The following is a 56,912-nucleotide window of genomic DNA, read 5'->3' as shown; positions in this document are numbered from 1 at the left end:
AGCAGCTCGCACATGGTCTCGCGGGGCAGTTCGGGGCGGTCGATCCATTCGAGGGTGGCTCCCTCGACGCTGCACACCCAGGCCAGCAGGCCCATCCGCGCCAGCGGTGTGATGTCGACGCGGCCGTACGCGCCCTCGGCGATGGTGGCGACGATCGCCTCGCGCACACCGTCCCGGATGGCGTGCACCTCGGTGTCGAAGCCGACACCACCGCTGACGATCGTGCGGTAGGCGGCCTGGTGGTGCTCGGCGTAGCGCAGATAGCTGTCGATCGTGCGCTGGACGCGGTCGACCGGGGGCAGTTCGAGTCCGCTCGCCGCCAGGGTGACCAGGTCGGTTACCGAGTCCTGGATGATGGCCAGGTAGTAGCCCCGCTTGGACTGGAAGTAGTAGTAGATGAGCCCCTTGGCGACATGAGCCTGCCGGGCGATGTCGTCCATCGAGAGGGCGTCGTAGGACGTGTCGGCGAACAACCTCCGGCCGATGGCGATGAGTTCGGCACGGCGCGCCAGCGAGCGCTCGGTGCCGCGGGCTCTGGGGCGCGCGGCAGGCTGTTGACTGATATTCAATTTCGACCCTGGTTCCAGGCGGGCGAGGCGGGACATCCGCAGTATGGCAGGTCGGAGGGCCGGGTCGTGGGTCAGGTCACATCGCTCCGGGCCGGGGTCACAGCAGCCCGAGCTGGGTCACGAGCATCGCGACGACCACGACGAGCGTCCAGCCCATGACATGCTCGGCGATCTTCGGCCCGTCGTCCTTGGGGCCGCCCGTGCGGACGCCGGCGGCGGTGGCTGAGTGTGCGGTCATGGCTTCTCACTGATCCGGTGGGGCGGGCGGACATCCCCCGAAGTTCCGCCCACCTTGCCACTCGGAGCGGCTTTTGTGACCGAGAGCTTGGTCACACACGTACGCCCACGGCGGTCAGCGCCCTGCGCTGGGCCGCGGTCGGGCGTGCCGGGAAGTACAGGTAGCAGACGCCGCCGGTGCCGGAGACGACCTTGCCGGAGGCGTTGTACCGCTTGGTCCGCAGCCAGATGTTCTCCCACTCGCGCCGCCGGTAGACGCGCCGCACGGCCTCGTTGCTCGCCGAGGCGGGGTCGTTCGCGATCACGTCGCCGCCGGCCGTGAAGCCGATGACGGTCATCAGGTGCCCGGCGGTGCCGTACCCGGCGCCGGTCAGTTCCTCCTTCAGGAAGGACTGGGACGTTATGGCCGGGATGCCCGCCGCGATCAGCGTCTCCAGGTCGGTGAGCGAGCCGAGCCGGGTGACCACGGCCTGGAGGTCCTTGAACGTGGCCGCGTAGGCGGCGTTGAACGGCCAGTTTCCGCAGCCCGCGTACTGGTAGTCGTAGGTGAACCGGGCCGCGTGGCACACCTGCGGATCGGCGAACGAGGGATCCACCCAGGCCAGCTGCTGCGGGGTGAGCCTGCCGCCCCAGTACTCGACGATCATCTGCGAGGAGGTCGGGCTGCACCAGGCCTCCCCGCCGTTGTCGTACTCGGGGTACTGACCCTTGTGGATCTCCTGCGAGTACCGCGGCACGGCCAGTTCCTTCGCGAGGCCGGGCGCGGACGCCGGAACGGTGAACCGGTCGGGGACGTCGGAACCCATGGCGCCGAGCCGCCACACGGTGGGCGTGGCCTTGCCGCCCGGCTTGCGGTACAGGGTCAGACGCAGGCGGTAGGAGGCCAGGCGCAGACCGGTCGCCGGGTCGTCGACGGCCAGCGTGTCCGTCCAGACGGTGCTCTTGCCGTCGCTCTGGTCGTCGACCGAGGTGCGCCGGATGTCCTGGTCGCCCGCCGCCCAGCGGCCCATCACGTACCAGGGGCTGCTGGTGCCGTCGGTGTAGGTGCCCTTGAGCTCGGCCTGGATCCAGGTGCCGGCCGGGGTGCGCGCGTTCCAGGAGACGATCGCCTCCGTCGCGGGGACGGCGAGCCGGTGGACGGGGGACGTCCAGGTGCCGTACTCCCAGGAGGCGGTGGTGCCGGTGTGCGGGTCCCGGTAGTCGGCGGTTCCGGCGGGCTTCGCGATCACCAGACCCGGGCGGGCGCCCGCGACCGCGCGGGTGCCCCGGGCGGTGCCGCCGCGCCAGTCGTCGTACGAGGTCCAGGCCCGGTTGTCCACGGTGCGGGCCGGGACCGCCCGGGCGGGGTCTGCGGTGTCGGTCGTCATGGGGATCCCGGTCTCGGCGGCCGCCGACCCCGCGCTCGCGGTGACGGCGGCGGCGACCGCGGCGGCCAGGACGGTTCTGCGGGACGGCTGTTCGGCTCTGCTCATGGCGGGGACCCCCGGATGTCGGAGTCGGGCAGGGGCGGGGCAGGTCCGTTGCACGGTCGGTCGCACATGCGTGTGCGCCACATATGAGCACAGCCCGCCGGGTCCTGCCAGCACTTCGACCCGCGCCACGCCCACCAATATTGGCGTCGACCAGTGGCGGGGGGCGTGGGACGCGTGGTCACTCCCCAGGTCGTTAGAGTGCTGCGCGAGATGAATCCGTCCTTCCGCCCCGCACCGGGACCCGCCGTCCGTGACCTGGCCTCCCGGATCCGCCGCCTCTCCCCCTCCTGCGGCCCGGTCCGCCTGGTCGGCGTCGACGGGCACGCCGGATCCGGAAAGACCACGTTCGCCGAGCAGTTGGCCGGGGCGCTCGGCGGCGCGCCGGTGCTGCGCCTCGACGACATCGCCAGCCACGACGAACTGTTCGACTGGACCGGACGGCTGCTGGACCAGGTGATCGAGCCGCTGGCCGGCGGCCGGACCGCGCACTACGCCCCCTACGACTGGCGGGCCCAGCTCTTCGGCCCTCGCCACCCCCTGCCGCCCGCACCGGTGGTCCTCGTCGAGGGCGTCGGCGCGGGACGCCGGGCGCTGCGCCCCCATCTGGCCCTGCTGCTGTGGATGGAGCTGCCGCGCGAGGAGGCCTGGGCTCGGGGACGGTCGCGGGACGGGGAGGAACAGCGGGAGTTCTGGGACGGATGGGTCCCGGCGGAGCGCCGGCATTTCGCCGACGATCCCTCTCGGCCCTTCGCCGATCTCCTGGTACGGCAGGGAGAGAAGGGGTACGAGGTGTTTCCGGGGCCTGCCGGGACTGCTGGACCGGACCAGTTCCTCACGCACGGTGACGGACCGCCCGCAGTGTGCTGAACTTGTGAATGCGCTTGCGGTGGAACTTGCCGGAGTGCTTCAACTCGGCTTGACCGGTGGGCCGTACAGGACTTACGTTCTGAATGTGCGGCCATTCGGAGCCGCCCACAGACGCGAAGCCCCCGGTTGTTCCCCCGTGATCGGGGGCTTCGTTCTGTCTTCTTCCGTATTTCCGGGCCCGCGAGGCGCCGAACGCTCACACTCGGTCACCGTGCGCGAGTGCGCCGCATCCGCTCCCACCTCGCCGAACGGCCCGTGCGGCACCCTTCGGGGGCGCCGCCCCCGCGGGTACGATGCCCTCGTCGCGACCTACGGACGGTTGCTCCGCGCACCTCGCAACTCCGGTCCGTGGCACAGCGGTTCGAGCAGGGCAGCCGGCCGGGGGGACGGCTCGTTGGCAACCGACGGGGGCACGGTTCGTGGGGGACGTGATGGACTTCGGCACGCAGGGCCCGCAGGCCCCGGCCGACCTCGCCTGGCTGCGAGGCGTCGATGCCTACACCATGGGCGCCTATCCGCAGGCGGAGGAGGAGTTCCGCGCCGCCGTGCGGATGGACCCCCAGATGGCCGACGGCTGGCTCGGGCTGCACGCGCTGCGCGTCGACACGACGACCGCGCTGCTCAGGATGTTCCGGCACCGGGACCGCTTCGGGGAGCAGCGCTCCCGCTACCGCCGCACCCTCAACTCCTGGTACTGGCTGGGCTGGTGGGTGCAGCCCGTGCTGGAGAGCCCTCGCGACCTGCTGCTCGCGCACGCCTCCCACTGGCTGGACGGCCGGCACGTCCCCGAGCTGGACCGGGCCCTGGCCGGGCTGCCGCCGGTGGACACCGACGCCCAGGTCCGCTTCCTGCACGCCTGCCGGGCCTATCTGGTCAAGGACTGGGAACAGCTGGTCCGCCACACCGACCCGCTCCTCGACGACCCGATGCTCGGCATCGAGGCGGGACTGTTCGGCGGCATGGCCCGGGTCCGTCTGGAGATGTACGGCCAGGCCGAACCGCTGCTGTCCGCCGCGCTGATGCGCTGCCGCAGTGAGCAGCCCCAGCGCAAGGAGCTGCGCTACTGGCTCGCCCGGGCGCACGAGGGCACCGGCCGCAGCGCCGCCGCGCTGCCCCTGTACCGGGCCGTGCACCGCGTCGACCCCGCCTTCATGGACACCTCGGCCCGGCTCGCCGCGATCGCCGAGGGCGACGGCTACGACGACTCCACCGACCTCGCGGCGATCACGCTCCCGGGCCTCGGCCAGGACGCCGTGGACGGGCCGGACGGATTCGATCCGCTCTTCGGCACCGAGGGCCGCGACCTGAGGCTGCCCGACCTCGAGCCGCCGGGCTCCGCTCCCCTGCCGCCGGTGCCGGACCCGGCCGTGCGCGAGAGGTTCTCCCCGGGACCGTCCCTGCCCGCCGGGCCCACCGATCCCGCGTTACTGGAGGAGGCACTCGCCGAGCTGGAGCGCATGGTCGGTCTGGAGCCGGTGAAGCGCCAGGTCAAAGCGCTGTCGGCGCAGTTGAACATGGCCCGGCTGCGGGCCGGGCAGGGCCTGCCGGTCCAGCCGCCCAAGCGGCACTTCGTCTTCTCCGGCCCCTCCGGCACCGGCAAGACCACCGTCGCCCGCATCCTCGGCCGCGTCTTCTACGCCCTCGGGCTGCTCGGCGGCGACCATCTCGTGGAGGCCCAGCGGGCCGACCTGGTCGGTGAATACCTCGGGCAGACGGCCGTGAAGGCCAACGAACTGATCGACTCGGCGCTCGGCGGCGTCCTCTTCGTCGACGAGGCGTACTCGCTGTCCAACTCGGGCTACGGCAAGGGAGACGCGTACGGCGACGAGGCGCTCCAGGTGCTGCTGAAGCGGGCGGAGGACAACCGCGACCATCTCGTGGTGATCCTGGCCGGCTACCCGGAGGGCATGGACCGCCTGCTCGCCGCGAACCCCGGGCTGTCCTCCCGCTTCACCACCCGCGTCGACTTCCCCTCCTACCGTCCCCTCGAACTCACCGAGATCGGCAAGGTGCTCGCGGCGGAGAACGGCGACCTGTGGGACGAGGAGGCCCTCGACGAGCTCCGGTCCATCGCCGGGCACGTGGTGGACCAGGGGTGGATCGACGAACTGGGCAACGGGCGGTTCCTGCGGACGCTGTACGAGAAGAGCTGTGCGTACCGGGACCTGCGGTTGTCCGTGTATCCCGGGGTGCTGGGCAGGGACGATCTGGCGACGTTGCGGTTGCCGGATCTGATGCAGGCGTACGGGGAGGTCTTGTCGGGGCGGGGGCCGCAGGATCCGTCGGCTATGTGAGTTCATCGGCCGCGGGCCGGTGGGGGCTGGTCGCGCAGTTCCCCGCGCCCCTGAGTGGGTGTCGTGAAGGCCGGTCGAGCTGTGCCCACCTGTCTGGGGGCGCGGGGAACTGCGCGATCAGCCCCCCACGCGCCCGCAGCCGCACACCTACGAAGCCAACGCCTCCTCGCTGCTCCGAGGTTCGGTGACCCGAACCTCCGGCACCTCCCGGTGTGCGGGATCCCGCACCTCCCCCACCAGCAGCTCCAGTACGTCCTCCAGCGCGACCAGACCGAGTACCTTCCCCGATCCGTCGGCCACCTGGGCCAGGTGCGTCGCGGCCCGCCGCATCACCGTCAGCGCGTCGTCCAGCGGCAGCTCGGACCGCAGCGTCGTCATGGGCCGCCACAGCTGCTGCGGTACGGCCCGGTCGGAGTGCTCCAGGTCCAGGACGTCCTTCACATGCAGATAGCCCATGAACGCCCCGTTCTCCGCCGCGACCGGGAACCGGGAGTACCCGGTCCGGGCGGTGAGCTCGACGATGCGCCCGGGGGTGACCGACGGGCTGACGGTCACCAGGGACTCGCGCTTCAGCAGGACGTCCGTCACCGGGCGCGAGCCCAGCTCCAGGGCGTCCTCGAGACTTTCGGCCTCCTCGGGGTCGAGCAGGCCCGCCTGGCCGGCGTCCTCCACCAGCCGGTTGAGCTGCTCGCTGGTGAAGACGGCCTCGACCTCGTCCTTTGGCTCGACGTGGAAGAGCCGCAGGATGCCCTGGGAGACCGCGCCGAGCGCGGCGGTGATCGGCTTGCAGAAGCGGGCGAACCAGACCAGGCCGGGGCTGAGCCACAGCGCGGCCTTCTCGGGGGCAGCCATCGCCAGGTTCTTCGGGACCATCTCGCCGATGACGAGGTGGAAGAAGACCACCGCGGCGAGAGCGATGACGTAGGTCAGCGGGTGGATCATGCCGTGCGGCAGGTGGACCCACTCGAAGACCGGCTCCAGCAGATGCGCGACCGTGGGTTCGGCGACCGCGCCGAGGGTGAGGGAGCAGATCGTGATGCCGAACTGGGCCGCCGCCATCATCTGCGGCAGCCGCTCGAGCCCGTAGAGGACCTGCCGGGCGCGGGCGGTGCCGAGCGGCTCGATCTGGCTGCGGCGGACGGAGACCAGCGCGAACTCGGCGCCGACGAAGAAGCCGTTGGCGAGCACGAGCAGCGCGGCGAAGAGAAGCTGGAGCACGCTCATCGGACGGCCTCCACCATGGCGGCCACCGGGGCCGTCCGCACGAGCCGGACCCGCTCCGCGCGGTAGTGGCCGACCTGGCGCACCGACAGCCGCCAGCCGGGCAGCTCCGCCCTGTCGCCGACGGCCGGGATTCGCCCCAGCAGATCGGCGACCAGGCCCGCGACGGTCTCGTACGGGCCTTCCGGCACATCGAGGCCTATGCGCCGCAGGATGTCGACACGGCAGCTGCCGTCGGCGTCCCAGGCGGGCCTGCCGTCCTCCGGCGGTGCGGAGGCCAGCTCGGGCAGGTCGTGTCCGTCGTGCTCGTCACGGACCTCGCCGACGATCTCCTCGACGATGTCCTCCAGCGTGACGACACCGGCCGTGCCGCCGTACTCGTCGACGACGACCGCGATGGGCTGCTCGCTGCGCAGGCGGGCCAGCAGCGGCCGTACGGGCAGCGTCTCGGGGACGAGCAGCGCCGGGCGGGCGATGCGGCCGACGGGGGTGCGCAGGCGCTCCCGCACGGGCACGGCCAGGGCGTCCTTGAGGTGGACCATGCCGACGACCTCGTCGATCTTCTCCCGGTAGACGGGGAAGCGGGACAGGCCGGTGGCGCGGGTCAGGTTGACCACGTCCTCGGCGGTGGCCGAGGACTGCAGGGCGCTGACCTTCACGCGCGGCGTCATCACGTGCTGCGCGGTCAGCTCACCCAGCGAGAGGGTCCTGACGAAAAGGTCGGCCGTGTCCTGTTCCAGGGCGCCGGCCCGGGCCGAGTGACGGGCCAGGGAGACGAGTTCGCCGGGGGTGCGGGCGGAGGCCAGCTCCTCGGCGGGCTCGATGCCCAGGGCGCGTACGAGCCGGTTCGCGACGGCGTTGAGGCCGGCGATGACCGGGCGGAACAGCCGGGCGAAGACATGCTGCGGGCCCGCGACGAAGCGCGCGACCTGAAGCGGCCTGGACACCGCCCAGTTCTTGGGCAGGAGCTCGCCGATCACCATCTGCACGGCGGAGGCCAGCAGCATGCCGACGACGACCGTGACACCGGAGACGGCTCCCTCGGGTATGCCGATCGAGGTGAACGGGCCGTGCAGCAGCTCCGCGAGCGCCGGTTCGGCGAGCATGCCGACGACGAGGGAGGTGATGGTGATGCCGAGCTGGGTGCCGGAGAGCTGGAAGGACAGTTCCTTGAGCGACTCGACGACGCGGTGGGCGCGCCGGTCGCCCTCTGCGGCGGCCTTCTCGGCCTCGGGCCGCTCGACCGTCACGAGCCCGAACTCGGCCGCCACGAAGAATCCGTTGGCGAGAATCAGCAGGAACGCGGCTGCCAGGAGCAGCAGGGGGGTGCTCATGATGCCGCCGCCTCCGCAAGGTCGCGTACCTCGGGAACGAGGTCCGCGCTATGTCGGCAGGGGGCGGCGCAGGTACTACAGGACGATCCGTCCATCGCCGGAGAGGGTCACTCCTCGGTTAGCAGGAGCCTTCTGTGCACCGGGCGGGGCAGCAGAGGCGGAGGCGCATCCGTACACGCCTCCGCCAACAGATTAATCAAGACACGGCCCGGTGCGGCAGTGGCGACCGCCCAGTGGATTTCCCGAGTCAGCTCTGCTGCCGCTCGTCCGCCATGGAACGGGCCTCGGCGAGCGCCCGCAGGGCCCGGGCGTCGGCGAGCGCCCGCTGCCTCGCGATACCCGGCTGAATACCGAGGACAGGCAGGCTGGTGCCGTCGCTGAGGTTGAGGAACACCCAGGGGTCACCGGGCCGGAGGGTCACCTGAAGGATCTCGGCCCACTCCAGCCGGCGCTTGTTCGTGAGGTTCACCACGGTGACGCCGGACTCGTCGGCGACGACCTTGGGCCGGGCCAGCAGGAGCAGCACCGCGTCCAGCAGGAGCGCCGTGATGACGAAGCTGAGGCGCTCGGCGGGGCTGAGCTGCTTCAGCAGCATCGCGACGGCCGTGATGACGACGAGGATCGCGACGGCGGCGGTGAGCAGCACCGCCCGGGTGCTGCCCGGCCGGAAAGTGACGGGCAGAGTGGGCAGATCGGACATCGGTGTACGCCCCTCAGAGACGGCAGGCGTGGATGGCCGTGGTCAGGATGGCCCGGGCGCCGATGTCGTAGAGGTCGTCCATGATCCGCTGTGCCTCCTTGGACGGGACCATCGCGCGGACGGCGACCCAGCCCTCGTTGTGCAGCGGGGAGACCGTCGGCGACTCCAGGCCGGGGGTGAGGGCGACGGCCTTCTCGAGCTGCTCCACGCGGCAGTCGTAGTCCATCATCACGTACGTCCGGGCGACCAGGACGCCCTGGAGGCGGCGCAGGAACTGCTGCACCTTGGGGTCGTCGGCGTCCGCGCCGGTGCGGCGGATCACGACGGCCTCGGACTTCATGATCGGCTCGGCGACGACCTCGAGGCCCGCGTTGCGCAGCGAGGTTCCGGTCTCGACGACGTCCGCGATGACCTGGGCGACGCCGAGCTGGATGGCGGTCTCGACGGCGCCGTCGAGGTGGACGACGGAGGCGTCGACGCCGTGGTCGGCGAGGTGCGCCGCGACGATGCCCTCGTAGGAGGTGGCGACCGTCTTGCCCGCGAGGTCCGCCAGGCCGCCGATGGTGCCGGGCTTGCAGGCGTAGCGGAAGGTGGAGCGGGCGAAGCCGAGCGGGAGGATCTCCTCGGCGTCGGCGCCCGAGTCGATGAGCAGGTCGCGGCCGGTGAGGCCGATGTCCAGCTGGCCGGAGGCGACGTAGATGGCGATGTCGCGGGGGCGGAGGTAGAAGAACTCGACCTCGTTCACCGGGTCGACGATCCGCAGTTCCTTGGATTCCCGGCGCTGCTGGTAGCCGGCCTCATGCAGCATCTCCGCCGCAGGGCCGGACAGGGAACCCTTGTTGGGGACGGCGATGCGCAGCATGAGGTCGGCTTCCTTTGCGTGGTGTCTTACGGGAACGGGTGCGGCGGGCCGCAGCCCTTACAGGTGGGCGTAGACGTCGTCGAGGGAGATGCCGCGGGCGACCATCATCACCTGGACGTGGTACAGCAGCTGCGAGATCTCCTCGGCGGCCGCGTCCTTGCCCTCGTACTCGGCGGCCATCCAGACTTCGGCGGCCTCTTCTACGACCTTCTTGCCGATGGCATGGACGCCCTTCTCGACCAGCTCTGCGGTGCGGGAAGTGGCGGGATCGCCCTGGGCGGCCTTGTGCTGGAGCTCGGTGAAGAGCTCCTCGAACGTCTTCTTGGACATGGTGACGCTCAGCCTATGCCACACCCGGCTTCCGTCAGCGCCAGGGTTCGGATACCGAGCGGAGGGTCGCCGCGGTCGCCACCGCCGCCGTCACCGCCTCGTGTCCCTTGTCCTCGTTCGAGCCGGGCAGGCCCGCGCGGTCCAGGGCCTGCTCGTCGGTGTCGCAGGTCAGCACGCCGAAGCCGACCGGGACGCCGGTCTCGACCGACACCTGGGTCAGGCCCTGGGTCACGCCCTGGCACACGTACTCGAAGTGGGGAGTGCCCCCGCGGATGACGACGCCCAGGGCCACGATCGCGTCGTAGCCGCGGCCCGCGAGGACCTTGGCGACCACCGGCAGCTCCCAGCTGCCGGGGACCCTGAGCAGGGTCGGCTCGTCGATGCCCAGGTCGTGCAGGGCGCGCAGGGCACCGTCGACCAGACCGTCCATCACCTTCTCGTGCCACTGTGCCGCGATGACGGCGACCCTGAGGTCACCCACATTGCGTACGGACAGTTCCGGTGCACCCTTGCCGCTCACGTCTCTCCTCAGAGCTTTCTCACTGCCGACTTGCTGGGCTGTCTCGCTGTGCTGTCTTACTGGTTGCTGCAGGCCGGCACGGTGGTCGTGTCGAGCCAGGGCAGGTCGTGGCCCATCCGGTCCCGCTTGGTGCGCAGGTAGCGGAGGTTGTGCTCGCCGGCGCTCACGGGCATCGGCACACGCGCCTTGACGGCGATGCCGTGGCGGACGAGCGCGTCGGTCTTGTCGGGGTTGTTGGTCAGCAGCCGCACGCCGCGCACGCCGAGGTCGGCGAGGATCTGGGCGCCGGCGGCGTAGTCGCGGGCGTCGGCGGGCAGGCCGAGTTCGAGGTTGGCGTCGAGAGTGTCGCGGCCGCGCTCCTGGAGTTCGTAGGCGCGCAGCTTGGACATCAGGCCGATGCCGCGGCCCTCGTGTCCGCGCAGGTAGACCACCACTCCCCTGCCCTCGGCCTGGATACGGGCCAGGGAGGCGTCCAGCTGGGGGCCGCAGTCGCAGCGGGCGGAGCCGAAGACATCGCCGGTGAGGCATTCGGAGTGGACGCGGACCAGGACGTCCTGGCCGTCGCCGATGTCGCCGTGCACGAGGGCGACGTGCTCGACGCCGTCGACGGTGGAGCGGTAGCCGTACGCCGTGAACGTGCCGTGGGCGGTGGGCAGTCGGGTCCTGGCCTCGCGGCGGACGGTCGGCTCGCTGCCGCGGCGGTAGGCGATCAGGTCCTCGATGGAGATGATCGTCAGGCCGTGCTTGCGGGCGAAGGGGATCAGCTCCGGCAGGCGCAGCATCGTGCCGTCCTCGCCGGCGATCTCGACGATCGCTCCGGCCGGGCGCAGGCCCGCGAGGCGGGCGAGGTCGACGGCGGCCTCGGTGTGGCCGTTGCGGGTCAGGACCCCGCCGGGCCTGGCGCGCAGCGGGAAGATGTGGCCGGGGCGGACGAAGTCCTCGGGCCCCGTGACGCCGTCGGCGAGCAGCCGGAGCGTGGTGGCGCGGTCGGAGGCCGAGATGCCGGTGCTCACACCGTGCGCGGCGGAGGCGTCGACGGAGACGGTGAACGCGGTCTTCATCGACTCGGTGTTGTCCTCCACCATCTGCGGCAGGCGCAGCCGGTCGAGTTCGTCGCCCTCCATGGGGGCGCAGATCAGGCCGCGGCACTCGCTCATCATGAAGGCGACGATCTCGGGGGTGGCCTTCTCGGCGGCGATGACGAGGTCGCCCTCGTTCTCCCGGTCCTCGTCGTCGACGACCACGACCGGGCGGCCGGCCGCGATGTCGGCGATGGCCTGCTCGACGGGGTCGAGCGCGAAGTCCTCGATGTCGTCGGTGTGGTCGGTGTACACGACGGTTGCGGCGCTCATGCCGGCGCTCCTTCCAGGGTGGGCTGTGCTGCCGCGCGCGAGCGCAGCCACCAGTCGCGCATGCCCCACAGGACGAGCGCGCCGTAGATGATGTAGACGAAGCCGGAGAAGGCGAAGCCGTTGGCGAAGTTCAGCGGGACGCCGACCAGGTCGACCAGCAGCCAGGCGAACCAGAACTCGACCATGCCGCGGGCCTGGGCGTACATCGCGACGATCGTGCCGACGAAGATGTACGCGTCCGGCCAGGGGTCCCAGGACAGGGTCGGGAAGGCGGTGAACAGACCGCCGACCGCGAGGGTGCCGACGGCGGCCGCACCGGCCAGTGCCCCGCGCTCGCGCCAGGTGGCGAACCGTACGGCGATGGACCCGTCCTGGGCCTGCTGCCGGCCGCGGTTCCACTGCCAGAAGCCGTAGCCGGCGACGAGCATCACGACGATCTGCTTGCCGGCGCTGCCCGCGAGGTGGGCGGTGGCGAAGGCCGCGAAGAGGATGAGGCCGGAGAGGAACTGGGCGGGCCAGGTCCAGATGGAGCGCCGCCAGCCGAAGGCGAGGCCGATCAGGCCGATCACGTTGCCGATCATGTCCGACCACTTGATGTGCTGGCCGAAGAGCGTGAACGCCTCGGAGTTGAGCCAGTTCACCGGTCCGCCCCCCGCACTCGGTCGCCCATCATCCGCTCGACGTACTTGGCGATGACGTCCACCTCGAGGTTGACCGGGTCGCCGGGTCCCTTGTGGCCGAGGGTGGTCAGGGCGAGGGTGGTGGGGATCAGGCTCACGGTGAAGTAGTCAGGGCCTGCGTCGACGACGGTGAGGCTGATGCCGTCGACGGTGATGGAGCCCTTCTCGACCACGTAGCGGGTGAGGTCCGCGGGGAGGGAGATCTTCACGATCTCCCAGTTCTCGGAGGGCTTGCGTTCCAGGATCTCGCCCGTGCCGTCGACATGGCCCTGCACGATGTGCCCGCCGAGGCGTTCACCGACGGCCATGGGGCGTTCGAGGTTGACGCGGGTGCCGACCGCGAGGACGCCCAGGCTGGAGCGGTTCAGGGTCTCGGCCATGACGTCGGCGGTGAATTCGTCGCCCTCGTGGTCGACGACCGTGAGGCAGACGCCGTTGACCGCGATGGAGTCGCCGTGCTTGGCGCCTTGGGTGACGACGGGACCGCGCAGGCGGAAGCGACAGGCGTCGTCGAGGGTCTCGACGGCGGTGATCTCGCCCAGCTCTTCGACGATTCCGGTGAACACTTCCCGGGTCCTCCTGCCTCTTGGGGCACGGACTCCGGGGCTGTCGATGACGACAGATGTACGAGCAGGGACACCGGGGGCGACGCCGGACGGAGTCCGCCCCGAGGACGGACTTCTTCGGCGGCACGCACGTATGCCTGCCCGCCGCGCACTGCCTCCCATCCGGACTTTAACCGTCGGTCCAGGAATTTCACCTGGTCAACCGATCGCTGGAGGCGACCGGGTCGCGGACTGTAACCGCCGGTTCGGACTTTCACCGACCCCGGAGTGCGCTGCTACTGGTACACGGCCAGTGTGCCACGCCTGATCGACGTTCAAAGAGGCGATCGGTGTGGGCTGCCTCACAGACCGTGTCGGCCCGCTCACCGGGATTGGTACGCACCTATTGACGGTGTGGTCTAGTCCTTTCTAGGGTCGGCGCAGGGTTGGCATGACCCCGCAGACCGGCCCGGCGACGGTGACGACGGCCCTTGCCCGTCGCCGGGCCTCGCCAGCCGTGCGGACGGCGTTCTGGCAGGGTGAGCCCCATGACCACGACGACCGCCGACGAGTTCGAGGTCCACCGGCCCCGGCTGTTCTCGCTCGCCTACCGGCTGCTGGGCTCCGCCGACGAGGCCGAGGACGCGGTCCAGGACGCGTATCTGCGCTACAGCCGCGCCGACCGCGCGGGGATCGAGCATCCGGCGGCCTGGCTCGCCAAGGTCGTCACGAACCTCTGCCTGAACCGGCTGACGTCAGCGCGCGCCCGGCGCGAGCGGTACGTCGGGACCTGGCTGCCGGAGCCGGTGGTCACCGGGGACGGCACCCTCGGTCCCCTAGAGTCGGCCGAGCAGCGGGACGCCGTGTCGATGGCGATGCTGGTGCTGCTGGAGCGGCTCACGCCGACCGAACGGGCGGTGTACGTGCTGCGGGAGGCCTTCGGATACGGGCATCGGGAGATCGCCGGAGTCCTGGACCTGGGCGAGGCGAACTGCCGTCAGCTGTACCGGCGGGCCGTGCGGCGGGTGGGCGAGCCGCAGACCCGTTTCGAGCCCGCGTCCGAGCAGCAGGAGGAGTTGGTCGCGTCGTTCATCACGGCGGCCCGCGACGGCGACCTGGCCGGTCTTGAGAAGCTGCTCGCGGCCGATGCGACCTGGTGGAGCGACGGTGGCGGCAAGGTCACGGCGGCCCGGTGGCCGATCGAGGGCGGTCCCAGGATCGCCCAGTTCCTGGCGGGCGGGGGCCCGAAGTTCTCGGTGGGCCTGGACTTCACGCCGGCCGAGGTCAACGGCGCGACGGGGCTGGCGACCTGGGCGGGCGACACGCTCGTCGGGCTGGCGGCCTTCGAGGTGCGCGACGGGCTGGTCACCGGGGTGCGGGCCGTGGTCAATCCGGAGAAGCTGGCGTTCGCACGGCGTCAGCTCGCCCGGCCCTAGGACCGTCGGACACGGTCGCGGTTTCGCCGGGTGGGTCTGTCACATTCGGCGGGGGTGTTCGGTCTCAGCTGACGAGGGGCGGCTCCGGCCGGAGCCGCCCGGGCCTTCGAAGGGACTGAACGGCATGACCACGATCCTGGTGACCGGCGGCACCGGAACACTCGGCCGGCTCGTCGCCGAGCGGCTGCGCGCGGACGGGCACGAGGTGCGGGTGCTCAGCCGTCGCACCCAGCCGTACGCGGTCGACCTGCGGGTGGGCGGGGACGCGCTGGACGCGGCGGTCGCCGGTGTGGACACGATCGTGCACTGCGCGTCGGCGCAGAAGGGCGACGAGCAGGCGGCGGCGAACCTGATCAGGGCGGCGCGCGGGGCCGGGGTGCGGCACCTCGTCTACGTCTCGATCGTAGGCGTCGACCGGGTACCGCTCGGCTACTACAAGAGCAAGCTCGCCGTGGAGCGGCTGGTCGAGGATTCAGGGCTCGGCTGGACCGTGCTGCGGGCGACGCAGTTCCACGACCTGCTGGTCATGGTGCTGCAGGGGCTGTCGAAGCTGCCCGTCCTGTTCCTGCCGGCCGGTGTCCGGGACCAGCCCGTCGAGGTGGCCGAGGTCGCGGACCGGCTGGTCGCGCTGGCGGCGGGCGAACCGGCGGGGCGGGTCGAGGACCTGGGCGGGCCGGAGGTCCGGACGTTCGAGTCCCTGGCCCGCGCGTACCTGAAGGCGTCCGGCCGGCGCCGCGCGGTGGTGAACGTACCGCTGTGGGGAGCGGCGTACCGGGGCTTTCGGAGCGGAGGTCATCTGACGCCAGGGCGGGCGGTCGGCACGGGGACGTTCGAGACGTATCTGGCGGGGCGGTTCGGGGGCCGGGCGGGTTCGGAAACGGGGAACGGGCGGTCCTTGGCATAACGGGGGTCCGGGCGTAGCCGGGGGTCCGGGCGTAGCCGGGGGCTCGGGCGTAGCCGGGGTCCGGGCCTAGCGGGAGCTCGGGCGCAGCCGGGGGCTCGGGCGCAGCCAGAGGCCCAGGCCTAGCCGGGGCTCGGGCGCAACGAGGGCTGGGGGCGTAGCCGGGGCTCGGGCGCAACGAGGGCTGGGGGCGTAGCCGGGGCGCAGGCCTAGCCGGGGGCTCGGGCGCAGCCGGGGGCTCGGGCGCAGCCGGGGGCTCGGGCGCAGCCGGGGGCTCGGGCGCAGCCGGGGGCTCGGGCGCAGCAGAGGCCCAGGCCTATCGGGGGCTCGGGCGCAACGAGGGCTGGGGGCGTAGCCGGGGCGCAGGCCTAGCCGGGAGCTCGGGCGCAGCCGGGGCGCAGGCCTAGCCGGGAGCTCGGGCGCAGCCGGGGCCCAGGCCTAGCCGGGGGCTCGGGCGCAGCCAGAGGCCCCGGCCTATCGGGGGCTCGGGCGCAACGAGGGCTGGGGGCGTAGCCGGGGCCCAGGCCTAGCCGGGGGCTCGGGCGTAGCCGGGCATACGAGGAGCAGGCGTTCCCGGGCTTGGCGGGGTGCGGACGAAGAGCGGCGGTCCTGGGCGCGGAGGTTCGGCCGGGACGCCCGGGGCGTTCTACCAGCGTTGGATCGGCCGTTCCCCGGGGGTGAAGAGTTCCTCCTGGGCCCGGTCACGGGCCGTGAGGAGGGCGCCGCGCAGGACGGCGTCGCCGCCCAAGGTGGTCGTCCGCACCTCCGTGAGCAGGGGCGTCATCCGGGTGATGCGGTCCTGGACCCGGCCGGCGAGCTCCTCGCCACCGGCCTGCCCGACCTCTCCCCCGAGCACCACACACCCGGGGTCCAGAATCGCCACCACCGAGGCGACCCCGACGGCGAGCCGATCGGCCAGGGCGTCGAGGAACCGGGCAGCGGGGGCGGCGGACGCGAGCGGGACCAGCACCTCGTCCCCACCCTCGGACCGAGACCCTCCGCCCTCCACCGCCCGCACCTGACCCACCGCGGCCCGCACCACACCCACCGCCGCCCGTACGACCCCCACCGCCGACGCTTCCTGCCCCGGCTCCGCCCGAACACCGTGCTCCGCCGCCAGGTCCACGACCGCGGCCGACGCGGCCAGGCCGTGGAAACCGCCCTCGCAGTCCGTCGCGGACGGCAGCGTGGTCGTGCCCGGGACCGGGAGGAAGCCGATCTCGCCGGTGCCGCCCGAGGCACCGCGGCGGAGCGCGCCGTCGAGTACCACGGCCGCACCCGTGCCGTGGCCCAGCCACAGCAGGACGAACGTGTCCCGGTCCCGGGCGGCGCCCTCGCGCTGCTCGGCCAGCGCCGCGAGGTTGGTCTCGTTCTCGACGCTCACCCGCGCCTCGGGCAGCCGCTCCTGGAGGGCGGCGACCAGGCGCCGGTGCCACTCCGGCAGCCCGGAGGAGTCACGGAGTTCGCCGCTGGCCGGGTCGATCAGGCCGGGCGCTCCGATGCCGACGGTGTGCAGCCGGTCGGCGCCGGCCTCCTTCACCACACGCTCGACCAGCGCGACCGCCTGTTCCACGGCGGGACCCGTTCCCATGTCACCCGTGATGGGCACCGAGGCCTCGGCCAGTACCCGGCCCACCAGATCGGCGACGGCCACGGAGACACCCTCGGTGCGCACGTCCAGCGCGGCGAGGTGCGCCCGGTCGGCGACGATGCCGTACACCTTGGCGTTGGGTCCGCGCCGCTGCTCCCCCGCCTCGCCCACGACCGCGATCAGCCCCGCGGCGGTGAGGCGTTCGACGAGGTCGGCGACGGTCGGCCGGGACAGACCGGTGAGCTGCTTCAACTGCCCTGCCGTCAGCGGGCCCTCCTGCTGGAGCAGACGCAGGGCGAGCCGGTCGTTGATGGCCCGGGCGGTGCTCGGGGATGCGGGCATGCCGGGATCCTTCCAGATCGGCGGGTCCGTCGGCCGTGGCCCGCCGGGAGACCCTCTTATTATCAGGCAGGCTTCCTGATAGTTTACGCCCGCATGACGTGAGCGCGGCAGAGACCTGGAGGGGGACCGCAGAATGGGCAACGTGGTCGACGAACTGCGCGAGGTGAAACGGTCCCGGTACGCCGTGGCCGCCGTCTTCGCCGTGCACGGCGCCGTGACCGGCTCGTTCGCCACCCGCGTGCCGTGGATCCAGGACCACGCGGGCGTGAGCGCCGGGCAGCTGGGGATCGCGCTCGCCTTCCCCGCGCTCGGCGCGTCCGTCGCGATGCCGCTCGCCGGCAGCGTCAGCCACCGGTTCGGAGCCCGCAACGCGCTGCGCGGACTGATCGCCCTGTGGACTCTCTCGCTGGTCCTGCCGTCCCTCGCCCCCAACCTGCTCACGCTCTGCCTGGCCCTGTTCACCTACGGCGCGACGGCGGGCATGGCGGACGTGGCCATGAACGCGCTGGGCGTCGAGGTCGAGAACCGCCTCGGCCGGTCGATCATGTCCGGGCTGCACGGCATGTGGAGCGCGGGTGCCCTGATCGGCTCGGCGGCCGGCACGCTCGCCGCGCACCTCGGCTCGGACGCCCGGCTGCATCACGTGCTGGCCGCCGCGGTCCTCACCGTGATCGGCGTGGTGGCCTGTCAGTGGGTGCTCGATCTCCAGCCCGCCGAGGACGAGGAGCCGCCGCCGAGGTTCGCGCTGCCGCCCCGGTCGGCCCTGCTCATCGGCGCGATCGGGTTCTGCGCGGTGTTCGCCGAGGGCGCGAGCCTGGACTGGTCGGCCGTCTATCTGCGCGAACAGCTGGAGACCTCGGCCGGTCTCGCGGCGGCCTGCACGACGGGTTTCACCCTCACCATGGCCATCGCCCGGATCGCCGGCGACAGGATCGTGGACCGCTTCGGTGCCGTGCGGACCGTACGGGTCAGCGGGGTGCTCGCCGTTCTCGGCGGTCTGCTGATCGTCGTCGCGGACCATCCGGCGGTGGCCATGAGCGGGTTCGCGCTGATGGGTCTGGGCATCGCGGTCGTCGTACCGCTGTGCTTCGCGGCAGCGGGCCGCAGCGGCTCCAACCCGAGCCTGGCCATCGCGGGCGTCGCGACCATCACGTACACCTCGGGTCTGATCGCGCCGAGCGCGATCGGCATGCTGGCCCAGGCGACCAGTCTGATGGTGTCGTTCTGCCTGGTGACGCTGCTGTCCTGCGGCCTGGTGGCGTTCGCGCGGGTGCTGCGGACGGGCGACCGGGCGAAGATCAGCCGGCCGGAGACGGCGGCGGTTCCCGACCCGCGGCCCTGAGCGGACGCCTGCCCGGCCGTCCAGGTCGGCCCCGGTCACCACCGCTCCTGACGCACCCCGACAATGGTCCGGATACTCGCACGCACGACGAAAGCGATACCGCACCATGGATCTCGGCGTCCGCTGGAAACTGCACGGCGACGGACGCACCCCGGCGCCCGGCGCGGTGGTCCGCCCCGACGAGCGGCTCTCGTGGCCCCGCACGGCCGGGCTCGGCGCCCAGCACGTGGTGGCCATGTTCGGGGCGTCTTTCGTGGCTCCGGTCCTGATGGGCCTGGACCCCAACCTCGCGATCATGATGTCGGGCGTCGCGACCGTGGTGTTCCTGCTGGCCACGCGCGGCCACGTGCCCAGTTACCTGGGCTGCTCGCTGTCCTTCGTGGGCGTGGCGGCGGTCATCCGCGCGCAGGGCGGCAGCAGCGCCACCGTCACCGGCGCGGTCTTCGTCGTCGGCGCCGCGCTGTTCCTGGTGGGGCTCGCCGTGCGGCGGTTCGGGGCGCGGATCATCCACGCCACGATGCCGCCCATCGTGACCGGCGCGGTGGTGATGCTGATCGGCTTCAACCTGGCGCCGGTGACGGCCTCGACGTACTGGCCGCAGGACCAGTGGACGGCTCTGCTGACGATGCTGTTCACCGGTCTGGCGGTCGTCTGCCTGCGCGGTTTCTGGTCCCGTATCGCGATCTTCCTGGGGCTTGTCTTCGGATACGGCGTCTCCTGGGTGTTCGACCTGGTCTTCGGCAAGATCCACTCGGTGGACGCGAGCGGCAAGGTCACCGACCACTGGCGGCTCGACCTCTCCGGGGTGGACAAGGCCGACTGGATCGGGCTGCCGACGCTGCACGGCCCGTCCTTCGAGTGGTCGGCGATCCTGGTCGCCCTGCCGGTCGTCATCGCGCTGGTCGCGGAGAACGCCGGGCACGTGAAGGCGGTCGGCGAGATGACCGGCGAATCGCTGGACAGCAGGCTCGGCACGGCGATCTCGGCCGACGGCGTCGGCTCGATGCTGTCCACCGCGGTCGGCGGCCCGCCCAACACCACGTACTCCGAGAACATCGGCGTGATGGCAGCGACCCGCGTCTACTCGACGGCCGCCTACTGGGCCGCCGCCGGCTTCGCCCTGCTGTTCGGTGTCTGCCCGAAGTTCGGCGCGGTCGTCGCGGCGATCCCGGGCGGGGTGCTCGGCGGCATCACCGTCATCCTCTACGGCATGATCGGCCTGCTCGGCGCCCAGATCTGGCTCAACGCCAGGGTGGATCTGCGCAATCCGCTGAACCTGGTCCCGGCCGCGGCGGGCATCATCATCGGCGTCGGCAACGTCACCATGAAGTTCACGGACACGTTCTCGCTGAGCGGCATCGCGCTCGGCACGATCGTCGTCATCACCGGCTACCACGCCCTGCGGGCCTTCGCCCCGGCCCATCTGAAGACACAGCAGCCGCTGCTGGACGAGGGCACCTCGTCCTACGACGAGGGCAAGCCGTAGCCGCTACGGCGGGGCGAGGTCGTAGCGTCCTGTGGCAAGGCGGGTCGTAGCGTCTACGGCGAGGCCAGCTCGTAGGCGTACGACGCCGTGAACGTCCCCGGCCTGCCCTTGCAGCCGTCCGACTCCCCGGGGAGCTTCACCCACAGGTAGGCGTCGATCCGGGGCTCGCCGGTGCCGAGGGTCGGGGTCCGGCCGAGCTTGCGGCCCGACGGGTCGCACCACTCCCCGTCGGCCGGGGCGCCGTTGCCGTTGCGGCTGGTGTCGATGACGGCGCCCAGGCTCGCCGGGCCGCCGAGGGCGTCCAGGACCCGCCGGTCGTAGGCGACCTCGTCGGCGGTGGTGTGGAAGTTGGAGACGTTGCTGAAGATCCCGTCGGAGGACTCGGGCGAGGCGGCACCGGCCTGCCGCAGCCACGCCGCCTGCTTGCCGGGCGCGTGCCAGCCGGAGTGTCCCGCGTCGAAGTACACGCGCGCCCGTGGGTTGGCGGCCTTCAGGACGCGGCCGGCCCGGGCCAGCGAGGCGAAGCGGTCCGCGCGGTCACCGGCGGAGAGGCACTCGGTCTGGGCGACCGAGTCCGGCTCCAGGACGACGATGACCTCGCCGGAGCCCAGCCCGGCCGCGAACCGGTCGATCCAGGCGTCGTACGCGTCCAGGTCGGGCGCTCCGCCCTGGGAGTGGCCGCCGCAGTCCCGGCCGGGTATCGCGTACGGCACGACGACGGGCACCCGGCCCTGGGCGGCACCGCCGGACGTCACCGCGGCGACCCGGGCGGTGAGCGTGTCCGGGGAGTAGTCGGCGAACCAGACGGCGGCCGGCCGGTCGGCTATGCGGGACGCGATGACCTCGTGGCGCGGGTCGCCGTCGTTGGCCCGGATCCAGTCGAGCACCTGGGAGTCGGGGTGGCGGTAGAGCCGGCCGGTCACGGCAGGGGCCGTCTTCTGCTTCCTGGTCTCGGCCTTCCGGGGTGAAGGCGCGGGGACGGCGCTCTTCGTCGGAGACGGTGTGGGTGAGGCGGATTCGGAGAGCGACGGCGACACCGACGGCACCGCGGGCAGGGGCGCCAGGCGGGGCGAGGCGGACACTCCGGAGGGCCGGGCCTCGTCCGAGGACCGCCCTTCCTCGACCGCGGAGAGCGCCCCGGCGACCACGCCGGCCGCGACCACGAAGGAGGCCGCCACGGCCATCGCGCCGTGCCGGGCGGCGCGCCTGCGCTCGGCCCTGCGGGCGGCCAGGCGCTGGGCACGTAAGCCTGACACGGTGCTGCTCCCCCTCCCCCTGCGGCGGGCGGCGTTCCCCCGTTTCGGGGAAGCGCCGGGCCAGCCGGTACTCCCGCCAGCCTAGAGCTGGGACTCTGCCCGCATGCCGCGATGCGAACAAGTCCCCTCAGCCGTGGACACTCCGGTCGACGGAGTCATCTCCCGTATGCGCGCCCTCGATGCGGCACTGCACCCCCGGGACGGGGTGGCGGTCTTCAACCGCGTCTACCTGACGGTGACGGAGGCGGTGGACCGGTACGTCGACACCGGGCGGTTCGCGGACCCGCATGCCGCGATCACGCTGGACGTACGGTTCGCGGAGCGGTACCTGGAGGCCGTCGAGGCGGCGGCCGCAGAGCGGCGCCCGCCCGCCTGCTGGCGGCCGCTGTTCCAGTTCCGCCGCCATCCCGGGGTACGGCCGTTGCAGTTCGCCCTCGCGGGCATCAACGCGCACATCGGGCACGATCTCGCGCTGGCCGTCGTGGACACCTGCCGTACGCTCGACTGCGCACCCGCCGACCTGGAGGACGAGTTCGACACGGTGGGCGATCTCCTCGTCTCGCTGGAGGAGCGCATCCGCGAAGATCTGATGCCGGGTCCCGACCTCCTCCAGATCGCGGACCCGCTGACCCATCTGCTCGGCTCCTGGAGCCTGGACCGCGCCCGGGACGCCTCCTGGACGGCGGCCCGGGCCCTGTGGGCGCTGCGCGGCCTCCCCGACGTGGCCCAGGAGTTCACCGAACACCTGGACGCGGCGGCGGGCCTCGCGGGGCGCATGCTGCTGACGCCGTTGTAAAGGTGATCCAACTCGGTTGCACCGGCGGCGACTTCGGCCGTGGGCTTGGTGACAGGATCGTTCACTACGCTGTGCGCGCATGGTCGGATTACGCGCGTGGGCGGCTCGTCGGCGCAGCTCGGTGCTCTTGGTCCTCGATGTTCTGGGCGGCGTTTCCTGGGTGGCGCTCGGGCTGTCGCTCGCCCTGGTCTGGGGCAGTTTCGTCGGGTTCGTCACGCGAAGCGAGGAGGAGGACCGGCCCGGTGGTGCCGCGATGGCACCGGCATCCCCGTCCGACGAGTTCTCCTATCCCGAGTATCCCGAGGAGATCGAGCGGGAGCGTCGCAGCCTCTTCGACGTCCCGGTCGTCCACACGAACCCGCGAGCCCTGGGGCTCGTGGCGGATGCGCCGCCGCGCCGGTTCCGGGTCGAGATTCCGGGCGCCCGGGTCGCGTCGGACCCCGGCGAGTCACAGGCGGTCGCCAGCGCGGGTACGCAGATAGGGGTGAAGCTGCACTGCTCCGGTGCCGGTGTGCGGTGCACGCCACTGTCGTCGGAACGACAGAGTGTCCTGAGCCGCGAGGACGTCGCGGTCTGGCTGTGGGAAGTGCGGGCCGAGCGTGCGGGGACGTTCAGCGTCGCGCTCACCATGACCTCCTACCTCCGCGACACCGACACGGTGCTGGTGGAGAGGCCGCCTCTGATCTGGAGCGTGGACGCGGTGGCGCCGCCGGCGGACGACGACTGGCTCTCCTGGGCCAGGGACCTGTGGCGACACGTGACCGAGGCGATCACCGGCCTGGGCGGACTCGCCGTGTCGGTGAGCGCCATCGCCGCCGTGATCGCCATGGTGATCCGACGCAGGCTTCCGTCCGGTGAGCCGGACGACGGCGCCGGCACCGCCGCTCCCGTACCGGAGGCCGGCCGGCGCCCGCGGCCACGACCGATGCGGCGGGTACAGCGGGTGCGGCGGGTGCGCTCACGCCTCGGTCGGACCGCTCGCGGGGCCCGAGCCCGTCAGTCCTCCGGGAGTTCCACCGGCGCGATCTCGTCATAGACGTCGCCGGGGCCCGGGTTGGTCGGGTCGGTCGTGCCGCCGAAGTGGTGCATGACGCCCCAGACCGCGTTGAGGGCGGTCTGGACGGCGCCCTCGGCCCAGCCGGCCGTCCAGGAGATGTCGTCGCCGGCGAGGAAGATGCCGCGCTTGTCCTCGGGCAGCTCCTCCTGCATGAAGTGCGTGAACAGGCGCCGCTGGTAGCGGTAGTGGCCGGGCAGGTTGGCCTTGAACGCGCCCATGAAGTAGGGCTCGTTCTCCCAGGAGACGGTCACCGGGTTGCCGATGATGTGCTTGCGGATGTCGACCTTGGGATAGATCTCGCCGAGCGACTTCAGCATGACCTCCATCCGCTCGTTCGCGGACAGCGGCAGCCACTTCAGGCTGTCGTCGCACCAGGTGTAGGAGAGGCAGATGACGGCTGGCTTGTCCGGGCCGTCGTCGAGCAGGTAGGTCCCGCGCGTCATCCGGTCGGTGAGCGTCATCGACATGACGTCCCGGCCGGTCTCCTCGTCCTTGTCCAGCCAGAAGGGCCGGTCCACGGGCACGAAGAGCTTCGAGGACTCCATGTAGTGGGTCCGCTCGATCGCGGTCCAGTGGTCGATCGGGAAGAGCGAGTCGTCACAGTCGATCTTCGACAGCAGCATCCAGGACTGGGCGGTGAAGATCGCCGTCCGGTAGGTGCGGATGTCGCCGCGTGCGTCGGTGACGGTGATGCGGTTGCCTGCCGTGCGGTGCAGCCGGGTCACCGCCGGGCGGGGCTCGCCGCCCTCGTGCAGGCTCGCGAGCGAGGTGCCCTGGGCCCAGTGGACGATCTTCTCCGGCTCACGCTCCCACAGGCGCAGCGGCAGCTGCTGGGAGCCGCCGACGATACCGCGGTGGTGGTCGTCGGCCTCGGTGTAGACGACCCGGAGGATCTCCAGGATGGAGTTGGGGAAGTCGGTGTCCCAGCCGCCCGTGCCGAAGCCGACCTGGCCGAAGATCTCGCGGTGCCGGAAGGACTTGAACGCCTCGGAGTCGCAGAGGAAACCGTAGAAGGTCTGGTTGTCGAGCTTCTCGACGAGCCGGGACCAGATCTCGCGGATGCGCGGGACGTCCCGCTCGCGCAGGGCCCGGTTCATGTCGGAGAAGTCGGCGCCCTCCTCCAGGCACCGGTTCCAGGCCTCGGCGACGTCCCGGTAGACCTGGGGCAGGTCGGCGACCGTCTCGGCGTAGTGCGACTCGCCCTTGAGATCGACGACGGTCGACGGGGTCGCCTCCGCCAGGGGGTTGGGGAAGGACCGCGTCTGAAGACCGACCAGATCGATGTAGTGCTGGAGCGCGGTGGACGACGGTGGGAAGCGCATCGCGCCCATCTCGGCGGTCAGGGACTCGTCGCACCCGTCGAAGCCCACCGTCCGCAGCCGGCCGCCGATCTGGTCCGCCTCGTACACGACCGGCTTGAGGCCCATCTTCATCAGCTCGTACGCGGCGACGATGCCGGACAGGCCGCCGCCGATGACCGCGACCTCCGTGCCGTGCTCCGTCGCGGGTATCTGCCCGAGACCCGCCGGGTGGGCGAGGAAGTCGTCATAGGCGTACGGGAAGTCCGGGCCGAACATGGTGATCGGCGGCTGCTGCGCGTCTGCGTGCTCGACGGCGTTGGGCACGGTGGACGTCATGGGGTACGGACTCCTTGCAGAAGAAACAAACAGGTGTGAGGGGATCAGGCGAGCGACCCGTAGAGGCCCGGGCGCCGGTCCAGCAGATACGGGTTGGCCTCGCGGGACGCGGCGAGGAGCGCCGGGTCGACGTCGGCGAGGGCGAGCTCCTCGCCCCGTCCGGCCCGGGTGCGGGCGATCCCGTCGGGCCCGGCGAGCGTGGACAGCCCGACGAACTCGAACTCGCCCTCCTGGCCGACCCGGTTGACGTACGCGACGTACATCTGGTTCTCGAAGGCCCGCACCGGGATCATCGACTCGGCGACGAACTGGAACGGGTGCATCTGGGCCGTGGGGACGACAAGCAGGTCGGTGCCGGCCAGGGCGTGGGCGCGGACGTTCTCCGGGAACTCCACGTCGTAGCAGATGAGGATGCCGACGCGCAGACCGTCGATCTCCGCCTGGACGACCGGCTGGTCCCCCGGGGTGAAGTGGTCGCGCTCGAAGCAGCCGAAGAGGTGGGTCTTGCGGTAGTTGGCGAGCCGGGTGCCGTCGGCGGAGATCAGCTGGGCCGAGTTGAACACGGCGTCGCCCGCCCGCTCCGGGTAGCCGTAGGCGATCGCCAGACCGTGGCAGGTCGCGATCTCGGCGATCGCGTCCGCGCAGTCTCCGTCGGCGGGCTCGGCGAGGCGGCCGATGTCGTCGCCGATCGCGTACCCCGTCAGGAACATCTCCGCCGTGACGAGCAGCCCGGCGCCCGCGGCGGCGGCCCGGCCCGCGGCCTCGTCGAGGACCTTGAGGTTCTCGACGGTGGAGCCGGGGCGGCCGGAGCTCTGAAGCAGGGCGGTGCGCATGCGTGTTCCTCACCGGGACGCGGAGGGTTTTCGGGGGCCTGATAGACGGTACGGTCGGCGGGCTCGGCCGGACAAGGAGCAGCCATTGCGCGCCGGTGAGCTGATCATTGCGTCCGTCGAGGGCTCGGCGGCGATTCGTTGCGGGACCGCGGTCGTACGTCGGTCCTCCCGTGGGCGCAGACCGGTGCGGCGCTCCCCCGCCGGGCGGTGGAGGCGGGGTCACGACCCCGGAGCGATGTGGGGCGGGCGCCGCGCCGGGACAGTGGTGAGCGTTCCGACGACCTGTTTCCCTTGCGGAAAGGACCGCCATGAACCGCCGTACGAAGACCGCCGTGTTCGGGGCCGCGCTGCTGCTCACCGCGACCGCCGCGGCGGCCTCCGCCGCCGCGTCCTCCGAATCCGGCTCCAATTCTCCGGTGCAGGCGCGTGAGGCCGCCGCGCTCACGGGCAAGGCCAAGCTGTACCGCTCGGCCGGGGACGACATCACCTTCTCCTTCGACGCGCATCTGGCCGCGAAGGACAAGGCCGACCCGATGAAGGCCACCGGCACCTTCGAGTGGAGCCACTATCTGAACGGCGAGGGCGCCCGGGCGAAGGCGAAGGTGGACTGCCTGGTCACCGGCGGCAAGGTGGCCGTCGTCTCCGGTGTCATCACCTCCTCCGACCTGCCCGGCGCGAAGGGCAAGCGGGTCGGGATCACCGTGCACGACCTCGGTCACCGCGACCGGCTCGGCTACAGCTGGGCCTCGACAGGCACCCCGGTCGAGACGAAGGACCTGCCCAAGTGCGTGGGCTCCGCGCCCTTCGAGAAGGTCAAGAAGGGCACCGGCGACTTCTCGGTCATCCCCTGGCAGCCCGACTTCTAGCGGCCAGCAGCAGCGCGGTCACCAGGTACGGCACGGCGAACCACGCGAAGGCCGTGCCGTGTCCGCCGGCCGTGCCGAGCACCCCGTAGCCGCCGTACACGGCGACGGTGGCCAGGTCGGTGCCAAGACCGGCGACCGAGGTGAGGGTGGCCCGGCCGGTGTCGTCGATGCGCTGCTGGAGCCGGACGTCGGCCAGCACGCTCGCCGCCTGGAAGCCGCCGAAGGCGAGCGCCACGAGGGCGATCCCGGCCAGGGTCCCTGCCCCGGCACCCATGGCCAGGGCGAGTGCGGCGCCTGCGAGCAGTGCCGCAAGGCCCTTCTCTCCCAGGCGTTCGCCCGCCCCGGCCAGCAGGCCTCCGGCCGTGGCGCCCGCCCAGATCAGCAGGAGCAGGTAGGGCACCAGCGCGTCGGAGACACCGGTGTCCCTCACCAGCAGCGGCGTGTACTCGTCGAGGGCGCCCCACACCGCCGTGACGGCCGGGACCAGCAGGATCGCTCCACGTACGGACCGGTCGGCGCGTGCCTCGACGAGCCCGGCCCTGAGGGTCGCGATCCAGCTGTCCTGCCCGGCCGCCGGGGTCCGGTGTTCCGGGAGCCGGGCCGCCGTCGCCGCCGCGAGCAGGCAGACCAGCACGCTCGCGGCGCCGACGGCGGTGTGGCCGCCCCAGGCGAACACCGGTCCGGCCAGTCCCGTCGCCGCCATCACGGCCACCAGACCGGCCGCACGCGCCCGGCCCATGACACGGGCGTACCGGCCGGCCGCGCCGAGCCGCTCCAGTTCGTCGTAGACCAGCGCCTCACGCGCGCCGGAGGCGAGGGCTCCGCCCGCGCCCCACAGCAGGAAGCCCAGCGCGAAGGCGCCGTACGACGGGAGGAGCGTCCACAGGGCGAAGCCGGCGGCGGTGAGCAGCGGGCCGAGCCACAGCAGCAGCCGGCGGGAGACGGCGTCGGCCCAGGCGCCGGAGGGGACCTCCAGAGCCACGCCGGTGATCGACCACAGGGCGAACAGGGAGGAGATCTGCCAGACCGACAGCCCGGTGTCGCGGAACAGCAGCGCGTACACCGGGTAGAGCAGGACGAAGTCCTCGAGGAACGCGTAGCCGTACAGCGTGCCGGTCAGCCGGCGGACGCCGGACGTACGGCGCTCACGGCGCTCGTCGGAGGACGCGGATGAGGATCAATGTCGCCAGGTCATGACATTGATGGTAGGCCGGTGGGGCGGATCGCGCCGCTGGATTACGTGGGCGATCCCGAGGAGAAACGCCGCAGCAGCGGCGACAGCACGAGGACGGACTTGGTCCGCTCGACGAACGGCTCTCCGGCGATCCGCTCCAGGACCCGTTCGAAGTGCCGCATGTCGGAGGCGAAGACCTGGGCGATCGCGTCCGCGTCCCCGGTGACGGTGGACGCGGCCACGACCTCCTGGTAGCGCTCCAGGCCCCGCTGAATGGTTTCCGGGGAGGTGTTGCCCCGGCAGTAGATCTCGACGAACCCCTCGGTCTCCCAGCCGAGGGCGCCCGGGTCCACCCGGACGGTGAAGCCGGTGATGGCTCCGGTGGCGCGCAGCCGGTCCACCCGCCGTTTCACGGCGGGTGCGGACAGGCCGACGATCTGGCCGATGTCGGCGTAGGAGCGGCGGGCGTCCTCGGCGAGGGCGTGCACGATGCGTTCGTCGAGATCGTTCAGCACAGTGGGTTGATCACTTCTCGGATGGTGCGAGTCGGGAACGGCGATAGCCGTACACGAAGTAGAACACGAGCCCGGCGGCCATCCAGACACCGAAGACCACCCAGGTCACGGCCGACAGGCTGCCCATCATCCAGATGCAGAAGCCGAAGCCCAGCGCGGGCATGACCGGTGAGAGCGGCACCCGGAAGGTGCGGGGCATGTCCGGTCGGGTCCGGCGCAGCACCACGACGGCCACGTTGACGAGCGCGAAGGCGAACAGGGTGCCGATGCTGGTGGCGTCGGCGAGCTGCCCGAGCGGGATGGCGGCGGCCAGCACACCGCAGAACAGCGACACGATCAGGGTGTTGGCGCGGGGGGTCTTGGTCTTCGGGTGGACCCTGGAGAAGACCTTGGGCACCAGTCCGTCGCGGGACATGGCGAAGAGGATGCGGGTCTGGCCGTACAGCACGGTCAAGACCACGCTGGCGATGGCGATGACCGCGCAGAACGCCAGCAGCGTGCCCCAGAAGGTCTGCCCGGTGACCTCGCGCATGATCTGGGCGAGGGCGGCCTCGGAGTCGGTGAAGTCCTTCCAGGGCTTGGCGCCGACCGCGACGGCGGCGACGAGGACGTACAGCGCCGTGACGATGACCAGCGACAGCATGATCGCGCGGGGCAGGTCGCGCTGTGCGTTCTTCGCCTCCTCGCCGGCGGTGGAGGCGGCGTCGAAGCCGATGTAGGAGAAGAACAGCGTCGCCCCGGCGGCGCTCACACCCGCCATGCCCAGCGGCATGAAGTTCTCGTAGTTGCCGGAGCGGAAGCCCTGGACGCCGATGGCGCAGAACATCACCAGCGCGGCGATCTTCACGATGACCATGACGGTGTTGGCGCGGGCGGACTCCTTGGCGCCGCCCAGCAGGAACGCCATCGCGAGCAGGACGACGATCAGCGCGGGCAGGTTGAACACGCCGCCGTCGCCGGGCGGGGCGGACAGGGCGGCCGGGATGGTGACGCCGATGGTCCCGTCGAGCAGTTCGTTGAGGTACTCGCCCCAGCCGACCGCGACGGCGGCGACCGAGACGCCGTACTCCAGGACCAGGCACCAGCCGCAGACCCAGGCGATCAGCTCGCCCATCGTTGCGTACGCATACGAGTAGGAGGATCCGGCGACCGGGATGGTGCCCGCCAGCTCGGCGTAGGACAGGGCCGAGAACAGGGCGGTGAGGCCGGCGATGACGAAGGAGAGGGTGACGGCGGGGCCCGCCTTGGGGGCGGCCTCGCCGAGGACGACGAAGATGCCGGTGCCGAGGGTGGCACCGATGCTGATCATGGTGAGCTGCCACAGGCCCAGGGAGCGCCGCAGCGACCCTCCCTCGCCCTGGCCACCCTCCGCGACCAGGCGTTCCACCGGCTTGCGACGCATGAGGCGCGCACCGACGCCCGGGGCGGGCGGGGTGGTCTGACTACTGCTGGGCGGGGGTGCGCCTTGGTCGAGCACGTGCTGGGCTCCTTATCGCTGCCGGTCAGGGCGGCAGGGAGCGGCGGCACCTCTTGAGCAGAGCCCCACCGAGCGGGGTCCCTGCCACGCCACGTACGAGGCGACAGCCTACGAGGATCGGCGTTGCTGGTGAAATGCAGCAACCTTGCGCATGCCCGCAAGATCGTTGCGTTCCTCGGGACTCGGTGGGTGTTCGTTGCGGGGCGGCTGTCGACCGTTGCGTTACGGGCCGTCAGAAGAAGGCGGCGGATCTCGAGAGGGAACACGCGCGCCGACACGAGAAACGGCCCCCGGTTGTTCACCGAGGGCCGTAACGAAGGGCGTTGGCGCGTCAGCTCCAGCTGGCGTGCAGGGGCTTGCCCTCCGCGTAACCGGCGGCGCTCTGGATGCCGACGATGGCCTTCTCGGCGAACTCCTCCAGGGAGCCGGCACCGGCGTAGGTGCACGAGGAGCGGACGCCCGCGATGACCGAGTCGATCAGGTCCTCGACGCCCGGGCGGGCCGGGTCGAGGAACATGCGGGAGGTGGAGATGCCCTCCTCGAACAGCGCCTTGCGGGCCCGGTCGTACGCCGACTCCTCCGAGGTGCGGTTGCGCACGGCACGCGCGGATGCCATGCCGAAGGACTCCTTGTACGCCCGTCCCTGCGCGTCGTGCTGGAGGTCGCCCGGGGACTCGTAGGTGCCCGCGAACCAGGAGCCGACCATCACGTTGGACGCGCCGGCCGCGAGCGCCATCGCCACGTCGCGCGGGTGGCGGACGCCGCCGTCGGCCCACACGTGCTTGCCGTACTTCTTCGCCTCGGCGGCGCACTCCAGGACGGCGGAGAACTGCGGCCGGCCGACGCCGGTCATCATGCGGGTGGTGCACATGGCGCCGGGTCCGACACCGACCTTGACGATGTCCGCGCCCGCCTCGATGAGGTCGCGCACGCCCGCGGCGGCCACGACGTTGCCCGCGACGATCGGCACCCGCGGGTCGAGGTCGCGCACCAGCTTCAGGGCGCTGATCATCGACTCCTGGTGGCCGTGCGCCGTGTCGATGACGAGCGCGTCGACGCCCGCGTCCAGCAGCTGCTGGGCCTTGCCCGCGACGTCGCCGTTGATGCCGACGGCGGCGGCGATGCGCAGCCGGCCCTGCGCGTCGGTGGCCGGCTTGTAGAGCGTGGCGCGCAGGGCGCCCTTGCGGGTGAGGATGCCGGCGAGCGTGCCGTCCTTGTTGACCGCCGGGGCGTAGCGGCGGTTGGCGTGGTCGAGGGTGTTGAACGCCTCGCCCGGGTCCATGTCCGCGTCGATGAGCAGCAGGTCCCGGGACATGACCTCGGTCAGCTGCGTGAAGCGGTCCACGCCGGACAGGTCGGAGTCGGTGACCACACCGATCGGCCTGTGGTTCTCGTCGACGACGACCCCGGCGTTGTGCGCGCGCTTGGGCAGCAGCGCCAGCGCGTCCGCCACGGTCTGGTGCGGGGCCAGCATGATCGGGGTGTCCAGGACCAGATGGCGGCTCTTCACCCAGGAGACGACGTCGGTGACCACGTCGTTCGGGATGTCCTGCGGTATCACCACGAGGCCGCCGCGGCGGGCCACGGTCTCGGCCATCCGGCGGCCGGCGATGGCGGTCATGTTGGCGACGACGAGCGGGATGGTGGTGCCCGTGCCGTCCGGGGAGCTGAGGTCGACGCCCTGCCGCGAGCCGACCGCGGAGCGGCTCGGCACCATGAAGACGTCGTCGTACGTCAGGTCGTACCCGGGCTGGATGTCATTGAGGAAACGCACGTGCTGCACATCCCAGTCGTTCAGAGGTGACCCCCGAACCGGACGGTCCGGGGGAAAGAGCACGTACTTCATTGTCCCACGACGACGGCCCCAACGTCCCTGAGCGGATCATCCAGGCTGGTCAGGGGGCCTCTCGGAGGATGCTCCAAGGCCGAGGGTCACGAAGAGGCCCGGCCCCCGGTCCGTCGCCTCGGCGAAGATCTCCTCGGCGACCTGCCACTCCTCGGGCCGCGTCTCGGCGTACGCCCGCCAGCCCCGCACGACGACCAGCAGCCCCCGCTCCTTTGACCCCTCGGGCCAGAGGGCGGGGTCGGCCAGGCAGTCGGCGAGGGCGTCCCAGTTGCGGCCGAACCAGTCGGGCAGGGCCAGGTCACGGGCACAGCGGTCCATGAGGCCCGCCTTGTCCGTGACCCCGTCGAGGTCGAGAACGACCACGATCCGGCCCGCCGGGTCGTCCGGCACCTGGTGCGGCTCCCTCACCATCCGTCAGACTCCGTCCGGGTCGGCCCTGTTGAGCGCGGACTTCGGCGCCGGCCCCGCCGTCATCAGGTAGTCGGCGGCCGACGTGTCCGTGACCAGGCTGGTGACCAGCCCGGACCGCAGCACCGCGTCGATCGCGGGCCCCTTGCGCTGCCCGCCCGCGATGGCGACGACCTCTGGGACGCGGCGGAGCTGGTGGGTCTTGACGGTGATGCACCGCTCGCCCAGGTCGCGGCCGACCCGGCGGCCCTCGGCGTCGAAGAGGTGCGCGGACATCTCGGCGGCGACACCGAGGGAGGCGTAGTGCGCGCGCTCCTCGTCACTGAGCATGTCGTGCACCGTGGAGATGCCCGGCTCCCAGGAGCCGATGGAGACACAGGCGACGGTGACCTTGTCGAAGTGCTCGAAGGCCCGGGCGATGCCCGTCTGGTTGCGCAGTGCCGTGGCCGTGGCCGCGTCGGGCAGCAGCATCGGCGCGTAGATGGGGTGGGCGTCACCGCCGGACACCTGGGCGGCGCGGCGTACGGCCTCGACCGAGCCGCGCTCGGCGGTCCCGGCGTCGTACACGCCCGTCAGCTGCACCACCGTGCACGGCGGCAGCCGGTCGAGCGCCGCCGCCATGTGGATCGTGGAACGGCCCCAGGCCAGTCCCAGCACATCACCTTCGTTGACCAGTTCGCCGAGCAGGTCGGCGGCCACCTCTCCCAGGTTCTCGGGGTCGGGTGTCTCCTCGGCCTCGGCCGGGGACTCGACCACGACAGCGTGCCTGAGGCCGTAGCGGGCGCGGAGCGCGTCCGAGCGCTCGGCGTCCAGCTCGGCCGGCACACGGATCTCGATGCGTACGAGATCCCGTTCGAGGGCGGTCTCCAGGACCCGGGCCACCTTGAAGCGGCTGACGCCGAACTCCTCCGCGATCTGGATCTTGGACTTGCCCTCGAGGTAGAAGCGGCGGGCCATGGCCGCCGCCTGCACCAGCTCAGCGGGTCCCATCCGCATGGCTGACCGGCCCGCCGACATACCCGACACGGCGATCTCCTCACTGCTGTTCACACTCTGGATTCGCCGTTCATCCTTGCAGATCCGGCGCGCTTGATCAGCCCTGATCGGAGCCGTTCACTTTGCTGTGGCTCAGTGGTCGCAGGCCCAGGATGCCTTGGCCGTCGTCGCCTCAGCCTGCGTGCGTAGTGCACGTACCGCCTCGGCCGGGTCTTTTGCCCCGTAGACCGCCGATCCGGCCACGAAGACGTCGGCTCCGGCGTCGGCGCACCGCTCGATGGTGGAAGCCGAAACTCCGCCGTCGACCTGAAGCCAGAGCTCCAGACCGTGCTTGCTGATCAACTCGCGGGTGCGGCGAATCTTCGGAAGCATGATGTCGAGGAAGGCCTGTCCCCCGAAGCCCGGTTCGACCGTCATGATCAGCAGCATGTCGAGCTCGGGGAGCAGGTCCTCGTACGGCTCGATGGGGGTCGCGGGCTTCAGCGCCATGGAGGCGCGGGCGCCCTTGGCGCGGATCTCCCGCGCGAGCCGGACCGGTGCGGCGGCCGCCTCGACATGGAAGGTGACGGAACCGGCCCCCGCCTCCACGTACTGGGGCGCCCACCGATCGGGGGCCTCGATCATCAGGTGGCAGTCCAGCGGAGTGTCCGTCGCACGGGCGAGAGACTCTACGACCGGCACCCCGAGCGTGAGGTTCGGGACGAAATGGTTGTCCATGACGTCGACGTGGAGCCAGTCGGCTCCCTCCACCGCCTTCGCCTCGTCCGCGAGGCGAGCGAAATCGGCGGACAGGATGCTGGGGTTGATCTGCGCGGCCATGGCCTAAGCCTATGCGCTGCGCTGGGCTTGGGCGGTGGGGGTCCGGGGATTGGCGGTTCCCGTCGAGTGCGGGTCGTGCGTGGCTGGTCGCGCAGTTCCCCGCGCCCCTTCAGGGCATCGCTGCGGAGGTCCCCATGACAAGCAACCGCGGTATCGGTCATTGGGTCTGCGGGAGGCGGGCCAAGTGGCTGGTCCTGGTCTTGTGGCTGGTCGTGCTGTTCGTGGCGGCGCCGTTCGCGATGAAGCTCACCGATGCGCAGGACAACGACGCGGCGTCCTGGCTGCCGGGGTCCGCGGAGTCGACGCAGGTGCTGGAGTTGTCGAAGGACTTCCGTCCCGAGCAGATCCCCGCGGTCGTCGTCTATGCCCGGGACAGCGGGCTCACCGCACAGGACCGCGCGCAGATCACCGAGGACGCGGCAGAGCTGAGGCAGCTGCGCGACCACGGCATCCGGGGCGCGGAGACCCGGGGGCCCGTCTACGACCGGCAGGCCGATCCCCGGGCCGCGGAGATCCTCGTACCGATCACGATGGACGAGCAGGGCTGGGAGCGGATCGCGCCCGCGGTCGACTCCATGCGGGACGTCACCGGCGACAGTCACGGCGGCCTCGCCGTGCACATCACCGGGCCGGGCGGCACGTCGGCGGACTTCTCCAAGGCCTTCGAGGGCATCGACTCGACGCTGCTGGTGTCGGCCATGGCCGTCGTCATCGTCATGCTGCTGATCACCTACCGCAGTCCCACCCTGCTGCTGGTCCCGCTGCTCGCCGTGATCGCCGGGCTGTTCACCGCACAGGCGCTGATCTATCTCCTCGCCGAACACGCCGACCTGACCGTCAACGGGCAGAGCGCCGGCATCCTCACGGTGCTCGTGTTCGGCGCGGGGACGGACTACGCGCTGCTGCTCGTGGCGCGCTACCGGGAGGAACTGCGCCGTCACGAGGACCGGCACGAGGCGATGGCGCTCGCCCTGCACCGGGCGGGCCCCGCGGTGCTCGCCTCCGGGGCGACGGTCGTGCTGAGCATGCTGGTGCTGCTGGTCGCGGAGATGAACTCCACCAGCGGCCTGGGCCCGGTCGCCGCGATCGGCGTGGCGGTCGCCCTCCTGGCGATGATGACCCTGTTCCCGGCCCTGCTGGTGATCTTCGGCCGCTGGATCTTCTGGCCGGTGATCCCGCACCTCGGCTCGGCCGACCCCACCGGGCGCGGCGTCTGGGCCCGCACCGGCCGCGGTATCGCCCGCCGTCCACGCATGGTCTGGGCGGTGACGGCCATCGTCCTCGCAGTCTGCTCACTCGGCCTCATCCAGCTGCGCGCTGAGGGCATCGGCAACGCGGACGCCTTCACGGGCAAGCCGGACTCGATCGTCGGCCAGGAGGTCGCCGAGCGGTACTTCCCCGCCGGCAGCGGCAACCCGCTCGTCATCGTCTCCAACCAGGCGCAGGCCCGGCAGGTGGGCCGCGCGGTCGCCGGGACCGAGGGCGTCGTGCCGACCTCGCTCGGCCTGCCCCCGGCCACCAGACCCGTGTACGAGGGCAAGGTGCTGTTCGAGGCGACCCTGGCCGATCCGGCGGACAGCGAGGCGGCCAAGCAGACCGTCGAAAGGGTGCGGGACGCGGTGCACGCGGTGCCGGACGCGGACGCCCAGGTGGGCGGCGGCACGGCGGGGCTCATCGACATGGACAAGGCGACGATCCACGACAACATCGTGATCATCCCGCTGGTCCTGGCCGTCGTCCTGCTGATCCTGTGCGCGCTGCTACGGTCCCTGATCGCCCCGGTGCTGCTGGTCGGGACGGTGATCCTGTCCTTCACGGCGGCCCTGGGCATCAGCGCGCTCGCGTTCCGCCACATCTTCGACTACGCGGGCGAGGCGACCGACTTCCCCCTGTTCGTCTTCGTCTTCCTGGTCGCCCTGGGCATCGACTACAACATCTTCCTCACCACCCGCATCCGCGAGGAGGCGGCCCGCAAGGGCACCAGAGAGGGCGTGATCACGGGGCTTGCCGCCACCGGCGCGGTCATCACCTCCGCGGGCCTGGTGCTGGCCGGCACGTTCGCCGCCCTCGGCACCCTCCCGATGGTCGCCTTCGCCGAGATCGGCTTCGCGGTGGCCCTCGGGGTCCTCATCGACACGTTCATCGTGCGCTCGGTCCTGGTGACGTCCCTGTTCCTGGACGTGGGACCGAAGGTGTGGTGGCCGCACCGGCTGGCCAGGGAGGACGGCGGTGCGGCACACCAGGAGAGCGTCGGGGCGGGGGTCAGCCGGTCCGGCGAATGAGGGCCAGGTACATGGCGTCGGTGCCGTGCAGATGCGGCCACAGCTGGATGTCGGGTCCGTCGCCCAGATCCGGTACGCCGGGCAGCAGCGGCCGCGCGTCGACGAGGTCGGTGTCCGGCATCTGCTTGAGCACGTCGGCGACCACGGCGCGGGTCTCGGCGAGGTGCGGCGAGCACGTCGCGTAGCCCACGACGCCGCCGACGCGCACCGACTCCAGGGCGGTGCGCAGCAGCCCGCGCTGCAACGGCGCGAATCCCTCCAGGTCGTCGGGCCGGCGCCGCCAGCGTGCCTCGGGGCGGCGCCGCAGGGCCCCCAGGCCGGTGCACGGCACGTCGACCAGGACCCGGTCGAAGCTGCCGGGCCGCCACGCCGGACGGGTTCCGTCCGCGGCGATCACCTGGTACGGACCCGGGTTGCCGTCCAGCGCGCCCGCCACGAGCCTGGCCCGGTGCGGCTGCTTCTCGGAGGCGAGCAGCAGCGCGCCCCGTTCGGCGGCGAGGGCGCCGAGCAGCGCGGCCTTGCCGCCGGGCCCCGCGCATCCGTCGAGCCACCGCCGGTCGGGCCCGTCCAGCGGCGCGCCCGCGAGGGCGATCGCGACGAGCTGGCTGCCCTCGTCCTGCACACCCGCGCGCCCGTCCCGGACGGCCTCGATGGCGCCCGGCTCGCCGCCCTCGGTCAGCCGTACCGCATACGGCGACCAGCGCCCCGGCACGGCGGCGTCCTCGTCGAGCAGTTCCCCGGTGGTGGCCCGCCCGGGCCGCGCCACCAGGGTCACCTCGGGCCGCTCGTTGTCGGCGCGGAGCAACCCCTCGATACCGGTCCGCCCGCCGCCGAGGGAGTCCCACAGCGCGGACACGACCCATCGCGGATGCGAGTGGACGACGGCGAGGTGGTCCTCGGGATCCTCGTCGTAGGGCGGCGCGACCCGCTCGAGCCAGCCGTCCAGATCGTCCTGCGCGATCTTCCGCAGGACGGCGTTGACGAACTTGGCCCGTCCGTCGCCGAGTACCACCCGCGCGAGCTCGACCGTGGCGGACACGGCCGCGTGGGTCGGGATCCGCGTCCCGAGCAACTGGTGCGCGCCGAGGCTCAGCACGTCCAGCACCGGCGGGTCGACGTCCCCGAGCGGCCGGTCCACGCAGTTCGCGATGACCGCGTCGTACGTCCCTTGCCACCGCAGCGTGCCGTACACCAGCTCGGTGGCGAGCGCCGCGTCCCGCGCGTCGAACTTCTCGGGTCCCTCGTTCTCCCGTGCTTTGCGCAGCAACGGCGGCAGGACGAGGTTGGCGTAGGCGTCGCGCTCGTCCACTGCCCTCAGCGCCTCGAAGGCGAGGATGCGGACGGGGTCCTTCTTGGGCCGACGGTAGGGCTTGCCGGACGTGCGGGGCCGACGGGGCTGTTCGCTCACGAAAAAGGTGCTCCGGGTGTGAGAAGAAGTGCGCCGTCCAGCCTACGCCGCCGCAAGCAGGGGCATCAGCCCCCCAGCCGCTCCCCGTCGGCGATCCGCACGCCACGCGCCCAGTCCGCGGCCCTCATCGGCTTCTTGCCCTGGGCCTGCACCCAGAGCAGCTCGACTCCGTACGAACCGGTGCCGACGTACACGTTGTTCTTCCCCGCGGAGATCTGCCCCGGGGCGAGGTCCGCCCGGTCGGGCACGGGGGTGACCTGGATGAGCTTGAGCCGCTCGCCGCGGAACGTGGTCCAGGCGCCGGGGGCCGGGGTGCAGCCCCGTACCATCCGGTCGACGCGCAGCGCGGGGGCGGCCCAGTCGAGGTGGGCGTCCTCGACGTTGACCTTCGGCGCCTGGCTGATGCCGTCGGCCGGCTGCGGTACGGCCTTCAGCGTGCCGTCCTCGATCCCGTCCATGGTCGCCGCGAGCAGCCCGGCACCGGCGAAGGCGAGCCGCGTCAGCAGGTCCCCGCTGGTGTCGGTGGCCCGGATCTCCTCGGTCACCGTCCCGTACACCGGCCCCGAGTCGAGCCCCTCCTCGATCAGGAACGTCGATGCACCGGTGATCTCGTCGCCGGCCATGATGGCGTGCTGCACGGGCGCGGCCCCGCGCCAGGCCGGCAGCAGGGAGAAGTGCAGATTGACCCAGCCGTGCGCGGGGACGTCGAGGGCGACGCGGGGCAGCAGCGCCCCGTACGCGACGACGGGACAGCAGTCCGGCGCGATCTCCCGCAGTCGCTCGAGGAACTCGGGGTCCTTCGGCTTCGCGGGCTTGAGCACCTCGATCCCGGCCTCCTCCGCCCGCTCGGCGACGGGCGACGCGACCAGCCTGCGCCCGCGCCCGGCCGGCGCGTCGGGCCGCGTGACGACAGCGGCCACCTCGTGCCGCCCGGAGGCGAGAAGAGCGTCCAGAGCGGGAACGGCGACCTCGGGTGTACCGGCGAAGACGAGCTTCATGGGGTGGTGGGGGCCTCTCGGGGGCGGGGATCGACAACGGGCAACGCCCAAGTCTATGAGCCCCGCACGGAAAGCCGCCGACGGCGCCCAGCCCCGCGCGGGAGAGCTCAGCCTCTTGATCGGCTGTTACCGGCGGTGCGCGGGTGGGAGACACACGCCGAAGGCCGAAGGCCGAGGCGCACACCCCGCACAAACAGGCGCACTCATACGCTTCCACGCCCCCACACCGTGACCCGCGGAGCGAATCCGCGTTGGTCAAGACAGAGTTGACCACAACGGGCCGTGATCACGGCCCATTCCTTTCAACGCCGGTTCGAGAGGCTTGTTCATGGCCGACCACGCAACCCACGACGCCCAGGCTCGGGCCAGCCTGCACTTGCTGGTGCGGGACATCGAGCGGGTCCGCCGGCAGGTGGACGCACTGCGCACCCTCACCGCCCAGCTGGGCAATGTCTACCGCCCGCGCCGCTCCGGCCCTTCCACGGGCTTCGTCGTCTACGGACGCGCCCCCGCCCCGACGGTACGTCTCGCCCAGGAGCTGCGGGACAGTGTCGAGACCCTGGTCACCGCGGCCGTGGACTTCGACCGCTCGCTCGGCTTCTCGTGGGACGCGGTGGGCTCCGCGCTCGGAGTCACCAAACAGGCGGTGCACCGCCGTTACGGCGCACGCCGTGCCGCGACCACGGCCCAGGCGGCCACGGCCGAGCCGGAGCGCACGCCGGAGCCGACGGGCGGTCGCGCGGTCGGCATGCCCACCGGCCTGCCCACGGTCCCGACGGTCCCCGCGGCCCGCTCCATGCCCACGCAGCCGACGGCAGGCAGCCCCGCACTCCGCGACGAGGCACGGCCGACGGCGTTCCCCGGCCCGCGCAACGGCTGAACCGCCCTCGCCCTGCCCTCCCGGGACGCCTTCGGGAGGGCAGTCGCACATCCGGGCGACACCCCGCCGACTCCGGCGGCACCAGGGCCGGTCCGGCGGGTGGCGGGGTCGACGCCCCTTCCGCGCCGGCTCACCCGGTCAACGGCTCACCCGATGTCAGCCGGATCGATCCGCACCCAGACGCCGGCCCCGCTCCCGCTTCCCCGAGCCATCCGCGCGGCCTGCGCGGCCTTGAGCGCTGCGGCCAGCGCGGCCCCCTTCCCGGGCGGCACCCGCAGCAACGCGCGCTCCCACTGCTCGCCGGGCGGCGGCGCCCCCGCCCGCCGCGGCCGCCCCGCGGCGGGGACGGGCAGCGGCACCGGTCCCAGCACCTCCGCCTCCGGGGGCAGTTCTGCCGTACGGAGAAATTCGGCCACCGCCTCCGCCGGCCCCGACACGGCCGCCATCCGCGACACCGGCGGAAACCCCAGCTCGGCCCGCTCGGCGAGCTCCCGCACCGCGTGACCGACGGGATCCCACCGTACGAGCGCCTGGACGGGCCGCAGCGTCGGCTCCGCGACGACCACCACCGTGCCGCCGGCCGACTGCGGCCGGACGAGTGCCCCGGCCGCGATCCACCGCCGCAACGCGTCCTCCCCGGCCCGCAGATCGGGCCGCCCGAGCATGGCCCACCCGTCCAGCAGCAGCGCCGCCGCGTACCCGCCCTCGGCGACCGGCTCGGCCCCCGGCGTGCTCACCACCAGCGCGGGCGCCCCCGGGACCGTGTCGAGCACGTGTTCACGCCCCGAGGTCCGCACCGGGACCGCGGGGAAGGCCCGCCCGAGCTCCTCGGCGGTCCGGCGCGCTCCCACCACCGAGGCGCGCAGCCGGAAGGCACCGCACTCCGGGCAGTGCCAGCCGCTCTCCTCGCGGCCGCACCACCCACAGCACAGGGCACCGCCGTCCCGTGTCTCCAGCGGCCCGGAGCAGTGCCGGCACCGCGCGGGCGCCCGGCAGTTGGCGCAGGCCATGCGCGGCACGTAGCCCCGCCGGGGCACCTGCACCAGCACCGGGCCGTGCCGCAGGCCGTCCCTGACGGCCTGCCAGGCGAGGGTCGGCAGCCGGGCGGCCCGGGCGGCCTCGTCCCGGGCGAGGTCCCCGTCCCCCACGGTGCGCACGAGCGGAGCGGCTCCCCGGACCTGCTCCCGTCCGGCGACGAGCGGCCGGGCCCACCCGCTCTCGACGAGCTGCGCGGCCTCCACCGTGCAGCCCCAGCTGCCCAGCAGGAAGCCGCACTTGTCCTGGGCGGCCCGCAGCAGGAGCACCTCTCGCGCATGGGGCTGCGGGGCGTGCTGCTCGCTGTGGCTGTCGTCCCCGTCGTCCCAGAGGGCCACGAGCCCGAGGTCCTGTACCGGCGCGAACATCGCGGCCCGCGTGCCGATCACGGCCCGTACGGAACCGCGGCGCACCGCGAGCCACTGCGCGTACCGCTTCTCGGGCCCCGCGTCGGCGGTGAGCACCGCGTGCCGCCCCTCCCCGAGCAGGGAGGTCAGGGCGGCGTCCGCTCGTGCGACGGCCCGTCCGTCGGGCAGGACGGCGAGCGCGCCGCGCCCGGAGGCCAGGGTCGCCGCGACGGCCCGGGCCAGCTCCTCGCTCCACTGCGGCCCCGGCAGCGCGTTCCACACGGCCCGTGGAGCACCGCCGGACGCCAGCGACTCCACGAACGCCGCTCCCCGCTCGTAACGCTGCCAGGATCCCGCCTCGGGGGCCGGGGGCGGCGGCAGGGGCGCGGGCGAGGCGCGCTTCTCGGCGCGCGCGTTACGCGGCGGCACGGCGAGTTGCAGGACGTCGGCGAGGCTGCCCGCGTACCGGTCGGCGACCGCCCGGGCCAGCCCCAGCAGTTCCTCGCTCAGCACCCGCTCGGGCGACACGACCTGGGCCAGGGCGGCCAGCGGCCCGGAGTACTCGGACTCGGTCAGCCGCTCGACGAGGAACCCGTCGATCAGCCCGCCGCCTTCACGCCGCCCGTCCCGCACCCGGTGCCGCCCGGCCCCGAAGCGCACCCGCACCCGCACGCCCGGCTGGGCCTCGGCGTCCAGTTCCTCGGGCACCGCGTAGTCGAAGTACCGGTCGAGATGGAGCACGCCCTTGTCGACGAGGACGCGCGCCACAGGCCGTTCCTTGGCGAGCGCGGCTCCCCGCCAGGTCCGCGGCTTGGCCCGGGGCGTATTGGCCTTCCGCACGCTCTCCCGGATGAGCGCGAGCTGCTCGGGCGGCGCACCCTCGACGCCGCCGTCCGCCTGTCCGTTCTCGCTGCTCACGCTTGCATTCTTACCAAACACCACTGACAACCGGCGGTGCCGGCGAAGCCACGGACGACGACGAGGCCCGGCCCCCCGAAGGGTGCCGGGCCTCACCGGTGCCGTGAGGGCGTCGGACCTACAGGCCCGCCGCCTTGCGCAGCGCGTCCACACGGTCCGCCTGCTCCCACGTGAACTCGGGAAGCTCACGTCCGAAGTGACCGTACGCCGCGGTCTGGGCGTAGATCGGGCGGAGCAGGTCGAGGTCGCGGATGATGGCGGCCGGGCGGAGGTCGAAGACCTCGTCGATCGCCTTCTCGATCTTGTCCGTGTCGATCTTGGCCGTGCCGAAGGTCTCGACGAACAGGCCCACCGGCTCGGCCTTGCCGATCGCGTACGCCACCTGGACCTCGCAGCGGGAGGCGAGGCCCGCCGCCACGACGTTCTTGGCGACCCAGCGCATCGCGTACGCGGCGGAGCGGTCGACCTTGGACGGGTCCTTGCCGGAGAAGGCACCGCCGCCATGGCGGGCCATGCCGCCGTAGGTGTCGATGATGATCTTGCGGCCGGTCAGGCCGGCGTCGCCCATCGGGCCGCCGATCTCGAAGCGGCCGGTGGGGTTGACCAGGAGACGGTAGTTCTCCGTGTCGAGCTTGATGCCCTCGTCGAGCAGCGCCTTGAGCTCCGGCTCGACGACGAACTCCTTGATGTCAGGAGCCAGCAGCGAGTCCAGGTCGATGTCGGAGGCGTGCTGGGAGGAGACCACGACGGTGTCCAGGCGGACCGCCTTGTCGCCGTCGTACTCGATGGTGACCTGGGTCTTGCCGTCCGGGCGCAGGTAAGGGATGGTGCCGTTCTTGCGCACCTCGGACAGGCGCTTGGACAGGCGGTGGGCCAGGAAGATCGGCAGCGGCATCAGCGTCGGGGTCTCGTCCGTCGCGTAGCCGAACATCAGGCCCTGGTCGCCCGCGCCCTGCTTGTCGAGCTCGTCCTCGTCGCCCTCGACACGGGACTCGTACGCCGTGTCGACACCCTGGGCGATGTCCGGGGACTGTGCGCCGATGGACACCGAGACGCCGCAGGAGGCGCCGTCGAAGCCCTTCTTCGAGGAGTCGTAACCGATTTCGAGGATCTTGTTCCGGACCAGCGTCGCGATGTCCGCGTACGTCTTGGTCGTGACCTCGCCGGCCACGTGTACCAGGCCGGTCGTGATCAGAGTCTCGACGGCGACCCGAGAGGTCGGGTCCTCGCGGAGCAACGCGTCGAGAATGGTGTCGCTGATCTGGTCAGCGATCTTGTCAGGGTGACCCTCGGTCACAGACTCCGAGGTGAACAGGCGACGGGACACAACGCTCCCTGGGGTTGCAGCGGCTGCTGGCTGATCATTGGCGGACGGCGGGGGCTGCACCTCGCGCCGTCCGTGGAACAGTTTACGGGTCACGCTTCGGCCACGGTCCCCCTGTCTCGCCACTCGGGAGTGCTGTGACCTGCGGCACGGGCATTCTGCCCAATCCTGAGCTGCGTTGGCCAGAGGCGCCACGCCCCGATCGGCCGGGTTTCACGAAGGCGCAGGGCGACTGAAACATCAGCCGAGGCGCCCGGCCACCAGGTCCCACACGGTTTCGGCCAGGGCTTCCTTGGGTCCGTACGGCACCGCGGTCTCGCTGCCGTCGGTGCCCAGCACGACGGCTTCGTTCTCCTCGGAACCGAAGGTCTTGCGCTCCCCGACCTCGTTCACCACCAGCAGATCACAGCCCTTGCGCTTCAGCTTGGCGCGGCCGTTGGCGAGGACGTCGTCCGTCTCGGCGGCGAAGCCGACGATCACCTGCCCGGGGCGGACCCGGTCGGTGGAGATCTCCGCGAGGATGTCCGGATTACGCACCAGGGCGATCGGCTCCGGTTCCTGGTCGTCCTTCTTCTTGATCTTCCCGGCCGCGTACGTCACCGGACGGAAGTCCGCCACCGCCGCCGCCATGACCACGGCGTCGGCGTCGGCGGCGGCTCGCAGCACCGCCTCGCGCAGGTGCGCGGCCGTGCCGACGGGGACGACGTCCACCCCGGCCGGGTCCGGCAGGGTGCTGTTGGCCGCGATCAGCGTGACACGGGCGCCGCGGGCGGCCGCGGTGCGGGCGAGGGCGTAGCCCTGCTTGCCGGAGGAGCGGTTGCCCAGGAACCGGACCGGGTCCAGGGGCTCGCGGGTGCCGCCCGCGCTGACCACGACATGCCGGCCCTTGAGGTCCGGCTCCCGCACGCCCCGGGCCAGCACCCGGCGGCACACCTCGAAGATCTCACCGGGGTCGGGCAGCCGGCCCTTGCCGGTGTCGACGCCGGTGAGACGGCCCACGGCCGGCTCGATGACCACGGCGCCGCGGCGGCGCAGCGTCGCCACGTTCTCCTGGGTGGCCGGGTGCTCCCACATCTCCGTGTGCATGGCGGGGGCGAAGACGACCGGGCAGCGGGCGGTGAGCAGGGTGTTGGTGAGCAGGTCGTCGGCCAGGCCGTGGGCGGCCTTGGCGAGCATGTCGGCGGTGGCGGGGGCGACGACGACCAGGTCGGCATGCTGTCCGATGCGGACGTGCGGGACCTCGTGGACGTCGTCCCAGACCTCGGTGGAGACCGGGTGCCCGGAGAGCGCGGACCAGGTGGCGGCACCGACGAAGTGCAGCGCGGAGGCCGTGGGCACCACGCGCACGTCATGGCCCGACTCCGTCAGCCGCCGCAGCAGCTCACAGGCCTTGTACGCGGCGATGCCGCCACTGACCCCCAGAACGACCTTCGGCTTGTCCACCGTTTCTCCCCGGACCTCGGCAACCGGCACACCGTACGACTCCATGACACACCACAGGCCCGGCAGTCGACCTGCCGGGCCTGTGGAAAAGTCAGCGTCAAGCTGGAAATACTACTTACTGCGCCGGGCCCTCGACGGCCTCGGACGTGAGCAGCCCCGCGTTGATCTCGCGGAGGGCGATCGAGAGCGGCTTCTCGTGGACGTGGGTGTCGACGAGGGGACCGACGTACTCGAGGAGGCCCTCGCCGAGCTGCGAGTAGTACGCGTTGATCTGGCGGGCCCGCTTGGCCGCGTAGATCACGAGGCTGTACTTCGAGTCGGTGGCCTCGAGGAGCTCGTCGATCGGCGGGTTGATGATGCCCTCGGGCGCGGAGATGGAAGAGGACACGCTCTACCTTCCGATGGGTGGGAAAGGATCTGTCGGGGTGATCAGCGAGGATCGGGACGATCAGCGATGGTCACACGACGTTCGTCAAGGCTAGCAGCTCGCGAGCCACGTCCTCGACGGCGGTGTTGACCAGGGTGGTGTCGAACTCCGGCTCGGCGGCGAGTTCGATCTTCGCCGCCTCGAGCCGGCGCTCGATCACCTCGGGCGGTTCGGTACCCCGCCCGGTCAGTCTGCGCACCAGCTCCTCCCAGGAGGGAGGAGCCAGGAACACCAGCTGGGCCTCGGGCATCGACTCCCGGACCAGACGGGCACCCTGCAGGTCGATCTCCAGGAGGACCGGCTCACCGGCCTCCAGGCGCTCCTGCACGGCCGCACGCGGCGTGCCGTAGCGGTTGCCGGCGAATTCGGCCCACTCCAGCAGTTCGCCGTTGGCGATCAGCTTGTCCATCTCGTCGTCGGTGACGAAGAAGTAGTGGACGCCATGCTTCTCGCCGGGGCGGGGCTTGCGGGTCGTCGCCGACACCGAGAGCCAGACCTCGGGGTGTTCCTTGCGCATATGAGCGACGACCGTGCTCTTGCCGACCCCCGAGGGGCCGGAGAGCACGGTCAGCCGCGGACGTTCAGTCATGCAGCGATTATTCCAGTTGAACCGGAGTGGTCCGGACTCAGCTGCCGGTGCTGCCGAACTCGCGCTCCAGGGAGGCGATCTGGTTGGAGCCGAGACCACGCACACGACGGCTCTCGGAGATGCCGAGTCGCTCCATGATCTGCTTGGCGCGGACCTTGCCCACGCCCGGCAGGGACTCAAGGAGAGCGGAGACCTTCATCTTGCCGATGACGTCGTTCTCCTGGCCCTGCTTGATGACCTCGTGAAGGGAGGCGCCGGAGTGCTTGAGTCGATTCTTGACCTCGGCCCGCTCCCGGCGAGCCGCGGCGGCCTTTTCGAGCGCGGCTGCGCGCTGTTCAGGGGTAAGGGGCGGAAGAGCCACGCCTACGTCACCTCGGATGTCGAACTGTCGGATACGGACCGGTGAGGAACCTAGTCGCCCCACACCTGGGGAGCCACGAGCAACACGCTTGCCCGTTGACTCTCGTCGGAGACTAGCGGGCAAGTCCGCCAGAGTCAGCGAGAACAGCGGAAAAGTCCTGGTCAGCCTTCATCTGAACAGACATTTAGGACATACTGCCCCGGATTTGAGGATGTATTCAGACTCAAGCCCGTCCCCGGCCACTCATCGGAGGACTCACAGGAAGGTCGAGAAGTGGTCAGGCGGAGGTCACAGCGTGACGGATCTCCTCCGCGAAGCGCTCCGCGGCGTCACGCAGAGCGACCGCGTCAGGACCGTGGCGTAGCACTCCCCGGCTGACGTTCGGCACGACATTGCCCACCGCCGCCCCGAAGACCGCCGGAAGATCGGCCGGCGTGGCCCCCTGGGCGCCGATGCCGGGCGCGAGGAGCGGGCCGTTGATGTCCAGGTCGTACGACGACAGGTCACCGAGGGTGGCGCCGACGACCGCGCCGAAGGACCCCAGGGGCTCCTCCCCCGCGTTCTCGGCGGCCAGGTGCGCGAGCATCGTCGCTCCGACGTTCCGGCCGTCGGACCGTACGGCGTGCTGGACCTCGCCGCCCTCCGGATTGGAGGTCAGCGCCAGCACGAACAGCCCGGCGCCGCTCTCCCGGGCCAGTGCCACGGCCGGGCTGAGCGAGCCGTAGCCGAGGTAGGGCGAGACGGTCAGCGCGTCGGAGAACAGCGGTGCGTCCTTGTGCAGGAACGACTCGGCGTACGCGGCCATGGTCGAGCCGATGTCGCCTCGCTTGGCGTCCGTCACGACCAGGGCGCCCGCCGCCCGGGCCTCGGCCACCGACGCCTCAAGGACGGCCAGTCCGCGCGAGCCGAACCGCTCGAAGAACGCGCTCTGCGGCTTGAGCACGGCGACCCGGTCGGCCAGCGCCTCGACGACCGTGCGGCTGAACCGCTCCAGGCCGGCCACGTCGTCGTTCAGGCCCCACTCGGCGAGCAGGGAGGCGTGCGGGTCGATGCCGACGCAGAGCGGGCCGCGCTCGTCCATGGCCCGGCGCAGGCGCGCGCCGAAGGGTTCGAGACCACTCATGCCGTCTTCCTCACGTCGGCGCCCACCGCGTCGGCGAGCGTGGCGTACGGGCTGGTGCGCAGGCGCGCGGCGAGCCCCTTGTGGATCGCGCGGCCCCAGAAGGGCCCCTCGTAGATGAAGGCGCTGTAGCCCTGGACCAGCGTGGCACCGGCCAGGATGCGCTGCCAGGCGTCCTCGGCGTTCTCGACGCCGCCCACGCCCACCAGGGTGATCCGGTCCCCCACGCGCGCGTAGAGGCGGCGCAGGACCTCCAGGGAGCGTTCCTTCAGTGGCGCCCCGGACAGGCCGCCGGTCTCCTTGACCAGGGAGGGGTCGGACTTCAGGCCGAGTCCTTCGCGCGCGATGGTGGTGTTGGTGGCGATGATGCCGTCCAGGCCCAGCTCCACGGCGAGGTCGGCGACCGCGTCGATGTCCTCGTCGGCGAGGTCCGGCGCGATCTTGACCAGGAGCGGGACACGCCGCGCCGGCACCGCGCCGTCGGCGGCCTCGCGGACGGCGCTCAGCAGGGGGCGCAGCGCCTCCGTGGCCTGCAGATTACGCAGACCGGGCGTGTTCGGGGAGGAGACGTTGACCACGAGGTAGTCGGCGTAGGGCGCGAGCCGCTCGGCGGACTTCACGTAGTCCGCGACGGCCTCCTCCTCGGGTACGACCTTGGTCTTGCCGATGTTGACGCCGACGACGGTCCTGAAGACCGGCGTACGGGAGGCCAGGCGGGCGGCGACACGGAGCGAGCCGTCGTTGTTGAAGCCCATGCGGTTGATCAGCGCCCGGTCCTTGACCAGCCGGAACAGCCGCTGCTTGGGGTTGCCGGACTGCGGCTCGCCGGTCACCGTGCCGATCTCGACGTGGTCGAAGCCGAGCATCGCCATGCCGTCGATGCCCACGGCGTTCTTGTCGAAGCCCGCGGCGAGCCCGAAGGGGCCGTGCATGCGGAGCCCGAAGGCCTCGGTGCGCAGCTCCTTGTGGCGGGGCGCGAGGGCGGCCGCGAGGAAGGTGCGCAGCACGGGCACGCGGGCGGCCAGGCGGATCCAGCGGAAGGCGAGGTGGTGCGCCTGCTCCGGGTCCAGCCGCTTGAAGACGAGACGGAAGAAGATCTTGTACATGATGTCCTCACGAAGACGTGGCGTCCTCACGAAGAGGGGGACACCGTTTCCGGTGTCCCCCTCGGGGCTGCTAGTCGCGGGCCGCGGTCAGATGTTCCGCGTGTTCCTGGAGCGACCGGACGCTCACGTCGCCGCGGTTGAGGGCGTCGATGCCCTGGACCGCCGCCGCGAGCGCCTGGACCGTCGTCAGGCAGGGCACGGACCGTGCCACGGCCGCCGTACGGATGTCGTAGCCGTCGAGGCGGCCGCCCGTGCCGTACGGGGTGTTGACGATGAGGTCGACCTCGCCGTCGTGGATGAGCTGGACGATGGTCTTCTCGCCGTTCGGGCCGGTGCCCTCGGACTGCTTGCGCACGACGGTGGCGTTGATGCCGTTGCGCTTGAGCACTTCGGCCGTGCCGGACGTGGCCATCAGCTCGAAGCCGTGGGCGACCAGCTCGCGCGCGGGGAAGATCATCGAGCGCTTGTCGCGGTTGGCGACCGAGATGAAGGCGCGGCCCTTGGTGGGCAGCGGGCCGTAGGCGCCCGCCTGCGACTTGGCGTACGCCGTGCCGAAGACGGAGTCGATGCCCATGACCTCGCCGGTGGAGCGCATCTCCGGGCCGAGGACCGTGTCGACGCCGCGGCCGTGGATGTCGCGGAAGCGCGACCACGGCATGACGGCCTCCTTGACGGAGATCGGCGCGTCGAGCGGGAGTTCGCCGCCGTCACCGGTGGCCGGGAGCAGGCCCTCGGCGCGCAGCTCGGCGATCGTGGCGCCCAGCGAGATCCGGGCGGCGGCCTTGGCCAGCGGCACCGCCGTCGCCTTCGAGGTGAAGGGGACGGTCCGGGAGGCGCGCGGGTTGGCCTCCAGGACGTAGAGGATGTCGCCCGCCAGTGCGAACTGGATGTTGATCAGGCCGCGGACGCCGACGCCCTTCGCGATGCCCTCCGTGGAGGCCCGCAGGCGCTTGACGTCGAAGCCGCCGAGCGTGATCGGGGGCAGGGCGCACGCCGAGTCGCCGGAGTGGATGCCGGCCTCCTCGATGTGCTCCATGACGCCACCGAGGTAGAGCTCCTGGCCGTCGTAGAGCGCGTCGACGTCGATCTCGATCGCGTCGTCGAGGAACCGGTCGACCAGGACCGGGCGCGACGGGCTGATCTCGGTCGACTCGGCGATGTACGCCTCCAGGCGCGTCTCGTCGTAGACGATCTCCATGCCGCGCCCGCCCAGGACGTACGACGGACGGACCAGGACCGGGTAGCCGATCTCGTCGGCGATGGACTTGGCCTCGGCGAAGGTGGTGGCGGTTCCGTGCTTGGGGGCCGGGAGGCCGGCCTCCTGGAGGACCCGTCCGAAGGCGCCCCGGTCCTCGGCGGCGTGGATGGCCTCCGGGGAGGTGCCGACGATGGGCACGCCGTTGTCCTTGAGCGCCTGCGACAGGCCCAGCGGGGTCTGGCCGCCGAGCTGGACGACGACACCCGCGACGGGTCCGGCCTGCTGCTCGGCGTGCACGATCTCCAGCACGTCTTCCAGCGTCAGCGGCTCGAAGTACAGGCGGTCGGAGGTGTCGTAGTCCGTGGAGACGGTCTCCGGGTTGCAGTTGACCATCACCGTCTCGTAGCCCGCGTCGCTCAGCGCGAAGGAGGCGTGGACACAGGAGTAGTCGAACTCGATGCCCTGGCCGATGCGGTTCGGGCCGGAGCCCAGGATGATGACGGCCGGCTTCTCGCGGGGCGCGACCTCGGTCTCCTCGTCGTAGGAGGAGTAGAAGTACGGCGTCTTCGCGGCGAACTCGGCGGCGCAGGTGTCGACCGTCTTGTAGACCGGGCGGATGCCCAGCGCGTGCCGGACCTCACGGACGACGTCCTCGCGCAGGCCGCGGATCTCGCCGATCTGCGTGTCGGAGAAGCCGTGCCGCTTGGCCTCGGCGAGCAGCTCGGTGGTCAGCTCGGGCGCCTCGGCCAGCTCGTCCGCGATCTCCTTGATGAGGAAGAGCTGGTCGACGAACCACGGGTCGATCTTCGTGTACTCGAAGACCTCCTCGGGCGTGGCGCCCGCGCGGATGGCCTGCATGACGGTGTTGATACGGCCGTCAGTGGGGCGGACGGCCTCTTCCAGGAGGAGAGCCTTGTCGCCGGGCTCGCCGACGAAGGTGAACTGGCTGCCCTTCTTCTCCAGCGAGCGCAGGGCCTTCTGGAAGGCCTCGGTGAAGTTGCGGCCGATGGCCATGGCCTCGCCGACCGACTTCATGGTGGTGGTGAGGGTGGCGTCCGCGCTCGGGAATTTCTCGAAGGCGAAGCGCGGGGCCTTCACGACCACGTAGTCGAGCGTGGGCTCGAAGGAGGCCGGGGTCTCCTGCGTGATGTCGTTCGGGATCTCGTCGAGCGTGTAGCCGACGGCGAGCTTGGCGGCGATCTTGGCGATCGGGAAGCCGGTCGCCTTGGAGGCGAGCGCCGAGGAGCGCGACACACGCGGGTTCATCTCGATGACGATGACCCGGCCGTCCTCGGGGTTCACCGCGAACTGGATGTTGCAGCCGCCGGTGTCGACGCCGACCTCGCGGATCACGGCGATGCCGATGTCCCGGAGGGTCTGGTACTCGCGGTCGGTAAGGGTCATCGCCGGCGCGACCGTGATCGAGTCGCCGGTGTGCACGCCCATGGGGTCGAAGTTCTCGATGGAGCAGACGACCACGACGTTGTCGTGCTTGTCGCGCATCAGCTCCAGCTCGTACTCCTTCCAGCCGAGGATGGACTCCTCCAGGAGCACCTCGGTGGTCGGCGAGAGCGTGAGGCCCTGCCCGGCGATGCGGCGCAGCTCCTCCTCGTCGTGGGCGAAGCCGGAGCCGGCGCCGCCCATGGTGAAGGAGGGGCGGACGACGACCGGGTAGCCGCCGAGCTGCTCGACGCCCTTGAGGACGTCGTCCATGGAGTGGCAGATGTAGGACCGGGCGGACTCGCCGTGGCCGATCTTCGCGCGGACGGCCTCGACGACCTCCTTGAAGAGGTCGCGGTCCTCGCCCTTGTTGATCGCCTCGACGTTGGCGCCGATGAGCTCGACGCCGTACTTGTCGAGCGTCCCCGCCTCGTGCAGCGAGATGGCCGTGTTGAGGGCCGTCTGACCGCCCAGGGTGGGCAGCAGGGCGTCGGGGCGCTCCTTGGCGATGATCTTCTCGACGAACTCGGGCGTGATCGGCTCGACGTACGTGGCGTCGGCGATCTCCGGGTCGGTCATGATCGTCGCCGGGTTGGAGTTCACCAGGACGACCCGCAGGCCCTCGGCGCGAAGGATGCGGCACGCCTGGGTGCCGGAGTAGTCGAACTCGGCGGCCTGGCCGATGACGATCGGGCCGGAGCCGATGACCAGGACGGACTGGATATCGGTGCGCTTAGGCACGCTGGCCCTCCATCAGGGATACGAAGCGGTCGAACAGGTAGGCGGCGTCGTGCGGGCCGGCTGCCGCTTCGGGGTGGTACTGGACGCTGAAGGCGGGGCGGTCGAGGAGCCGCAGCCCCTCCACCACGTTGTCGTTCAGGCAGACGTGCGACACCTCGGCGCGGCCGAACGGGGTCTCGGAGACCTTCTCGAGCGGTGCGTCGACGGCGAAGCCGTGGTTGTGCGCGGTGACCTCGACCTTGCCGGTCGTGCGGTCCTGCACCGGCTGGTTGATACCGCGGTGCCCGTACTTCAGCTTGAAGGTGCCGAAGCCGAGCGCGCGGCCCAGGATCTGGTTGCCGAAGCAGATGCCGAAGAGCGGGGTGCCGCGCTCCAGGACGCCCCGCATGACGGCGACGGGGTGGTCGGCGGTGGCCGGGTCGCCCGGGCCGTTGGAGAAGAACACGCCGTCCGGGTCGACCGCGTAGACGTCATCGACGGTCGCGGTGGCCGGGAGCACGTGCACCTCGATGCCGCGCTCGGCCATGCGGTGCGGGGTCATGCCCTTGATGCCGAGGTCGACGGCGGCGACGGTGAACTTCTTCTCGCCGATCGCCGGGACGACGTACGGCTCGGTGGTGGCGACCTCGGCGGAGAGGTTCGCGCCCTTCATCTGGGGGGCTTCCTTCACGCGGGCCAGCAGCGCGCCGTCCTCCCGGACCGCCTCGCCGCTGAAGATGCCGACGCGCATGGCGCCGCGCTCGCGCAGGTGACGCGTGAGGGCGCGGGTGTCGATGCCGGAGATGCCGACGACGCCCTGCGCCGCGAGCTCCTCGTCCAGCGAGCGCCGGGAGCGCCAGTTGGACGGCACGCGCGCGGGGTCGCGCACGACGTACCCGGAGACCCAGATCTTCTTCGACTCGGGGTCCTCGTCGTTCACGCCGGTGTTGCCGACGTGCGGGGCGGTCATCACCACGACCTGGCGGTGGTACGAGGGGTCGGTGAGGGTCTCCTGGTAGCCGGTCATGCCGGTGGAGAACACCGCTTCGCCGAAGGTCTCCCCCACGGCCCCGTAGGCACGGCCGCGGAAGATCCGGCCGTCCTCCAGGACGAGTACGGCGGGAGTCCTGGCAGCTCCCCTGGTGGAGGTGGTCATCGTTCGACGCCTTCCCTGGTGTTCGTTTCGATCATGGAGTTGAGGGCTTCGACCCACTCGTTGTGCTCGGCCGCGTGGTCGGAGCGGAACCCGGAGTCGATCAGCCGGTCGCCGTGCTCCCAGGTGACGATCAGCAGGCCGCCCTCGGTGAGGACCTTGCCGGCGATGCCCTTGTCGAGCCGGGCCTCACGGAGCCGCGCGGCCGGGACGAAGAAGTCGCTCGCCCCGGGGCGTACGACGTCGAGGCCGGCGTCCGTGAGGGTGAGCTCGGCACGGCTGCGGGTGCCCAGGCCCTGGGCCACGATGCGATCGAGCCACTGACCGGCGGTGGTGGAGCCGTGGTAGCGGCCGCTCATGCTCAGCTTCTCGGGGCCCGGGTCGTCCGGGGCGGCGGGCAGCTCGGGCAGGTCGCCCTGGAGGGTGCCGCGCCACTTCCAGCCCTCGCGCATCAGCCAGTAGACGAGCGCGACGAACAGGGCGAGGCCGACGACCCAGCCGATACGGGCGGCCCAGTCGGTCACTTGCGCCGATTCCTTCTCGGCGGCCAGCAGGAATACAGGTGTCACGTGAGCTTCCCGTCGACGAGCGTGGCCTTGCCCCGCAGCCACGTGTGCGTCACACGGCCCGGCAGCTCACGCCCCTCGTAGGGGGTGTTGCGGCTGCGCGAGGCGAAGCCCGCGGGTTCCACGAGCCCACGGTATGCCGTGTCGACCAGGGTGAGGTTGGCGGGCTCACCTGCCGAGACGGGTCGTCCGTGGCCCGTGGCCTGTCCGATCCGCGCGGGCTTGACGGACATCCGGTCGGCGACGCCGGCCCAGTCCAGCAGACCCGTGTCGACCATGGTCTCCTGCACCACTGACAGCGCGGTCTCCAGGCCGACCATGCCCATGGCGGCCGCGGCCCACTCGCAGTCCTTGTCCTCGTGCGGGTGCGGGGCGTGGTCGGTGGCGACGATGTCGATCGTGCCGTCGGCGAGTGCCTCGCGCAGGGCCATGACGTCGCGCTCGGTGCGCAGCGGCGGGTTGACCTTGTAGACCGGGTTGTAGGTGCGCACCAGCTCATCCGTGAGGAGGAGGTGGTGCGGGGTGACCTCGGCGGTGACGGCGATGCCGCGGGACTTGGCCCAGCGGACGATCTCGACGGAGCCGGCGGTCGACAGGTGACAGATGTGGACGCGGGAGCCGACGTGGTCGGCGAGCAGGACATCCCGGGCGATGATCGATTCTTCGGCCACCGCGGGCCAGCCCCCGAGCCCCAGCTCGGCGGAGACGATCCCCTCGTTCATCTCGGCGCCCTCGGTCAGCCGCGGCTCCTGCGCGTGCTGCGCGACGACACCGCCGAAGGCCTTCACGTACTCCAGGGCGCGGCGCATGATCACGGCGTCGTGGACGCACTTGCCATCGTCGGAGAAGACGGTGACACCGGCGGCCGACTCGTGCATGGCGCCCAGCTCGGCGAGCTTCCTGCCCTCCAGGCCGACGGTGACGGCGCCGATGGGCTGGACGTCGCAGTAGCCGTGCTCCTTGCCGAGCCGCCAGACCTGCTCGACGACACCTGCGGTGTCGGCGACCGGGAAGGTGTTGGCCATGGCGAACACGGTGGTGTAGCCGCCGCTGGCCGCCGCCCGGGTACCGGTCAGGACGGTCTCGGAGTCCTCACGGCCGGGCTCGCGCAGATGGGTGTGCAGATCGACCAGGCCCGGCAGCAGCACCTTGCCGTCGGCCTCGACGACCTCGGCCCCTTCGGCCGACAGGCCGCCGCCGACCTCGGCGATCGTCCCGCCGTCGATCAGCACGTCCTGCGGCTCGCCGCCCAGCACCTTCGCACCACGGATCAGGATCTTGCTCATCTGTCTTACTTCTCCTCGGTACGGGACTGGGTGACGGCGGGTTCGTTGCCACCGAGCAGCAGGTACAGGACGGCCATCCGGATGGACACTCCGTTTGCGACCTGCTCGACGACGGTGCAGCGGTCGGAGTCGGCGACCTCGGCGGTGATCTCCATACCGCGGACCATCGGGCCGGGGTGCATCACGACGGCGTGCTCGGGCATCCGCGCCATGCGGTCGCCGTCGAGGCCGTAGCGCCGGGAGTACTCGCGCTCGGTCGGGAAGAACGCGGCGTTCATGCGCTCGCGCTGGACGCGCAGCATCATCACCGCGTCGGACTTGGGCAGTGTGCTGTCGAGGTCGTACGACACCTCGCAGGGCCAGGTCTCGATGCCGACGGGCACCAGCGTCGGCGGGGCGACGAGGGTGACCTCGGCGCCCAGGGTGTGCAGCAGGTCGACGTTGGAGCGGGCGACCCGGCTGTGCAGGACGTCGCCGACGATGGTGATGCGCCGGCCGGCGAGGTCCCGCCCGATCCCGGCGTCCGGGCCGACCAGGCGGCGGCGCATGGTGAAGGCGTCCAGCAGGGCCTGTGTGGGGTGCTGATGGGTGCCGTCGCCCGCGTTGACGACGGCCGCGTCGATCCAGCCGGAGTTGGCCAGCCGGTACGGGGCTCCGGAGGCACCGTGCCGGATGACCACGGCGTCGACGCCCATGGCCTCCAGGGTCTGGGCGGTGTCCTTCAGGGACTCGCCCTTGGAGACGCTGGAGCCCTTGGCGGAGAAGTTGATGACGTCCGCGGACAGCCGCTTCTCGGCGGCCTCGAAGGAGATCCGGGTCCGGGTGGAGTCCTCGAAGAAGAGGTTGACGATCGTGCGGCCGCGCAGGGTCGGCAGCTTCTTGATCGGCCGGTCGGCGACCCGGGCCATCTCCTCGGCGGTGTCGAGGATCAGGACGGCGTCGTCGCGGGTGAGGTCGGCGGCCGAGATGAGATGACGCTGCATCTGTCAGGCTCCGTAAGGCAGTTCAGGAGAATTCGGGCAGACGGGTGCGCTCAGGGCGCACTGAGCCGGCGTACGACAGCGGCGTACGCCTGAGGCGCTACTGGGAGGTCTGCTTGGCACCGAGCAGCACGGTGTCGCGACCGTCCTCCTCGGCGAGCTGGACCTTGACCGTCTCCCGCAACGACGTGGGGAGGTTCTTGCCGACGTAGTCGGCGCGGATGGGCAGTTCGCGGTGACCGCGGTCGACGAGGACGGCGAGCTGCACCGCGCGCGGGCGCCCGATGTCGTTCAGCGCGTCGAGGGCGGCCCGGATGGTGCGGCCGGAGAAGAGCACGTCGTCGACGAGCACGACCAGCTTGCCGTCGATGCCGTCACCGGGGATCTCCGTGCGGGCCAGCGCACGCGGTGGGTGCATGCGCAGGTCGTCGCGGTACATGGTGATGTCGAGCGAGCCGCACGGAACCTTGCGCTCGGTGATCTGCTCGAGCTTGTCGGCGAGCCGCCGGGCGAGGAAGACGCCCCGGGTCGGAATGCCGAGGAGCACCACGTCGTCGGCGCCCTTGGCGCGTTCGACGATCTCGTGGGCGATGCGGGTCAGCACCCGCGCGATGTCGGGCCCTTCGAGAACGGGCCGGGCATCGGACTGCGTGTCGTGCGTGTCCATACGAAACGGACCTCCTTCTCCGCCTCACGGGACGGACCTTAAAGGACGTCGGGATTGCGCCATACACGGTAGCAGGTCCCCGCGATCATCCCGATGGCCCCCTCGGATCACCCGTTCGGCCTAACAGAGTGCCGATACCACGGAAGAGTCGGTGCGGACCATTCGGCTTGACGCGGCAGAGTAACGCTGCGTAACCTCACAGTGAGTTACCAGCCGCGCGGTCCGGCAACACAGCTGACCGCGTCGACACAGTGCCGGGGAGCTATATGTCCAGCGAATACGCCAAACAGCTCGGGGCCAAGCTCCGGGCGATCCGCACCCAGCAGGGCCTTTCCCTCCACGGTGTCGAGGAGAAGTCCCAGGGACGGTGGAAGGCGGTCGTGGTCGGTTCGTACGAGCGCGGCGACCGCGCCGTGACCGTGCAGCGCCTCGCCGAGCTGGCGGACTTCTACGGCGTCCCGGTGCAGGAGCTGCTCCCGGGCACCACCCCGGGCGGCGCCGCCGAGCCGCCGCCGAAGCTGGTCCTGGACCTGGAGCGGCTGGCCACGGTGCCGGCCGAGAAGGCAGGCCCCCTGCAGCGCTACGCGGCCACGATCCAGTCGCAGCGCGGCGACTACAACGGCAAGGTGCTCTCGATCCGCCAGGACGACCTGCGCACACTCGCCGTCATCTACGACCAGTCGCCTTCGGTCCTCACCGAGCAGCTGATCAGCTGGGGCGTCCTGGACGCGGACGCGCGCCGCGCGGTCGCCTCCCACGAGGAGGCCTGAGCCCTCAGGGGCCAGCGCAGAAACGTGCCGCCGGGGTGGCCGGAACCATATGGTTCCGGTTCCCCCGGATGGGTTTTTTGGGGGTGGCAGGGCCACGTGCTGGGGGGGAGGGGAGGGGGGGTGGGGGAAAGTT

Annotated in this window: 51 protein-coding genes and 1 riboswitch (1 of these 52 cut by a window edge); of the genes, 12 read left to right on the top strand and 39 right to left on the bottom strand. The window is 71.5% G+C overall.

What is annotated here, in order from left to right:
* The 3 genes from AC07DF_RS36895 to AC07DF_RS36885 form a co-directional block, all read right to left on the bottom strand.
* A protein-coding gene (locus AC07DF_RS36895; RefSeq protein WP_189726382.1) for a TetR/AcrR family transcriptional regulator crosses the window boundary here: on the bottom strand, positions 1-569 show its 5' portion. The gene continues 91 nt to the left of window position 1, outside the view; only the first 569 of its 660 coding nucleotides appear in the window; the start codon lies at positions 567-569; its stop codon lies off the left edge, out of view.
* A gap of 97 nt (positions 570-666) precedes the next feature.
* Positions 667-807: an SCO1431 family membrane protein gene (locus tag AC07DF_RS36890; protein WP_469419648.1), complete on the bottom strand. Its 141-nt coding sequence runs from the start codon at positions 805-807 to the stop codon at positions 667-669.
* Positions 808-898: 91 nt separating this feature from the next.
* A complete protein-coding gene (locus tag AC07DF_RS36885) occupies positions 899-2,278 on the bottom strand; it encodes a peptidase C39 family protein (protein WP_478981146.1) in 1,380 nt (459 codons plus the stop codon).
* A 210-nt stretch (positions 2,279-2,488) separates the two neighbouring features.
* Here AC07DF_RS36885 and AC07DF_RS36880 point away from each other — a divergent pair, with 210 nt between their 5' ends.
* Both AC07DF_RS36880 and AC07DF_RS36875 read left to right on the top strand, forming a co-directional pair.
* Positions 2,489-3,145: a uridine kinase family protein gene (locus AC07DF_RS36880; protein ID WP_478981144.1), complete on the top strand. Its 657-nt coding sequence runs from the start codon at positions 2,489-2,491 to the stop codon at positions 3,143-3,145.
* Between the two features lie 431 nt (positions 3,146-3,576).
* Positions 3,577-5,439 carry an AAA family ATPase gene (locus tag AC07DF_RS36875; RefSeq protein ID WP_478981255.1) on the top strand — a complete coding sequence of 621 codons (1,863 nt, stop codon included), beginning with the start codon at positions 3,577-3,579 and terminating at the stop codon, positions 5,437-5,439.
* 147 nt (positions 5,440-5,586) lie between these two features.
* Here the strand turns inward: AC07DF_RS36875 and AC07DF_RS36870 are convergent, their stop codons facing one another.
* The 9 genes from AC07DF_RS36870 to AC07DF_RS36830 form a co-directional block, all read right to left on the bottom strand.
* Positions 5,587-6,663 carry a hemolysin family protein gene (locus AC07DF_RS36870; protein WP_478981142.1) on the bottom strand — a complete coding sequence of 359 codons (1,077 nt, stop codon included), beginning with the start codon at positions 6,661-6,663 and terminating at the stop codon, positions 5,587-5,589.
* Complete coding sequence (locus AC07DF_RS36865) at positions 6,660-7,994, bottom strand: hemolysin family protein (RefSeq protein ID WP_478981140.1); 1,335 nt, start codon at positions 7,992-7,994, stop codon at positions 6,660-6,662. Before AC07DF_RS36865 ends, AC07DF_RS36870 begins: the two co-directional genes overlap by 4 nt.
* Before the next feature lie 247 nt (positions 7,995-8,241).
* Positions 8,242-8,694 (bottom strand): PH domain-containing protein, encoded by a 453-nt coding sequence (locus tag AC07DF_RS36860; RefSeq protein ID WP_478981138.1) that lies wholly within the window; start codon positions 8,692-8,694, stop codon positions 8,242-8,244.
* A 13-nt stretch (positions 8,695-8,707) separates the two neighbouring features.
* Entirely contained in the window at positions 8,708-9,556 is an 849-nt protein-coding gene (gene hisG / locus AC07DF_RS36855) for an ATP phosphoribosyltransferase (protein WP_478981136.1), read from the bottom strand.
* A 57-nt stretch (positions 9,557-9,613) separates the two neighbouring features.
* Positions 9,614-9,886 (bottom strand): phosphoribosyl-ATP diphosphatase, encoded by a 273-nt coding sequence (locus AC07DF_RS36850; RefSeq protein WP_361934420.1) that lies wholly within the window; start codon positions 9,884-9,886, stop codon positions 9,614-9,616.
* Positions 9,887-9,920: 34 nt separating this feature from the next.
* The gene (ribH, locus tag AC07DF_RS36845; RefSeq protein WP_184597131.1) at positions 9,921-10,406 is read right to left on the bottom strand and encodes a 6,7-dimethyl-8-ribityllumazine synthase; all 486 of its coding nucleotides are present in this window, start codon (positions 10,404-10,406) and stop codon (positions 9,921-9,923) included.
* A gap of 56 nt (positions 10,407-10,462) precedes the next feature.
* Positions 10,463-11,758, bottom strand: coding sequence for a bifunctional 3,4-dihydroxy-2-butanone-4-phosphate synthase/GTP cyclohydrolase II (locus AC07DF_RS36840; protein WP_478981133.1), 1,296 nt, complete (start codon positions 11,756-11,758; stop codon positions 10,463-10,465).
* A complete protein-coding gene (locus AC07DF_RS36835; RefSeq protein WP_478981131.1) occupies positions 11,755-12,399 on the bottom strand; it encodes a nicotinamide mononucleotide transporter family protein in 645 nt (214 codons plus the stop codon). Before AC07DF_RS36835 ends, AC07DF_RS36840 begins: the two co-directional genes overlap by 4 nt.
* The gene (locus AC07DF_RS36830; RefSeq protein ID WP_478981129.1) at positions 12,396-13,004 is read right to left on the bottom strand and encodes a riboflavin synthase; all 609 of its coding nucleotides are present in this window, start codon (positions 13,002-13,004) and stop codon (positions 12,396-12,398) included. Before AC07DF_RS36830 ends, AC07DF_RS36835 begins: the two co-directional genes overlap by 4 nt.
* A 144-nt stretch (positions 13,005-13,148) precedes the next feature.
* Positions 13,149-13,279: riboswitch (FMN riboswitch) on the bottom strand.
* 252 nt (positions 13,280-13,531) lie between these two features.
* Between AC07DF_RS36830 and AC07DF_RS36825 the strand changes: the two genes are divergently transcribed.
* Positions 13,532-14,419 (top strand): RNA polymerase sigma-70 factor, encoded by an 888-nt coding sequence (locus tag AC07DF_RS36825; RefSeq protein WP_478981127.1) that lies wholly within the window; start codon positions 13,532-13,534, stop codon positions 14,417-14,419.
* Positions 14,420-14,543: 124 nt separating this feature from the next.
* Positions 14,544-15,323 (top strand): SDR family oxidoreductase, encoded by a 780-nt coding sequence (locus tag AC07DF_RS36820; RefSeq protein WP_478981125.1) that lies wholly within the window; start codon positions 14,544-14,546, stop codon positions 15,321-15,323.
* Positions 15,324-15,966: 643 nt separating this feature from the next.
* On the opposite strand, the gene AC07DF_RS36815 is transcribed toward AC07DF_RS36820, so the two are convergent.
* On the bottom strand, positions 15,967-17,253 hold the full coding sequence (locus AC07DF_RS36815; RefSeq protein WP_478981123.1) for an ROK family transcriptional regulator: 1,287 nt from the start codon (positions 17,251-17,253) through the stop codon (positions 15,967-15,969).
* 133 nt (positions 17,254-17,386) lie between these two features.
* Here AC07DF_RS36815 and AC07DF_RS36810 point away from each other — a divergent pair, with 133 nt between their 5' ends.
* Both AC07DF_RS36810 and AC07DF_RS36805 read left to right on the top strand, forming a co-directional pair.
* Positions 17,387-18,595, top strand: coding sequence for an MFS transporter (locus tag AC07DF_RS36810; protein ID WP_478981121.1), 1,209 nt, complete (start codon positions 17,387-17,389; stop codon positions 18,593-18,595).
* A 106-nt stretch (positions 18,596-18,701) separates the two neighbouring features.
* Positions 18,702-20,081 (top strand): uracil-xanthine permease family protein, encoded by a 1,380-nt coding sequence (locus AC07DF_RS36805; RefSeq protein ID WP_478981119.1) that lies wholly within the window; start codon positions 18,702-18,704, stop codon positions 20,079-20,081.
* Positions 20,082-20,134: 53 nt separating this feature from the next.
* On the opposite strand, the gene AC07DF_RS36800 is transcribed toward AC07DF_RS36805, so the two are convergent.
* Entirely contained in the window at positions 20,135-21,265 is a 1,131-nt protein-coding gene (locus tag AC07DF_RS36800; RefSeq protein WP_478981253.1) for a glycoside hydrolase family 6 protein, read from the bottom strand.
* A 175-nt stretch (positions 21,266-21,440) separates the two neighbouring features.
* Here AC07DF_RS36800 and AC07DF_RS36795 point away from each other — a divergent pair, with 175 nt between their 5' ends.
* Both AC07DF_RS36795 and AC07DF_RS36790 read left to right on the top strand, forming a co-directional pair.
* Positions 21,441-22,133, top strand: coding sequence for a DUF5995 family protein (locus AC07DF_RS36795; protein ID WP_478981117.1), 693 nt, complete (start codon positions 21,441-21,443; stop codon positions 22,131-22,133).
* Positions 22,134-22,212: 79 nt separating this feature from the next.
* Positions 22,213-23,169, top strand: coding sequence for a hypothetical protein (locus AC07DF_RS36790; RefSeq protein WP_478981115.1), 957 nt, complete (start codon positions 22,213-22,215; stop codon positions 23,167-23,169).
* On the opposite strand, the gene AC07DF_RS36785 is transcribed toward AC07DF_RS36790, so the two are convergent.
* Together AC07DF_RS36785 and AC07DF_RS36780 are read right to left on the bottom strand one after the other, a co-directional pair.
* A complete protein-coding gene (locus AC07DF_RS36785; protein ID WP_478981113.1) occupies positions 23,130-24,827 on the bottom strand; it encodes a flavin monoamine oxidase family protein in 1,698 nt (565 codons plus the stop codon). The two genes, AC07DF_RS36790 and AC07DF_RS36785, sit on opposite strands and share 40 nt — an antisense overlap.
* 44 nt (positions 24,828-24,871) lie before the next feature.
* Positions 24,872-25,660 carry a carbon-nitrogen hydrolase family protein gene (locus AC07DF_RS36780; RefSeq protein ID WP_478981111.1) on the bottom strand — a complete coding sequence of 263 codons (789 nt, stop codon included), beginning with the start codon at positions 25,658-25,660 and terminating at the stop codon, positions 24,872-24,874.
* A 308-nt stretch (positions 25,661-25,968) separates the two neighbouring features.
* On the opposite strand from AC07DF_RS36780, the gene AC07DF_RS36775 reads away from it, so the two are divergent.
* On the top strand, positions 25,969-26,526 hold the full coding sequence (locus AC07DF_RS36775) for a Repetin (protein ID WP_478981109.1): 558 nt from the start codon (positions 25,969-25,971) through the stop codon (positions 26,524-26,526).
* Here the strand turns inward: AC07DF_RS36775 and AC07DF_RS36770 are convergent.
* The 7 genes from AC07DF_RS36770 to rpe form a co-directional block, all read right to left on the bottom strand.
* The gene (locus AC07DF_RS36770) at positions 26,501-27,646 is read right to left on the bottom strand and encodes an MFS transporter (RefSeq protein WP_478981251.1); all 1,146 of its coding nucleotides are present in this window, start codon (positions 27,644-27,646) and stop codon (positions 26,501-26,503) included. The two genes, AC07DF_RS36775 and AC07DF_RS36770, sit on opposite strands and share 26 nt — an antisense overlap.
* A 116-nt stretch (positions 27,647-27,762) precedes the next feature.
* On the bottom strand, positions 27,763-28,215 hold the full coding sequence (locus tag AC07DF_RS36765; protein WP_003988931.1) for an Lrp/AsnC family transcriptional regulator: 453 nt from the start codon (positions 28,213-28,215) through the stop codon (positions 27,763-27,765).
* Positions 28,216-28,225: 10 nt separating this feature from the next.
* The gene (locus tag AC07DF_RS36760; RefSeq protein ID WP_478981107.1) at positions 28,226-29,692 is read right to left on the bottom strand and encodes an amino acid permease; all 1,467 of its coding nucleotides are present in this window, start codon (positions 29,690-29,692) and stop codon (positions 28,226-28,228) included.
* 331 nt (positions 29,693-30,023) lie between these two features.
* A complete protein-coding gene (locus tag AC07DF_RS36755) occupies positions 30,024-31,466 on the bottom strand; it encodes a GuaB1 family IMP dehydrogenase-related protein (protein ID WP_478981105.1) in 1,443 nt (480 codons plus the stop codon).
* A 108-nt stretch (positions 31,467-31,574) separates the two neighbouring features.
* Complete coding sequence (locus tag AC07DF_RS36750; RefSeq protein WP_478981103.1) at positions 31,575-31,949, bottom strand: barstar family protein; 375 nt, start codon at positions 31,947-31,949, stop codon at positions 31,575-31,577.
* A 3-nt stretch (positions 31,950-31,952) separates the two neighbouring features.
* Complete coding sequence (locus AC07DF_RS36745; RefSeq protein WP_382497562.1) at positions 31,953-32,996, bottom strand: sugar-binding transcriptional regulator; 1,044 nt, start codon at positions 32,994-32,996, stop codon at positions 31,953-31,955.
* A 78-nt stretch (positions 32,997-33,074) separates the two neighbouring features.
* Positions 33,075-33,761, bottom strand: a complete 687-nt coding sequence (gene rpe / locus AC07DF_RS36740) for a ribulose-phosphate 3-epimerase (protein ID WP_189726416.1) — start codon at positions 33,759-33,761, stop codon at positions 33,075-33,077.
* Positions 33,762-33,895: 134 nt separating this feature from the next.
* On the opposite strand from rpe, the gene AC07DF_RS36735 reads away from it, so the two are divergent.
* Positions 33,896-36,043, top strand: coding sequence for an MMPL family transporter (locus AC07DF_RS36735; RefSeq protein ID WP_478981101.1), 2,148 nt, complete (start codon positions 33,896-33,898; stop codon positions 36,041-36,043).
* Here AC07DF_RS36735 and AC07DF_RS36730 read toward each other — a convergent pair.
* Positions 36,024-37,451 carry an RsmB/NOP family class I SAM-dependent RNA methyltransferase gene (locus AC07DF_RS36730; RefSeq protein WP_478981099.1) on the bottom strand — a complete coding sequence of 476 codons (1,428 nt, stop codon included), beginning with the start codon at positions 37,449-37,451 and terminating at the stop codon, positions 36,024-36,026. The two genes, AC07DF_RS36735 and AC07DF_RS36730, sit on opposite strands and share 20 nt — an antisense overlap.
* 65 nt (positions 37,452-37,516) lie before the next feature.
* Positions 37,517-38,449: a methionyl-tRNA formyltransferase gene (gene fmt / locus AC07DF_RS36725; protein WP_478981097.1), complete on the bottom strand. Its 933-nt coding sequence runs from the start codon at positions 38,447-38,449 to the stop codon at positions 37,517-37,519.
* Between the two features lie 328 nt (positions 38,450-38,777).
* Here fmt and AC07DF_RS36720 point away from each other — a divergent pair, with 328 nt between their 5' ends.
* Positions 38,778-39,329, top strand: a complete 552-nt coding sequence (locus tag AC07DF_RS36720) for a hypothetical protein (protein ID WP_454360744.1) — start codon at positions 38,778-38,780, stop codon at positions 39,327-39,329.
* A 146-nt stretch (positions 39,330-39,475) separates the two neighbouring features.
* On the opposite strand, the gene AC07DF_RS36715 is transcribed toward AC07DF_RS36720, so the two are convergent.
* The 14 genes from AC07DF_RS36715 to pyrR all read right to left on the bottom strand — a co-directional run bounded on the left by AC07DF_RS36715 (position 39,476) and on the right by pyrR (position 56,009).
* Positions 39,476-41,629 (bottom strand): primosomal protein N', encoded by a 2,154-nt coding sequence (locus AC07DF_RS36715; RefSeq protein WP_478981095.1) that lies wholly within the window; start codon positions 41,627-41,629, stop codon positions 39,476-39,478.
* 118 nt (positions 41,630-41,747) lie between these two features.
* A complete protein-coding gene (gene metK / locus AC07DF_RS36710; protein WP_454360742.1) occupies positions 41,748-42,956 on the bottom strand; it encodes a methionine adenosyltransferase in 1,209 nt (402 codons plus the stop codon).
* A gap of 237 nt (positions 42,957-43,193) precedes the next feature.
* A complete protein-coding gene (coaBC, locus tag AC07DF_RS36705; protein ID WP_478981093.1) occupies positions 43,194-44,396 on the bottom strand; it encodes a bifunctional phosphopantothenoylcysteine decarboxylase/phosphopantothenate--cysteine ligase CoaBC in 1,203 nt (400 codons plus the stop codon).
* Between the two features lie 115 nt (positions 44,397-44,511).
* On the bottom strand, positions 44,512-44,784 hold the full coding sequence (gene rpoZ, locus AC07DF_RS36700; RefSeq protein WP_003988945.1) for a DNA-directed RNA polymerase subunit omega: 273 nt from the start codon (positions 44,782-44,784) through the stop codon (positions 44,512-44,514).
* 70 nt (positions 44,785-44,854) lie between these two features.
* Positions 44,855-45,412, bottom strand: a complete 558-nt coding sequence (gene gmk, locus AC07DF_RS36695; protein ID WP_382497575.1) for a guanylate kinase — start codon at positions 45,410-45,412, stop codon at positions 44,855-44,857.
* Between the two features lie 37 nt (positions 45,413-45,449).
* The gene (locus AC07DF_RS36690; RefSeq protein ID WP_003977346.1) at positions 45,450-45,773 is read right to left on the bottom strand and encodes an integration host factor; all 324 of its coding nucleotides are present in this window, start codon (positions 45,771-45,773) and stop codon (positions 45,450-45,452) included.
* A gap of 277 nt (positions 45,774-46,050) precedes the next feature.
* Positions 46,051-46,896 carry an orotidine-5'-phosphate decarboxylase gene (pyrF, locus tag AC07DF_RS36685; RefSeq protein WP_478981090.1) on the bottom strand — a complete coding sequence of 282 codons (846 nt, stop codon included), beginning with the start codon at positions 46,894-46,896 and terminating at the stop codon, positions 46,051-46,053.
* The gene (locus tag AC07DF_RS36680; protein WP_478981088.1) at positions 46,893-47,999 is read right to left on the bottom strand and encodes a quinone-dependent dihydroorotate dehydrogenase; all 1,107 of its coding nucleotides are present in this window, start codon (positions 47,997-47,999) and stop codon (positions 46,893-46,895) included. Before AC07DF_RS36680 ends, pyrF begins: the two co-directional genes overlap by 4 nt.
* A 70-nt stretch (positions 48,000-48,069) precedes the next feature.
* Positions 48,070-51,378 (bottom strand): carbamoyl-phosphate synthase large subunit, encoded by a 3,309-nt coding sequence (carB, locus tag AC07DF_RS36675; protein ID WP_478981086.1) that lies wholly within the window; start codon positions 51,376-51,378, stop codon positions 48,070-48,072.
* Positions 51,371-52,513, bottom strand: a complete 1,143-nt coding sequence (gene carA, locus AC07DF_RS36670; RefSeq protein WP_478981084.1) for a glutamine-hydrolyzing carbamoyl-phosphate synthase small subunit — start codon at positions 52,511-52,513, stop codon at positions 51,371-51,373. The genes carB and carA overlap by 8 nt, the downstream gene beginning before the upstream one ends.
* Positions 52,510-53,079 (bottom strand): PH-like domain-containing protein, encoded by a 570-nt coding sequence (locus AC07DF_RS36665; protein ID WP_478981082.1) that lies wholly within the window; start codon positions 53,077-53,079, stop codon positions 52,510-52,512. The genes carA and AC07DF_RS36665 overlap by 4 nt, the downstream gene beginning before the upstream one ends.
* Complete coding sequence (locus tag AC07DF_RS36660; protein ID WP_478981080.1) at positions 53,076-54,362, bottom strand: dihydroorotase; 1,287 nt, start codon at positions 54,360-54,362, stop codon at positions 53,076-53,078. Before AC07DF_RS36660 ends, AC07DF_RS36665 begins: the two co-directional genes overlap by 4 nt.
* 5 nt (positions 54,363-54,367) lie before the next feature.
* Positions 54,368-55,345, bottom strand: coding sequence for an aspartate carbamoyltransferase catalytic subunit (locus tag AC07DF_RS36655; RefSeq protein ID WP_478981078.1), 978 nt, complete (start codon positions 55,343-55,345; stop codon positions 54,368-54,370).
* Between the two features lie 97 nt (positions 55,346-55,442).
* Entirely contained in the window at positions 55,443-56,009 is a 567-nt protein-coding gene (gene pyrR / locus AC07DF_RS36650) for a bifunctional pyr operon transcriptional regulator/uracil phosphoribosyltransferase PyrR (protein WP_184597184.1), read from the bottom strand.
* A 266-nt stretch (positions 56,010-56,275) separates the two neighbouring features.
* Here pyrR and bldD point away from each other — a divergent pair, with 266 nt between their 5' ends.
* Positions 56,276-56,779, top strand: a complete 504-nt coding sequence (gene bldD, locus AC07DF_RS36645) for a transcriptional regulator BldD (protein WP_018570201.1) — start codon at positions 56,276-56,278, stop codon at positions 56,777-56,779.
* The last annotated feature ends 133 nt before the right edge of the window (positions 56,780-56,912 follow it).

Source organism: Streptomyces sp. NPDC044719 (genome assembly GCF_056433405.1).
This window is presented reverse-complemented; position numbering and strand designations above follow the sequence as displayed.

Coding starts and splice junctions, on each gene's coding strand:
- rpe (WP_189726416.1), bottom strand. CDS start 33,761: ATGGCCGCGCAGATCAACCCCAGCATCCTGTCCGCCGATTTCGCTCGC.
- AC07DF_RS36780 (WP_478981111.1), bottom strand. CDS start 25,660: ATGCGCACCGCCCTGCTTCAGAGCTCCGGCCGCCCCGGCTCCACCGTC.
- AC07DF_RS36810 (WP_478981121.1), top strand. CDS start 17,387: ATGGGCAACGTGGTCGACGAACTGCGCGAGGTGAAACGGTCCCGGTAC.
- AC07DF_RS36785 (WP_478981113.1), bottom strand. CDS start 24,827: ATGACGTCCACCGTGCCCAACGCCGTCGAGCACGCAGACGCGCAGCAG.
- AC07DF_RS36680 (WP_478981088.1), bottom strand. CDS start 47,999: ATGTACAAGATCTTCTTCCGTCTCGTCTTCAAGCGGCTGGACCCGGAG.
- AC07DF_RS36735 (WP_478981101.1), top strand. CDS start 33,896: ATGACAAGCAACCGCGGTATCGGTCATTGGGTCTGCGGGAGGCGGGCC.
- AC07DF_RS36720 (WP_454360744.1), top strand. CDS start 38,778: ATGGCCGACCACGCAACCCACGACGCCCAGGCTCGGGCCAGCCTGCAC.
- AC07DF_RS36875 (WP_478981255.1), top strand. CDS start 3,577: ATGGACTTCGGCACGCAGGGCCCGCAGGCCCCGGCCGACCTCGCCTGG.
- pyrF (WP_478981090.1), bottom strand. CDS start 46,896: ATGAGTGGTCTCGAACCCTTCGGCGCGCGCCTGCGCCGGGCCATGGAC.
- AC07DF_RS36775 (WP_478981109.1), top strand. CDS start 25,969: ATGAACCGCCGTACGAAGACCGCCGTGTTCGGGGCCGCGCTGCTGCTC.
- bldD (WP_018570201.1), top strand. CDS start 56,276: ATGTCCAGCGAATACGCCAAACAGCTCGGGGCCAAGCTCCGGGCGATC.
- AC07DF_RS36880 (WP_478981144.1), top strand. CDS start 2,489: ATGAATCCGTCCTTCCGCCCCGCACCGGGACCCGCCGTCCGTGACCTG.
- AC07DF_RS36750 (WP_478981103.1), bottom strand. CDS start 31,949: ATGGTGAGGGAGCCGCACCAGGTGCCGGACGACCCGGCGGGCCGGATC.
- AC07DF_RS36820 (WP_478981125.1), top strand. CDS start 14,544: ATGACCACGATCCTGGTGACCGGCGGCACCGGAACACTCGGCCGGCTC.
- gmk (WP_382497575.1), bottom strand. CDS start 45,412: ATGACTGAACGTCCGCGGCTGACCGTGCTCTCCGGCCCCTCGGGGGTC.
- AC07DF_RS36825 (WP_478981127.1), top strand. CDS start 13,532: ATGACCACGACGACCGCCGACGAGTTCGAGGTCCACCGGCCCCGGCTG.
- AC07DF_RS36850 (WP_361934420.1), bottom strand. CDS start 9,886: ATGTCCAAGAAGACGTTCGAGGAGCTCTTCACCGAGCTCCAGCACAAG.
- hisG (WP_478981136.1), bottom strand. CDS start 9,556: ATGCTGCGCATCGCCGTCCCCAACAAGGGTTCCCTGTCCGGCCCTGCG.
- AC07DF_RS36805 (WP_478981119.1), top strand. CDS start 18,702: ATGGATCTCGGCGTCCGCTGGAAACTGCACGGCGACGGACGCACCCCG.
- AC07DF_RS36660 (WP_478981080.1), bottom strand. CDS start 54,362: ATGAGCAAGATCCTGATCCGTGGTGCGAAGGTGCTGGGCGGCGAGCCG.
- AC07DF_RS36795 (WP_478981117.1), top strand. CDS start 21,441: ATGCCGCGATGCGAACAAGTCCCCTCAGCCGTGGACACTCCGGTCGAC.
- fmt (WP_478981097.1), bottom strand. CDS start 38,449: ATGAAGCTCGTCTTCGCCGGTACACCCGAGGTCGCCGTTCCCGCTCTG.
- pyrR (WP_184597184.1), bottom strand. CDS start 56,009: ATGGACACGCACGACACGCAGTCCGATGCCCGGCCCGTTCTCGAAGGG.
- AC07DF_RS36885 (WP_478981146.1), bottom strand. CDS start 2,278: ATGAGCAGAGCCGAACAGCCGTCCCGCAGAACCGTCCTGGCCGCCGCG.
- AC07DF_RS36870 (WP_478981142.1), bottom strand. CDS start 6,663: ATGAGCGTGCTCCAGCTTCTCTTCGCCGCGCTGCTCGTGCTCGCCAAC.
- AC07DF_RS36865 (WP_478981140.1), bottom strand. CDS start 7,994: ATGAGCACCCCCCTGCTGCTCCTGGCAGCCGCGTTCCTGCTGATTCTC.
- AC07DF_RS36655 (WP_478981078.1), bottom strand. CDS start 55,345: ATGCAGCGTCATCTCATCTCGGCCGCCGACCTCACCCGCGACGACGCC.
- AC07DF_RS36815 (WP_478981123.1), bottom strand. CDS start 17,253: ATGCCCGCATCCCCGAGCACCGCCCGGGCCATCAACGACCGGCTCGCC.
- AC07DF_RS36840 (WP_478981133.1), bottom strand. CDS start 11,758: ATGAGCGCCGCAACCGTCGTGTACACCGACCACACCGACGACATCGAG.
- AC07DF_RS36800 (WP_478981253.1), bottom strand. CDS start 21,265: ATGGCCGTGGCGGCCTCCTTCGTGGTCGCGGCCGGCGTGGTCGCCGGG.
- AC07DF_RS36860 (WP_478981138.1), bottom strand. CDS start 8,694: ATGTCCGATCTGCCCACTCTGCCCGTCACTTTCCGGCCGGGCAGCACC.
- AC07DF_RS36790 (WP_478981115.1), top strand. CDS start 22,213: ATGGTCGGATTACGCGCGTGGGCGGCTCGTCGGCGCAGCTCGGTGCTC.
- carA (WP_478981084.1), bottom strand. CDS start 52,513: ATGACCACCTCCACCAGGGGAGCTGCCAGGACTCCCGCCGTACTCGTC.
- AC07DF_RS36890 (WP_469419648.1), bottom strand. CDS start 807: ATGACCGCACACTCAGCCACCGCCGCCGGCGTCCGCACGGGCGGCCCC.